The sequence below is a fragment of the Rhizobacter sp. P5_C2 genome, from assembly GCF_054049715.1.
Genome location: NZ_JBFULV010000041.1, coordinates 1 through 56,701 on the forward strand (window position 1 = coordinate 1; position 56,701 = coordinate 56,701).

The following is a 56,701-nucleotide window of genomic DNA, read 5'->3' on the forward strand; positions in this document are numbered from 1 at the left end:
AGCGTGGCCCGCGCGCCGCCGCCGATGGCGCCTCGGCGCCCGCCGGCTTCGCCTCCGGCGCCTCCGGGGCCGGGGGCGAGCGCCGCCGCCAACGCCGCGAACAGACCGAACCGCAATAAGACGGACCGCTCATGAGTCCGTCACGCCCCTTCATCGAGCGCCCGGTAGCGACCTCGCTGCTGATGGTCGCCATCGTGCTCGCCGGCCTGGTGGGCTTCAAGTTCCTGCCGCTGGCCGCGCTGCCGCAGGTCGACTACCCGACCATCCAGGTGCAGACGCTCTACCCCGGTGCCAGCCCCGAGGTGATGACAAACACCGTCACCGCGCCGCTCGAGAAGCAGTTCGGCCAGATGCCCGGGCTGCAGCGCATGAGCTCGTCGAGCGCCGCCGGCGTCTCGATCGTCACGCTGCAGTTCTCGCTCGGCCAGACGCTCGACGTCGCCGAGCAGGAGGTGCAGGCCGCCATCAACGCCGGCGGCTCGCTGCTGCCGGCCGACCTGCCGGCGCCGCCGGTCTACGCCAAGGTCAACCCGGCCGACGCGCCGGTGCTGACGCTCGCGATCACCTCCGATTCGCTGCCGCTCACCGAGGTGCAGAACCTCGTCAACACGCGGCTCGCGCAGAAGATGTCGCAGGTCAGCGGCGTCGGCCTCGTGTCGCTCAGCGGCGGCCAGCGCCCTGCGGTGCGCATCCAGGCCGACACGCAGGCCCTCGCGTCGTACGGCATCGGCATCGACACGCTGCGCAGCGCCATCACCGGCGCCAACGCGAACAGCGCCAAGGGCAGCTTCGACGGCCCGACCCGCACCTACAGCATCAACGCCAACGACCAGCTGCTGACGGTCGACGACTACAAGTCACTGGTGGTCGCGTGGCGCAACAACGCGCCGGTGCGCATCGCCGATGTGGCCCAGGTGGTCAACAGCGCCGAGAACGTGCGGCTCGGCGCGTGGGCCGGCATCGACTGCGCCCACGACAAAGGAGACGAAGCCTGCGCCGCCAACCCCGATGCGCGGCCGCTGGTGCCGGCCATCATCCTGAACGTGCAGCGCCAGCCCGGCGCCAACGTGATCGCCACCGTCGACGGCATCAAGCAACGCCTGCCCGAGCTGCAGGCCGGGCTGCCGCCGAGCGTCAACGTCAGCATCCTGAGCGACCGCACGACCGGCATCCGCGCATCGGTCAAGCACGTCGAGTTCGAGCTGCTGCTGGCCGTGCTGCTGGTGGTGATCGTGATCTTCGCGTTCCTGCACAGCGTGCGCGCCACCGTGATCGCGAGCCTGGCGGTGCCGATCTCGCTGATCGGCACCTTCGGCGTGATGTACCTGCTCGGCTACAGCCTGAACAACCTGAGCCTGATGGCGCTGACCATCGCCACCGGCTTCGTCGTCGACGACGCGATCGTGATGATCGAGAACATCGCCCGCTACATCGAGGAAGGCGAGCCGCCGATGGAGGCCGCGCTGAAGGGCGCGACGCAGATCGGCTTCACGATCATCTCGCTGACCGTCTCGCTGATCGCGGTGCTGATCCCGCTGCTGTTCATGGGCGACGTGGTGGGCCGGCTGTTCCGCGAGTTCGCGGTGACGCTCGCAATCACCATCCTGATCTCGGCCGTGGTGTCGCTGACGCTGGTGCCGATGATGTCGGGCCGCTGGCTGAAGCCGCAGGACACCGCGCACGGCGACCCGCAGCATGCCAAGGGCTTCGGTGCGGCGTTCCAGCGCCTGTTCGACCGCTTCATCGCGCGCTACGACATCTGGCTCGGCTGGGTGCTCGACCGCCAGGCGCTGACGCTGCTGGTGGCCGCCGCGACGCTCGCGCTGACCATCGTGCTGTACCTGGTGATCCCGAAGGGGCTGTTCCCGACGCAGGACACCGGCCAGCTGAAGGCCCGCCTCGAAGCCGCGCAAGACGTCTCGTACAGCCGCATGGCATCTCTGCAGCAGCAGGCCGCGCAAGCCGTGCTGGCCGACCCCGACGTCGCGAGCCTGAGTTCGTTCACCGGCGTCGACGCGGCCAACAACACGATGCTGAACACCGGCAGCATGCTGATCAACCTGCGCGCGAAGCGCAGCGGCTCGCAGGCGCAGATCATGGACCGGCTGCGCGAACGCGTGCAGAAGGTGGCCGGCGTCACGCTGTACCTGCAGCCGACGCAGGACCTGACGATCGATGCCGAATCGGGCCCCACCGAATACCGCGTGTCGCTCGAAGGCGTCAGCAGCGACATCGTCGCCGAATGGGCGCACAAGCTGGCCGACCAGCTGCGCACCGTGAAGCAGGTGCGCAACATCGTGACCGATGCCGGCGCGCAGGGCATGTCGGCCTACATCGACATCGACCGCGACACCGCGTCGCGCCTGGGCATCACCGCCAGCGCCATCGACGACGCGCTGTACAGCGCGTTCGGCCAGCGCATCGTCTCGACCATCTTCACCGAGACCAACCAGTACCGCGTGATCCTCGAGGCGCAGCCCGGCCTGGTGAACAGCGCGCAGACGCTGGGGCTCTTGAACCTGCGCACCAGCTCGGGCGAGGCGACGCCGCTGTCGGCGATCGCCACCATCCGCGAGCGGCCGGCACCGCTGCAGGTGACGCACGTCGCGCAGTACCCGGCCACCACGCTCGGCTTCGACACCGCCAGCGGCGAATCGCTGGGCCATGCGGTCGATTCGATCAAGCAGGCGGCCAAGGACATCGCGCTGCCCGCCTCGGTGACGATGACCTTCCTCGGCGCGGCCGGCGCCTACCAGGCCTCGCTCGCCAACGAGCTGTGGCTGATCCTCGCGGCGCTGGTCTGCGTCTACATCGTGCTCGGCGTGCTGTACGAAAGCTACATCCACCCGCTGACGATCCTGTCGACGCTGCCGTCGGCCGGCGTCGGCGCGCTGCTCGCGCTGATGCTGTCGGGCAATGACCTGGGCGTGATCGGCATCATCGGCATCATCCTGCTGATCGGCATCGTCAAGAAGAACGCGATCATGATGATCGACTTCGCGATCGACGCCGAACGCCACCAGGGCAAGTCGCCGCGCGAGGCCATCCACCAGGCGGCGCTGCTGCGCTTCCGGCCGATCCTGATGACGACGCTGGCGGCGCTGTTCGCCGCGCTGCCGCTGATGTTCGGCGGCGGCGAAGGCGCCGAGCTGCGCATGCCGCTCGGCCTGTCGATCTTCGGCGGGCTGATCGTCAGCCAGGTGCTGACGCTGTTCACGACGCCGGTCATCTACCTCGGTTTCGACCGCCTCGGCCGCCGCGTGCGCCGGGTCGCGGTGCCCGATGGTTCGCCCACCGACGGAGCGGCCGGATGAACCTGTCCCGGCCTTTCGTCACGCGGCCGATCGCGACGGTGCTGCTGACCATCGGCATGGCGCTGGCCGGCATCGGCGCGTTCTTCGTGCTGCCGGTGGCGCCGCTGCCGCAGGTCGATTTCCCGACCATCTCGGTCAGCGCCTCGCTGCCCGGCGCGAGCCCCGACACGATGGCCAGCAGCGTGGCCACGCCGCTGGAGCGCCACCTGGGCACGATCGCCGGCGTCAACGAGATGACCTCGTCGAGCTCGACCGGCTCGGCCCGCGTGACGCTGCAGTTCGACCTGAGCCGCAACATCGACGGTGCGGCGCGCGAGGTGCAGGCGGCCATCAACGCATCGCGCGCCGACCTGCCCTCGACGCTGCGCAGCAACCCGACGTACCGCAAGGCGAACCCGTCGGACGCGCCGATCATCATCCTCGCGCTGACCTCGAAGACCCGCACGCCGGGGCAGATCTACGACGCGGTGTCGAACATCGTGCAGCAGAAGCTCGCGCAGGTGGACGGCGTCGGCGACGTCGAACTCGGCGGCGGCTCGCTGCCGGCGGTGCGCGTCGAGCTGCTGCCGTTCGCGCTGAACCGCTTCGGCGTCAGCTCCGAAGACGTGCGCGCCGCGATCCAGGCCTCGAACGCGAACCGGCCGAAGGGCGCGATCGAGGACGGCGAGCGCCGCATGCAGATCTACACGCCGGCGCCGGGGCGCACGGCCGCCGACTACCGCGGGCTGGTAGTGGCCTGGCGCAACAACTCGGCGGTGCGGCTCTCCGATGTGGCGAAGGTGAGCGACGGCGTCGAGAACGTGCGCACGCTGGGGCTGTTCAACGGCCAGCCGGCGGTGATCGTGCTGCTGACGCGCCAGCCCGGCGCCAACGTGATCGAGACGGTCGACGGCGTGCGCGCGCTGCTGCCCGAGCTGCAGGCGCAGCTGCCGAGCGACATCGCGCTGCAGGTGGCCTCCGACAGCACCAACTCGATCCGCGCGTCGCTGCGCGAGATCGAGGGCACGCTGGTGATCTCGGTGCTCCTCGTCGTCGTGGTCGTCAGCGTGTTCCTGCGCAGCCTGCGCGCCACCATCGTGCCGGCGGTGGCCACCGTGGTGTCGCTGCTCGGCACCTTCGGCGTGATGTACCTGCTGGGCTACAGCCTGAACAACCTGAGCCTGATGGCGCTGACGGTGGCGACCGGCTTCGTCGTCGACGACGCGATCGTCGTGCTCGAGAACACCAGCCGCCACATCGAGTCCGGCATGGACCGCTTCGAGGCCGCGCTGCTGGGCGCGCGCGAGGTCGGCTTCACGGTGCTGTCGATCAGCCTGTCGCTGGTGGCGGTGTTCATCCCGCTGCTGTTCATGAGCGGGCAGATCGGCCGGCTGTTCCGCGAGTTCGCGGTGACGCTGTCGGTGGCGGTGCTGATCTCGCTGGTGATCTCGCTGACCACCACGCCGATGATGTGCGCCTGGCTGCTCAAGCCGGGCGGCCCTGTCCGCAAGCCGCCGGGCCGGCTGTCACGGGTCTCGGAGCGCATCTTCGCGGGCGTGCTGCGCGGCTACGAGCACAGCCTGGACTGGGCGCTGCACAGCAAGGCGCTGGTGATGCTGATCCTGCTGGCGGTGATCGGCCTGAACGTCTACCTGTTCCAGGCGACGCCGAAGGGCTTCTTCCCGCAGCAGGACAACGGCCAGCTGAACGGCGGGCTGGCGGCCGACCAGAGCATCTCGTTCGAGGCGCTGCAGGGCAAGCTGAAGCAGCTGGTCGACATCATCCATGCCGACCCGGCGGTCGACACCGTGGTCGGCTTCACCGGCGGCGGGCGCGCTGGCGGCGGCTTCATGTTCATCAACCTGAAGCCGGTCGGCCAGCGCAAGGACGGCGGCCAGGCGGTGATCGCGCGGCTGCGCCCGCAGCTGGCCACCGTGACCGGCGTGCAGCTCTTCCTGAACCCCGTGCAAGACCTGCGGGCCGGCGGGCGCGCGAGCAACTCGACCTACCAGTACACGCTGAAGAGCGACAACATCGCCGACCTGCGCAGCTGGGCGCTGAAGCTGGCCGACCAGATGCGCACGAAGGAAGAGCTGGCCGACGTCGACACCAACCAGCAGGACAACGGCGTGCAGAGCTTCGTCGACATCGACAAGGCGACTGCGGCGCGGCTGGGCATCACGACGCGCGATGTCGACAACGCGCTGTACGACAGCTTCGGCCAGCGCCAGGTGGCCACCATCTACGGCGAGCTGAACCAGTACCACGTGGTGATGGAGGCGGCGCGCAGCCTGACGCGCAGCCCGACCTCGCTGAACGACGTGTACATCCCGCGCAAGGCCGGCACCGGCGCGGCGACCACCGCGACGCTGTCGGTGAACCCGGCGCTGCGCGACGCCTCGGGCGGCTCGGCGCTGAGCAACACCGCGAACACGATGGTGCCGCTGTCGACGCTCGCACGCTTCACCGAGAGCGCGACGCCGACCTCGATCAACCACCAGGACGGCGAGCTCGCGACCACGGTGTCGTTCAACCTGCCCGACGGCGTGAGCCTGTCGGACGCGCAGGCGGCGGTGAAGCAGTCGGAGGCCGACATCGCGATGCCGGCCAACGTGCGCGGCAGCTTCGCGGGCACGGCGCGCGGCTTCCAGGATTCGCAGGCGCAGCAGCCGCTGCTGATCCTGGCGGCGATCGTCGTGATCTACATCGTGCTGGGCGTGCTGTACGAGAGCCTGGTGCATCCGATCACGGTGCTGTCGACGCTGCCGTCGGCGGGGGTCGGCGCGGTGCTGGCGCTGCTGATGTTCCGCATGGAGTTCTCGATCATTGCGCTGATCGGCGTGTTCCTGCTGATCGGCATCGTCAAGAAGAACGCGATCCTGATCATCGACTTCGCGCTCGAGGCCGAGCGCTCGCGCGGGCTGTCGCCGCTGGACGCGGTGCGCGAGGCCTGCCTGCTGCGCTTCCGCCCGATCCTGATGACGACGCTGGCCGCAGGCCTGGGCGCGCTGCCGCTCGCGATCGGCTTCGGCGAAGGCTCCGAGCTGCGCCAGCCGTTGGGCGTCGCCATCATCGGCGGGCTGATCGCCAGCCAGTTGCTGACGCTGCTGACCACGCCGGTCGTCTACCTCCTGCTCGACAAGCTGCGCCGCCGCGGCGCGGACGAGCGCCATCTGAGCCGCGGCCATGACGCCGCGCTGCAAGCATGACTTCACGACTGACTCCCTTCGCTGTGGCCGTGCTGCTGGCCGGCTGCTCGGTGACCCCGCGCTACCAGGTGCCGGATACCGCGCTGCCCGCCGGCTACAAGGAGGTGCCGGCCGCGGCCGAGGGCTGGCTGCCGGCCGCGCCGGCCGATGCGCTCGACCGCGGGCCGTGGTGGACGCTGTTCGGCGACGAGACGTTGAACACGCTGGCCGGGCAGGTCGAGGTGTCGAACCAGAACATCGCGGCCGCGGTGGCCGGCTATGCGCAATCGCAATCGCTGGTGAAGGAGGCGCGGGCCTCGTTCTTCCCGAACGTGAGCCTGAGCGGCGGTGCGACGCGCTCCGGCGGCGGCGCGCGAACCTCCACCGGCAACACCTACCAGGTGGGCGTGGGCGCGAGCTGGGAGGCGCCGCTGTGGGGCAAGCTGGAGGCGGGCGTCGACACCGCGACGGCGACCGCGCAGGCGAGCGAGGCCGACCTGGCGTCGGCACGGCTGTCGGCGCAGGCGGCGCTGGCCACCAACTATTTTTCGCTGCGCGAGGCCGATGCCGAGGTCGACGTGGTGACGCGCACGGTCGAGAGTTTCACGCGCTCGCAGACGATCACGCAGAACCGCTACGACGCCGGCATCGCGCCGAAGAGCGACCTGCTGCAGGCGCAGACGCAGCTCGCGAACGCGCAGGCCGACCTGGCGACGCTGCGCCGCCAGCGCGCGGTGCTGGAGCATGCGATCGCGGTGCTGGTCGGCAAGGCGCCGGCGCAGTTCTCGCTGCCGCCCGCCGCCTGGCAGATGACGGTGCCGGCGGTGCCGCTGGTGGTGCCGTCGGAGCTGCTGCAGCGCCGGCCGGACATCGCCGGTGCGGAGCGCAGCGTGGCGTCGGCGAATGCGCAGATCGGCATTGCGCGCGGCGCGTACTTCCCGAGTTTGTCGCTGAGCGGCTCTTACGGGCAGCAGAGCAGCGCGGCGAGCCAGTTGTTCAACGCGAGCCAGAACCTGTGGTCGCTGGGGGTGTCGGTGGCGCAGACGATCTTCGATGCGGGCGCGACGCGGGCGCGCGTGGAAGGCGCCGAGGCGAGCCGCGATGCGGCGGTGGCCCGCTACCGGCAGACGACGCTCGCGGCGCTGGGCGCGGTGGAGGACCAGCTGTCGCTGGTGCGGATGCTGGCCGAGCAATCGCCGCTGCGGCAGCAAGCATCGAAGGCGGCCGACGACACCGAGGTCCAGACGCTGAACCGGTATCGCGCCGGGCAGGTCAGCTACCTCGAAGTGGCGAGCGCGCAGTCATCGGCGCTGAGCGCACGGCGGGCGCTGGTGCAGTTGCAGGTGGACCAGCAGCTGGCGGCGATCGGCTTGATCCAGGCGATGGGGGGTGGGTGGCACGCGAGCTGGAAGCAGCCCGGATGACAATCCGGGTCAACGCAAGGAGGCCTCCATGCCCGATTCCATCATCACCACCAAAGGCCGTACAACAATCCCGGCACAAGTCCGAGAACAACTCGGCCTTCGCGAAGGCACACGTCTCGTCTGGCACCTGATGCCCGATGGCAGCTTGGTCGTGCGGGCGAAGACAGGCTCGCTGCGAAACATGGCGGGCATGCTGAAGTTGAAGGGTCGCAAGGGCTCGAGCGTCAGCATCGACGACATGAAGGCCTGGCGCCGGTGACGAGAGCCCCGGATTGGCATCCGGGCTACAGAACAGCAATGGGCTGCCGAGGCTCTGTCAGAGCAAGCGCGCGGCCTGCCCTTGTCGCGTGAGCAGCGACACCGCTAGCTTGTCGAACGACACGAAGGTCTCGGCACCCAGCCAACTCCCCTCGTAGGCCATGATGCCGTCCGCAAAGTCGCCGCCTGCGTCCAGGACGGCAAGCCCTGCCTCGACGGCGAGCCGGTTCATCGCGACCTGCTCGGTGGCGATCAGTGCCCGGATGGCGGTGGCGATCGATGCATCGTCAAACCGATAGAGCTTGCGCAACACCCAGACGAACTCGCACAGGCAGGGAAGCGATACCGCGATCAGCGTCGCCTCCTTGAGCACCTTGTCGGCGACGCGCGCCTGCTTCGGATCGTCACGCACGACCGCGCGCACCAGCACGTTCGTGTCGACGGTGATCTTCATTTCCGGCCTGCCCAGCCCCCGGCAGCCGCCTCGTTGATCTCGTCGATCGTGGCCACCTTCGTCGTCTTGCCTGCGAGCAAGCCGAGGAAGCCTTCAATCGACCCCGTAGGCCGCGCGGCCTTCAGCTCGATCCGACCGTCCGGCAGCAAATCGAGTTCGATCTTCTCGCCGGGCTGGATGCCCAGATGCTGCAGCACCTCTCTGCGGAAAGTCACTTGGCCCCGCGTCGTGACGGTCAGTGTGCTCATGGTGTCATCTCCGTTCATCGATGATTCCATCGTAATGCAAAATTGCCTTACCTAGAAACCGATGCGCTCGAAGGCATCGAGAACCAGTCGACGCAGCTCGACGCATCATGTTTGCTTCCGTGCAACCCAACCCGGTATCCTGTCGATTCGTGCATCGCGCCCGCGCGATCTCCTCGACAACCCTTCCCTCCCCATCCCAAAAAATGATGCGACTGATCCCCCTGGCCGCCCTGTGCGCGCTGCTGGCAGCCTGTGCCTCCGACCCCGCACCGAAGCCGCAAACCACGCCCGCCCAGCAGACCGCTGTGGCCCCGAAGTGCCCCGCCGAAGCCTCCATCGGCAGCAACATCGCACGCCGCGGCACCTGCCGTCCGATGACGCCCGAAGAGATCGAGGCCGCCCGCGCCGATGCCGAGCGCATTCGCGACGGCACCAGCCGCATGATCGTTCCGACCGGCGCCACCGGCCGCTGACGAAACCGGCTCTTTCCGAGCTAAACTCGCGCCGCCAGGAGAGAGCTTCCAAGCGAAGCCGCCGAAGGCGCAGGACCGGCAGCGATGCCGGCTCGAACGCTCAGGCAAAAGGACTGGCAAGCGCCCCGCGAGGGGCGTTCCTCGCTGGAGAGAGGCTCACCCCGAGTGAGTCCACCGAAGGGGCAAGCGGTCAACCGGGATCCGGGGGCCGCCAATCTCTCAGGTAAAGCGGACAGAGAGGGCATCCCCAACGCGTCGGCCGGCATGGCGACACGTTGGACCGGTGAATGCCCTCGGAGAAGACCATGTCCGCACTCGACCTGCCGCTGCCCTCATCAAATCGCCCGCTGCTCAAGACCCCGCTCCACGCACTTCACCTCGAACTCGGCGCCAAGATGGTGCCCTTCGCCGGCTACGAGATGCCGGTGAACTACCCCGGCGGCATCATCGCCGAGCACCGGCACTGCCGCAGCGCCGCCTCGCTGTTCGACGTCTCCCACATGGGCCAGGTCCGCCTGGTCGGCCCCGACGCCGCCAAGGCCCTCGAATCGCTGGTGCCCGTCGACATCGTCGACCTCGCCGTCGGCAAGCAGCGCTACGGCTTCTTCACGAACACCAGCGGCGGCATCCTCGACGACCTGATGATCACGCGCCGCGAGACGGACCTGCTCGTCATCGTCAACGCCGCCTGCAAGGACGCCGACATCAGGCACATGGTGACCCACATCGGCCACAAGTGCACCGTGCAGGCGCTGCCCGAGCGCGCGCTGCTCGCGCTGCAGGGCCCGCAGGCCGTCAAGGCGCTGGCCCGGCTGAATGCCGATGCCGCCACCCTCACCTTCATGACCGGCCGCGCGCTGACGCTGGCCGGCGCCGACTGCTTCGTGACCCGCTCCGGCTACACCGGCGAAGACGGCTTCGAGATCTCGGTCGCCGCCGACCAGGCCGAGGCGCTGGCGCGCGCGCTGCTCGCCCAGCCCGAAGTCAAGCCCTGCGGCCTCGGCGCGCGCGACACGCTGCGCCTGGAAGCCGGCCTGTGCCTGTACGGCCACGACATCGACGAGAAGACCACGCCGGTCGAGGCCGGCCTCACCTGGGCGATCCAGAAGGTGCGCCGCGCCGGCGGTGCGCGTGCCGGCGGCTACCCGGGTTCGAGCGTGATCGACGGCCAGCTCGCCCACGGCCCCACGAACAAGCGCGTCGGCCTGCTTGGCCTTGAGCGCGTGCCGGTGCGCGAAGGCGCCACCATCGTCAACGCCCAGGGCCACAAGCTCGGCCACGTGACCAGCGGCACGCTGTCGCCCAGCGTCGACCAGCCGATCGCGATGGCCTACCTCGCCGGCAACCATGCGCTGCCGCACCACGAGGTGTTCGCCGAGGTGCGAGGCAAGCGGCAGCCGATGCGCGTCGCGCCGATGCCGTTCTCGCCGCACCGGTATTTCCGCGGCTGATCTGCGGCCGATTTCCTTTCACCCCCCTTTTGACCTCGCCCCCAAGGAGCCCCCGATGACGACCATGTACACCCCCGACCACGAGTGGATCAACATCGAAGACCACGAGGCCGCCACCGTCGGCATCACGATCCATGCGCAGGACGCGCTGGGCGACGTGGTCTTCGTCGACCTGCCGGAAGTCGGCCGCAGCTTCAAGAAGGGCGAGGTCGCCGGCGTCGTCGAATCGGTGAAGGCCGCCGCCGACCTGTACATGCCGGTGGCCGGCGAGATCGTCGAGGTCAACGAGGCACTGCGCGCCGACCCGTCGCTCGCCAACAGCGATCCGCTGGGCAACGGCTGGTTCTTCAAGGTGCACGTCACCGACATGGGCGAGTTCGACCAGCTGATGGACCAGCCCGCCTACGACGAGCTCGTCAAGAACGCCTGAGGAACCCTTGCCATGCTGATGTCCGCCGCCACGCCCCTGGGCGCCCTCGAGAACGCCACCGAATTCGTCGCCCGCCACATCGGGATCGAGGAGGCGGATGAACGGCACATGCTGTCGGCCATCGGTGCCGCGTCGCGTCGCGCGCTCATCGACGCGATCGTGCCGCGCGCGATCGCCCGCCCGGTGCCGATGCAGCTGCCGGCCGCGCTGACCGAGGCGCAGGCGCTGGCCGAGCTGAAGGGCATCGCCGCGCGCAACCAGGTGCTCAAGAGCTTCATCGGCCAGGGCTACCACGGCACCCTCACGCCGGGCGTCATCCTGCGCAACATCCTCGAGAACCCGGCCTGGTACACCGCCTACACGCCCTACCAAGCCGAGATCTCGCAGGGTCGCATGGAAGCGCTCGTCAACTTCCAGACCATGGTCTGCGAGCTGACCGGCCTGGCCATCGCCGGCTCGTCGATGCTCGATGAAGCCACCGCCGCGGCCGAGGCGATGACGCTCGCGCTGCGCGTCGGCAAGAGCAAGAGCACCACCTTCTTCGTCGCCGACGACGTGCTGCCGCAGACGCTCGAGGTGGTGCGCACGCGCGCCGAGCCGCTGGGCCTCGCGGTCGTCACCGGCCCGGCCGCCGATGCGGCGAAGGACAAGCCCTTCGGCGCGCTGTTCCAGTACCCCGGCGTCAACGGCGTCGTGCGGGACCTGGCACCGGTCATCGCCGCGGTGCATGCCGCTGGTGGCCTCGCCATCGTCGCGGCCGACCTGCTGGCCCTCACGCTGATCACGCCGCCCGGCGAGATGGGCGCCGACATCGCGGTCGGCAACACGCAGCGCTTCGGCATGCCGATGGGCAACGGCGGCCCGCATGCCGCCTACATGGCGACCAAGGACGAGTTCAAGCGCTCGATGCCCGGCCGCTTGGTCGGCGTCAGCGTCGACGTGCACGGCAACCCGGCCTACCGCCTCGCGCTGCAGACGCGCGAGCAGCACATCCGCCGCGAGAAGGCGACGTCGAACATCTGCACCGCGCAGGTGCTGCCGGCGGTGATCGCCAGCATGTACGCCGTGTACCACGGGCCGCAAGGCCTGAAGCGCATCGCCGGCCGCGTCGCCAGCTACACCGCGGTGCTGGCGGCCGGCCTGAAGGAAGCCGGCTGCACGCTGGCGCACGAGAGCGCGTTCGACACGCTCCAGGTGCAGACCGGCGGCCGCACCGAGGCCGTGCTGCAGGCCGCGCGCGAATCGGGCTTCAACCTGCGCCGCGCGTCGGCCACCAGCGTCGGCATCACGCTCGACGAGACCACCACGCGCGGCGACATCGACACGCTGCTGCGCATCGTGCCGTCGCGCCCGTTCGACGGCGCGGCACTGTGGTCGCGCAGCGAGAAGGGCATCGCCGCGCTGGTGCCGGCCGAGCTGGCGCGCCGCAGCGCCTTCCTGTCGCACCCGGTGTTCAACACGCACCACAGCGAGACCGAGATGCTGCGCTACATCCGCAGCCTGTCCGACAAGGACCTCGCGCTCGACCGCAGCATGATCCCGCTCGGCTCCTGCACGATGAAGCTGAACGCGACCAGCGAGATGATCCCGATCACCTGGCCGGAGTTCGCCAACGTGCACCCGTTCGCACCGCGCGACCAGCTGGCCGGCTACGCGCTGCTCGACCAGCAGCTGCGCGACTGGCTGTGCCAGGCCACCGGCTACGCCGGCATCAGCCTGCAGCCCAACGCCGGTTCGCAGGGCGAGTACGCCGGGCTGCTGGTGATCAAGGCCTTCCACAAGTCGCGCGGCGAAGGCCACCGCAACATCTGCCTGATCCCCGAATCGGCGCATGGCACCAACCCGGCCAGCGCCCAGATGGTGGGGCTGCAGGTGGTCGTCACGAAGTGCGATGCCGACGGCAACGTCGACCTCGCCGACCTGAAGGCCCGATGCGAGCAGCACAGCGCGAACCTGGCCTGCGTGATGATCACCTACCCTTCCACCTACGGCGTGTTCGAGACGCGTGTGAAGGAGCTGTGCGCGCTGGTGCACCAGCATGGCGGGCGGGTGTACGTCGACGGCGCGAACATGAACGCGCTGGTCGGCATTGCCGCGCCGGGCGAGTTCGGCGGCGATGTGAGCCACCTGAACCTGCACAAGACCTTCTGCATCCCGCACGGCGGTGGCGGGCCGGGTGTCGGCCCGGTGTGCGTCGCGGCCGACCTGGTGCCGTTCCTGCCGGCGCACCGCGCGGCGGGCATCGGCACTGAACAGCAAGTGGGCGCCGTTTCGGCTGCGCCGCTGGGCAATGCGGCGGTGCTGCCGATCAGCTGGATGTACGTGCGGATGATGGGCGCCGAAGGCCTGCTGGCCGCGACCGAGACGGCCATCCTGAGCGCGAACTACGTGGCCGCGCGGCTGGCCGATCACTACGACATCCACTACAGCGGCAACATCGCCGGCGTGAAGGGTGGCGGCGTCGCGCACGAGTGCATCCTCGACCTGCGTCCGCTGAAGGAGACCTCGGGTGTGAGCGCCGAAGACGTCGCCAAGCGCCTGATCGACTACGGCTTCCATGCGCCGACGCTGAGCTTCCCGGTGGCCGGCACGCTGATGGTCGAGCCGACCGAGAGCGAGCCGCTGGTCGAGCTGGACCGCTTCTGCGACGCGATGATCGCGATCCGCGAGGAGATCCGCAAGGTCGAGCAGGGGCAGTGGCCGCAGGACGACAACCCGCTGAAGGCCGCGCCGCACACCACCGGCGCGCTGATGAAGGCCGAGTGGCCGCATGCGTATTCGCGCGAGGAAGCGGCCTTCCCGGTGAAGAGCCTGAAGAAGCAGAAGTACTGGTCGCCGGTGGGTCGCGTCGACAACGTCTACGGCGACCGCAACCTGTTCTGCAGCTGCCCGCCGCTGTCCGACTACTCGTGATCTCCAGCTGAGGACGCCCCATGGCCGTGTCGGTCTTCGACCTGTTCAAGATCGGCATCGGCCCGTCGAGCTCGCACACCGTGGGGCCGATGCGGGCGGCGCGGCTCTTCGCGTTGCGACTGCAGCACGACGGCCTGCTGCCGCGCGTGACCCGCGTGCTGGCCGAGCTGTACGGCTCGCTCGGCGCGACCGGCAAGGGGCACGGCACCGACAAGGCGGTGCTGCTCGGGCTGGCCGGCCATGAGCCCGACCGCATCGATCCGGACGCGATCCCCGCGCACCTCGACGCGATCCGCACCGGCAAGCAGCTGAAGCTGTTGGGCGAGCACCCGATCGCGTTCAACGAGAAGACCGACCTGGTCTTCTTCCGCCGGCAGACGCTGCCCTTCCATGCGAACGGCATGCGCTTCGTCGCGTACGACGCCGACGGCGGCGAACTGGTGGCTCGCACGTTCTACTCGGTGGGCGGCGGCTTCGTCGTCAGCGAAGAACTGGCGGCCGACGGCAGCAAGCAGAAGGTGCTGGCACCGGACACCACGGTGCTGCCGCTGCCCTTCCATTCGGGCGCCGACCTGCTGCTGATCGCGAAGCGCGAGGGCTGCAGCATTGCGCAGATCATGCGGCGCAACGAGCGGCACTGGCGCAGCGATGCAGAGATCGATGCCGGGCTGCTGCACATCTGGCAGGTGATGCAGGACTGCGTGACCCGCGGCGCGCGCACCGACGGCGTGCTGCCCGGCGGCTTCAAGGTGCGGCGGCGCGCGGCCGATCTGCACCGGCAGCTGTCATCGAACCCCGAGGCGGCGCTGCGCGATCCGCTGCAGGTGCTGGACTGGGTGAACCTGTATGCGCTGGCCGTCAACGAAGAGAACGCGGCGGGCGGGCGTGTCGTGACGGCACCGACCAACGGCGCGGCCGGCATCGTGCCGGCGGTGCTGCACTACTACGCGCGCTTCGTCGCGGGCGCCACGCCGGCCGGCATCGTCGACTTTTTGCTGACGGCCGCGGCGATCGGCATCCTCTACAAGGAGAACGCGTCGATCAGCGGCGCCGAGGTCGGTTGCCAGGGCGAGGTCGGCGTGGCCTGCTCGATGGCGGCCGGTGCCTTGTGCGCGGTGCTGGGCGGCACGCCCGAGCAGGTGGAGAACGCGGCCGAGATCGGCATGGAGCACCACCTGGGCCTCACCTGCGATCCGGTCGGCGGGCTGGTGCAGATCCCGTGCATCGAGCGCAACGCGATCGCATCGGTGAAGGCGATCAACGCGGCCCGCATGGCGATGCGCGGCGACGGCACGCACCACGTGAGCCTCGACAAGGTCATCAAGACGATGCGCGACACCGGCGCGGACATGATGACGAAGTACAAGGAAACGGCGCGCGGCGGGTTGGCGGTGAACATCGTGGAGTGCTGAGCCGCCTCCGTTCGGGCTGAGCTTGTCGAAGCCTGAACACCGTTCGCCCTGAGCTTGTCGAAGGGTCGGGCTGAGCCTGTCGAAGCCCTGGCGGCATGCGAGCAAGCATCGAGATCTGCACACTCTCTGCATGATCATCGGCAACCATGCCCGGCCCAGGTCCACAGGTCATCACACGAATGACCCCGTACTCGATGAACCGTCATCCGTTCAGTCCCGACATCAAGAACTCCATCCAGGCGCTCTGCCGCTATGACAACCGATCCGGTCTTGCGGCAACGCTGCAGAATCATTTCTGCATCGCGCTGGCAGTGGCGGCTGCGGAGCACTCAGTCTGGCTGCTGCCGCTCTCATTGCTGATCATCGGATCGCGACAGCGCGCGCTCGCAACCCTGCTGCACGAAGCTGCGCACGGAACACTCTGTCGAAACAAGGTCCTCAATCGAGTCCTTGGCACCTGGTTCTCCGGGTACCTGATCGGCCAAAGCTGGAGTGCCTATCGCCGCTCCCACGTGCTGTCACACCACTCGCGACTCGGAGATCTCGATCGTGATCCGGACTACAGGTTCTATGTTGAAGCAGGCGTCTATGACGCCAAGGAACGCCGCCACTTTCTCTGGCGGCATGTCATCCGGCCACTGCTGTTCTTGAGCGCACTCTCGAGCGCGGTCTACCTGGTGCGCGAACGCCTGCTAGGTGCGGCGCCACAGAGAGAACTTCCGGCCATGATCGGCGCCGCGCTGGTCTTCGCCTGCGTCGGCACCTGGTGGTGCGGTCCGAAGTTCTTCTTCCTGTACTGGGTGTTGCCGTACTTGACGACATTCCAGATGTTGACCTGGTTCATCGAACTATCCGAGCACTACCCGATGGTTCGACATGCCCGAACCGACATCGAAGCAACGCGCAATCGCTTCAGCCATCCGATCGAACATCTCTTCACCGGCATGCACGCGGAGAACTTCCACCTCGTGCATCACCTGTTCCCCGGGTTGCCATTCCGTCACATGGCGCAGGCGCATCGGATCCTGCTGAAGGATGAGACCTATGCACGGCTGAACGCAGCCAGCGGTGGGATTTTCCTGTCCAGCAATTTCGCACCATCGCTCATCAGCACGATCTTGCCGCCCTCCAACGCGTGCAGCACACGCCCAGCGACATGAACGACCACCACAAAGGCGTCCTCTACGCCCTCGCCGCCGCCGCGCTCAATGCCAGCATCGGCGTGCTGACCAAGACGCTCGTCGCGCTGGGCTTTACGCCGAGCAGCATCGCAGGGCTCAAGACCGTCATCGGCTTCGTGATCCTGCTCGGCATCGTGCTCGTGCAGGCACCTCGGCAATTGCACGGCAAGTGGCAGCATGCCGGCCTCTGCGCGTTCTTCGGCATCTTCGTGCTGTTCCACTTCGAGACGGCGGCATATGCGCATCAATCGGCCGCCAACGTTGTCGTGATGCTGATGGCCTGCGCGGCGTTCTCGGCGATGGCCTTGGGCTGGCCGGTGCTGGGTGACCGGCCCAGGCGCCGGCAGGTCCTTGGTCTGCTGGTCGCAGTGGTGGGTGTCGCGCTGATCTGCGGCGCGAACCTCGGCGGCGATCTGCATGGCCTGCTGCTCGCCGCCATCGCCGGCACCGGCTACGGCATTTTCTCGGTGCTGGTGAAGAAGCTTGGATTGCAGGGCGGCTTCGCGCTGACGACGCGGCTGCTGTTCTTCGGCAGCCTTTACCTCGGCATCGCCGTCCAGCCAGAGAACCTCGCCCAGGCGCAGTGGAGCGCGACAGCCGTGCTGCTGCTCGTGCTGCTGGCAGTCTTTCCCACCGTGCTCGGCTTCGTCTGCACGACGCGCGCGATCCAGCACATCTCGCCGGGCCGCGTGCAGACGCTCGAACTGGCGGAGCCGGTGTTCGCCGCGGTGTTCGCGCTGGCAATGCTCGGCGAAGTGCCATCGAACGGCGCCTTGATCGGTGGCGCGGTGGTGTTGCTGGGGCTGTACCTCAGCGCTTCGTAGGCGCCGGTCCCGGATTGGCATCCGGGCTACGAACACCGGGTAGCCCGGATGCCAATCCGGGATCGTCGATCACGCCCTGTATTGAAACGGCGGCAAGCGCCGCACACGCCGCCACACCAGCACCGGCAGCCGCAGCAAAAACTCCACCATCAGCCGCGCGTGCATCCACGTCAGCAGCACGTTGTCACGCCCATAGCGGAAGTGCGAGACACCGCCCTCCTCCGCCGTCAGGTACTTCACCGGCGCCGGCAGGTTGATCGGCGCGACGCCACGCCATGCGAGCCGCACCACCGCCTCGGTGTCGAAATCGAAGCGCCGCATCCACGGCTGGCGCCGCATCACCGCGATCAGCGGCTCGATCGGGTACACGCGGAAGCCGTACAGCGAATCGCCGATGCCGGCGCCCAGCGTCTCCAGGTCGGTCCAGCCGTTCGAGATGCGCCGCCCGCGCACGCGCAGCAACGGCGCCGATGCGTCGAACACCGGCTTTCCCAGCACCATCGCATCAGGATGCTCGACCGACCGAGCCATGAACTGCGGGATCAGCCCGGCCGGATGCTGCCCGTCCGAATCCATCGTCAGCACGTGCGTGAAGCCCGCTGCCTGAGCCGCGCGCAGCCCGGTCAGCACGGCAGCGCCCTTGCCCTGGTTGCGCGGCAGCACGATCACGTGCAGCTGCGCATCGGACTCGGCCAGGCGCTGCAGCCCTTCGGCCGTGCCGTCGGTGCTGCCATCGACCACCACCCACACCGGCGACCACTGCGCGCGCGCCGCACGCACCGTGTCGTAGACCGTCGCACCGGTGTTGTAGCTCGGGATCAGCACCGCATGCCGGGTTGGGTTCACGTCCGCTCTTTCTTGCACAGTTCTGTTCTGAAATAAGACTCCAACTCGTCCAGCGACAGCGCCGCACTCTCGCGCGGCTCGAAGCGCTCGCCCAGCCGCAGCGTGAACGCCATCGGAAACGGCGGCACGCGCCAGATCGGCCAGCCCTTGCGCAGGTACGGCGAATCGGTCTCGATGAACACCGTCTGGATCGGCACGCCCGCCTTGTGCGCGATCGCCGTCACGCCCGGGCGGAAGCGGTTCAGCATGCCGCCCGCCTCGGTGCGCGTGCCCTCGGGAAACATCACCAGCTGCGCGCCTTCGCGCAGGTTCTCGATCGCGTGGCGCAGCATCGTGCGCGGCGAATCGTTCGGGATGTAGCGCGCGATCCGCGCCCCGGCCCCGAGGAACACGTTGCGCATCAGGTCGCCCTTCATGATGCACACGCCGCGCTGCAACCGCGCGACGATCAGCAGCGCATCGACCATGCTCGGGTGATTGGCCACCACGACCAGCCCGCTCGCGTCGTCATTGAGTCGATCGAGCGCCTGACTGTCGACCTCCATCAATCCGAAACCGGCCGCCAGGTTCCAGAACACGCGGTACGAACTCGCGACCACGTGCCGGCCGATCACCTGCGCGCGCCGCCGCGGCACCACCGGCAGCATCAGCGCGGCGACCAGGCTCCAGACCAGCGACGCCAGGCCCAGCCCGAGCAGCAGCAGGTAGAAACACGCGAGCTGCCAGGCGCGCCGGATCATGGGGGCGACGGCTCCGCGGCAGAGGCGATGCCGTGCGCCTCGATCTCGACCAGCAGGTCGGCGCGGCACACGTCGGCGCGCAGGTAGACGGCGTTGCGCAGCGCCGGCGCCTCGGCGCCCAGCCGCCGCGCCAGCACCTCGCGCACGGTGGGCAGGTCTTGCGGATGGCGGACGTAGACGGTGCAGTCGAGTGCGTCGACGCGATGCGCCTTCGGCCCGATCGTGCTCAGCGCATTGGCCGCATCGACCACCGCCGCCACGTTCGCGAGCGTCTCCTCGGTCTGCCGGGCCACGTCGCCGGCGTGCAGCGTCTGGTGGCCGACGATGCTCGCGGTGCCCGACAGGAACAAGGCCTCGCGCCCGCCGCCGATCGACGCCAGCGCGCCGCGCGAGAAGGTCGGCGCGCGTGGCCCGTATTGCGACGGGTAGCGGTAGGCGCTGACCTGGCGCGGGTTCTCGACCGCCCGCGGCGCCTCGCGTCCGGCCAGGAAATGCACCGTCAGCGGCCCGCGGGTGGTGCCCAGCGCACACGCGGCCGGCGCGCCGTCGAAGGCGCTGCGCCGCGCCGCCAGGAAGGCGTCCTGCCGGCCGATGTTGAACTGCCGGTAGCGCTCCAGCGGGTCAGCACCCTCGCCGGCCTGGACGCTGCCGTTGATGTCGGCCAGGTAGTTCCACACGCGCAGCAGGTGCGGGAAGCCTTCGTCGCGCAGCAACTGGAACAGCTCGTCGTAGACCTGCCGCGCCGCCGCGCCGATGCCACCGGGCAGCGTCGCGTCGTCGATGCACAGCCTGCCCATCAGCCAATGGCCGTCGCTCGTGAAGCGCGCCACACCCCGGTGCTGCTCGCGCGGCGTGCCGGCCGTGCTCCAGGTCTCGGTGATGCTGACAACCCCCGGGCCGGCCGGGTACAGCAGCGCCGGCGCGGCGATATCGCGCGGCTCTTCGGCGGTGTGGATGCGGCGGTCGAGCGCCGGCGTGGCAGTCGATTCGAAGGCGCGACGGAATTGCAAGGGGGACGACAAGGGGAGCGGCGGAGGGAACAACGGCAGGTCGCGCATCCATCGAATTTTAGAGGAGCGCCGTGACGTTTCCGGGGGCGGTCTCCCGGCGTGACGTGACGTCCTACAACGGGTCGGCCTCGGGGCGAACGAGCCAATTCGCGAAATCGTCACGCAGGCGTTCGCTTTCCTGCACCGCGCGGGTCCAGGCCGCCTGCCGCCCGGACACGTCGTCGCCCCAGGATTTGAAGTCGGCCCGGTCGGGCAGCTTGCCGTTCGGCAGCGTCGCGATCCATGCCGGGTTCGGGTACAGCACGATCAGCTTGTCGAGCATCGCGCTGGCCCGGTGGCGGCGCTTGAAGCCCTTGTCGAGCCAGCCCGGCACGACCGTCTTCTGGAAATGCGGGTACAGCGCCAGGCCGTCGTGCATCGACGCGTAGTCGAGATGCAGGTGGTAGTCGGTGATGCCGCCGTCCCAGTAGGCGCCGGTGGGGCCGCCCGGGATGTCGTGCACCGCGTCGAGCCAGAACGGGATCGAGCAGCTCGCGAGGATGCTCGCGCGCAGGTTCGAGCCATCGAGCGCGGCGGTGTGGGTGCGGTAGTCGGTGAGCGCCAGCGGCAAGGCATCGCGCGGGTCGGAGAAGACCACCCGCTCCAGCCAGCCGCCCATCGCGCGGCGGCTCAGCGCATTGGCCGCGAAGGCACCCAGGTAGCCGATCGGTGTGCGCAGCCGCCCCTGGCGGCCGAGCACATGCCGGCCGCGGCTCGTGAAGACATGCAGCCGGTAGCGCGGGTGCTGCAGCACCTGCGCCTCGCGGGCGCCGAACTGGCGCACCAGGTTGTCGGCGAACACCTGGCTGACGTGGGTCGCGGTCGGCTGCTTGCCGGGTGCGTGCTGGTACTGCTGTCCGATGTAGTCGGCCGCCATCTGCGCCAGCTCGCGCGCCGGGTCGTCGAGGCAGCCGGTGGCCATGCGCCACGCGCCGATCGACGCGCCGAGCAGGTGCACCGTGTGATCGCTGCGCGGCAGCCAGTCGCCGAACAGGAAGCGGTCGAGGTGGTTGAGCGCCAGGCCCTTGGGGCCACCGGCGGCGGCCGGGATGGCGCGCACGTCGTGCGGCTGCAGGCCATGCTGGCGCAGGTGCGCGAGGGCCCGCGGGCCGGCACTGACCAGCAGGGCCTTCATCGTGCCCGGTCAGTTGCCGGGGGTCGGATCGCGCTTGATGACGCCGCAGGCGATGCGCGCGCCGGAGTTGCCGGTCGGCTGCGTCGCGTAGTCGTCCTGGCTCGCGTGCACGATCAGCCCGCGGCCGACCAGGTCGGTCGGGCCGGAGCCGATGGTGACGCCGCTCAGCAGGAATTCGAACTCGGCCACGCCGTTCGCATCGGCGGTGATCGCCGGGATGTCGCCGGCATGGTGCTCGCCGAGCGGCGAGCCGTGCGGCTTGCCGGTGGGGTTGAAGTGGCCGCCGGTGCTCAGGCCGTCGCCGCTGGAGCAGTCGCCCTTCTCGTGCGCGTGGAAGCCGTGATCCTGGTTCGGCTTCAGGCCGCGCACCTTGCCCTTGACGAGCACGCGGTCGTCGACCATCTGGAAGGTGACGACGCCGACCGCGGCATTGCCGGTGGTGGGCAGCAGGGTCGCGGTGGCGCTCGGGCCGGGCGCATGGGCGCAGGCGCCGAGCAGCGCGGCCGCGCCGAACGCGGCGATCAGGGCCAGGGGTCGAAGACGTGCATTCATCGCTGTGTTCCTCAGTGAAGTGTCTGAAGTGTCAAACCACGCATGGTGCCCTGAATCGCCGGCCGCGGCTCAGCCCTTGCCTTGCAGCTTCGCAAAGGCAGCCGCCATCGCGGATTGCTGCGACGATGCCTGCTGCTGCGGTGCGCGCTGGCCGCCACCACCGCTGCGCTCGCCTCGCCCCGCCGGCCGGAAGCTGTTGTCGCCCTGGCGCTCGCCGCGCGGTGCGACCACCGCATCGAGCTTCATCGTCAGCGAGATGCGCTTGCGCGCCAGGTCGACCTCGAGCACCTTGACCTTGACGATGTCGCCGGTCTTGACGACCTCGCGCGCATCGGTGACGAACTTGTTGCTCAGCTGGCTCACGTGCACCAGCCCGTCCTGGTGCACGCCCAGGTCGATGAAGGCGCCGAACTGCGCGACGTTGCTGACGGTGCCCTCGAGCGTCATGCCCGGCTGCAGGTCCTTCAGGTCTTCGACGCCGTCGTTGAAGCGCGCCACCTTGAAGTCGGGGCGCGGGTCGCGGCCCGGCTTCTCGAGCTCGGCGAAGATGTCCTTCACCGTGATCGCGCCGAACTTGTCGCTCGCGAAGGCCTCGGGCTTCAGCGCGCGGATCACGTCGCTGCGGCCCATCACCTCGGCGGCCGGCTTGTTGACCGCGGCCATGATCTTCTCGACCACCGGGTAGGTTTCCGGGTGCACGCCGGACTGGTCGAGCGGGTTGTCGCCGCCGCGGATGCGCAGGAAACCGGCGCTCTGCTCGAAGGTCTTCGCGCCCAGCCCGCTCACGTCCAGCAGCTGCTGGCGGTTGCGGAATGCGCCGTTCGCATCGCGCCAGCGCACGATGCTCGCGGCCACCGCGCTGCTCAGGCCCGACACGCGCGACAGCAGCGGCGCCGACGCGGTGTTCAGGTCGACGCCGACCGAGTTCACGCAATCCTCGATCACGGTGTCGAGGCTGCGCGCAAGCTCGCTCTGGTTCACGTCATGCTGGTACTGGCCGACGCCGATGCTCTTCGGCTCGATCTTCACCAGCTCGGCAAGCGGATCCTGCAGGCGCCGCGCGATGCTCACCGCGCCACGCAGGCTCACGTCGAGGTCGGGCAGCTCCTTGCTGGCGTACTCGCTGGCCGAGTAGACCGACGCGCCGGCCTCGCTGACCACCACCTTCTCGATGTGGGTGCCGGGCGCGAGCTGCTGGATGCGCTTGATCAGGTCGGACGCGAGCTTGTCGGTCTCGCGGCTCGCGGTGCCGTTGCCGATCGCGATCAGGTTGACGCCGTGCGTCGCGCACAGCCGGCCCAGCGTATGCAGCGAGCCTTCCCAGTCGTTGCGCGGCTCGTGCGGGTAGACGGTGTGGGTGTCCAACACCTTGCCGGTCGCGTCGACCACCGCGACCTTCACGCCGGTGCGGATGCCGGGGTCCAACCCCATCACGACGCGCGGGCCGGCCGGCGCGGCCAGCAGCAGGTCGCGCAGGTTCTCGGCGAACACCTTGATCGCGACCTTCTCGGCGTCTTCGCGCAAGCGGCTGAACAGGTCGCGCTCCAGGCTCAGGCTCAGCTTGACCTTCCAGGTCCAGCCGACGGTCTTGCGGATCAGGTCGTCGGCCGGGCGCTTCTTGTGGCTCCAGCCGAGGTGCACCGCGATGCGGCCTTCGGCGATCGTCGGCTGCCCCGGCACCACTTCTTCATCGAGCACCAGCTTCGCGTCGAGGAACTCGAGCGTGCGGCCGCGGAACACCGCGAGCGCGCGGTGCGACGGCACACGGTTGATCGGCTCGTCGTACTCGAAGTAGTCGCGGAACTTGGAGACGTCGGGGTGATTGACGTCCTTGCCGTCCATCAGCTTCGAGCGCAGCAGGCCTTCGTCCCACAGCCAGCTGCGCAGCTTGCCGACCAGCGCGGCGTCTTCGGCCCAGCGCTCGCTGAGCAGGTCGCGCACGCCGTCGAGCACCGCGAGCGCGTCGGCAAAACCGCCTTCGGCATTGATGAAGGCCACCGCCTCGGCGGCCGGGTCGAGCGAGGGGTCGGCGAACAGCTTGTCGGCCAGGGGCTCCAGCCCGGCCTCGCGGGCGATCATGCCCTTGGTGCGACGGCGCGGCTTGAACGGCAGGTAGAGGTCTTCCAGCTCCTGTTTGGTGGGCGCGGCCTCGATCGCGGCGCGCAGCGCGGGCGTCAGCTTGCCCTGCTCGTCGATGCTCTTCAGCACGGCCTCGCGGCGGTCTTCGAGCTCGCGCAGGTACGACAGGCGGGATTCGAGCTCGCGCAGCTGGATGTCGTCGAGGTTGTCGGTGGCTTCCTTGCGGTAGCGGGCGATGAAGGGCACCGTGGCCCCGCCGTCCAGCAGTTGCACCGCGGCGTTCACTTGCACCGGCCGAACCTTCAGCTCGGCGGCGATCTGCAGAAGAATCTTGTCCAAAACGAGGGGGCCTGCCAGAGGCTTGTAGAGCATGAAAGCGGCGGAGTTTGCCACACGGTCATCGCCGGGCCGCCGGGCGGATTTGTCACTGTTTGCTATGCTCGCGGCCTTCGCGCCCTCCCGATGCTGTCCCACCCCTTCGCCCTCACCCGTGCCTCGCGCCGCATCGCCTTCGCGGCCGTGCTGCTCGTGTCGCTCGTGCTCGCGCAGGCGCTGGGCTTGATGCACGGCATCGCGCACATGCGCCATGCACCGGGCACGGCGACAACGTCGACGGCGAAGGCCGACTCGGGCTGGGTCGCCAAGCTGTTCGCCGGCCACCAGCACGGCGGCGATTGCGACGTCTACGACCAGTTGAGCCATGGCGATGCGCTGCACGCCGTGGCGCCGATGTTCGCGGCCGTCGAGTTCACGCAGACGCCGGTGGCGCTGCACCGCGGCTGGCACATCGCCACGCAATCCTCGGGCTTTCTCGCCCGCGGGCCCCCTTCCCTGAGCTGATCCGCCTTTCCAGGTTCGTCATCCGGGCCCGGCTGCGCACGCGCACGCCGGCCCCGGTTTCATCAGCTTTGTTGGAAGTCTCCCCATGAATTCGCTCGTCTCGAAGCGCCACGCCGTGTCCGTGGCCGTCTCTCTTGCCTTTTCGTCCGCTGCCTTTGCTCAATCGACCTCGGCCGCCGCCATCGCGCCGGCCGCTGCAGCCAGCGCCCCGACCACGCTCGACAAGGTCGTGATCACCGGCAACCCGCTCGGCCGCAGCGACATCGCCGCGCCGGTCTCGGTGCTGACTGGCGATGCGCTGACACTGCGCCGCGGCAGCTCGATCGGCGAGACGCTGAACGGCATGCCCGGCGTGTCGTCGACGTATTTCGGCCCGAACGCGAACCGCCCGGTGATCCGCGGGCTCGACGGCGACCGCGTGCGCATGCTCAGCAATGCCGGTGGCTCGCTCGATGCGTCGAGCCTGAGCTTCGACCACGCGGTGCCGATCGATCCGCTGATCGCCGACCGCATCGAGGTGCTGCGCGGCCCGGGCGCGCTGCTGTATGGCGGCAGCGCGGTCGGCGGCGTCGTCAACACGCTGGACAACCGCATCCCGTCGAGCCCGATCACCGGGCTGGGCGGCTCGGCCGAAGTGCGGCTGGGCGGTGCCGATGCCGAGCGCGGCGGCGCGGCGCTGCTGGAGACCGGCAACGGCCAGTTCGGGCTGCATGTGGACGCCTTCGGCCGCAAGACCTCGGACCTGCACGTGCCGAGCTTCACGCCGCGCGCCGACGGCGCGGACCAGCCGGAGACGAAACGCGTGCGCGCGTCGGCCAGCGACACGCATGGCGGCGCGGTCGGCGGCTCGCTGTTCTTCGACCAGGGCTACGTCGGCCTGTCGGTCGACACCTACCGCAGCACCTATGGCGCGGTCGCCGAGCCCGATGTGGACATCGACATGAAGCGCGACCACGTCGGCCTGGCCGGCGAGGTCAAGCGGCTGGACGGCCCGTTCACCGGCGTGCGCGCGAGCTTCAACCACACGCGCTACCAGCACCAGGAGGTCGACACCGGCACCGGCGCGGTCGGCACCACCTTCAAGACCTCGGGCGACGAGCTGCGCGTCGAGGCCACGCACGCGGCGATCGGGCCGGTGCAGGGGGTGGTCGGGTTGCAGCTGGAGGATTTCGATTTCTCGGCGCTCGGCGATGAAGCCTTCGTGCCGAGCACGCGCACCAAGCGGCAGGCGCTGTTCGCGCTGGAGGACCTGAGCTGGAGCGGCGGCACGCTGACCGCCGGGCTGCGCGTGGAGCATGCGCGCATCACGTCGGACGGCGATGCCGCCGATGCGGTCGAGCCGAAGTTCGGCGCGGCGGATGCGCGCAGTTTTCCGGTGCGCAGCGCGTCGCTGGCCAACGTCTACAAGCTGACGCCGGCCTGGTCGCTGAGCGGCTCGCTGAGCTACACCGAGCGCGCACCGACCTCGTTCGAGCTGTATGCGAACGGGGTGCACGCGGCCACCGGCGCGTTCGAGCGCGGCGACACGACCCTGGGCGTGGAACGCGGCAACAACATCGACGTGGCGCTGGCGTGGAAGGACGATGGCAACGAGCTGCGGCTGGGCGCGTTCAGCACGCGCTTCTCGCGCTTCATCTCGCTGGAAGCGACCGGTCAGCAGATCGAGGCCGAAGGCGATGACGGCCCGGAGTCGTTCCCCGAGTACGCATTCCGCGCGGTGCGCGCGCGGTTGAACGGCATCGAGATCAACGGCAAGCACCGGTTGCTGCGGCAGGACGGCTGGACGCTGGGGCTGGACGGCAAGCTCGACTACACGCGGGCGACCAACCTCGACACCGGCGAGGCGCTGCCGCGCGTCGCGCCGCTGCGCACGCTGGTTGGGCTGGACGTCGACAGCGGGCCGTGGAGCGCGCGCCTGGAGGTGGACAGCGCGGCGAAGCAGAACCGCGTGCCGGCGACCGACGTGTCGACCGACGGCTACACGATCGTCAACGCGTCGCTGGCACGGCATTTCGCGATCGGCAGCAGCGACGCGCTGTGGTTCCTGAAGCTCGGCAACCTGGGCGACAAGCTGGCGTACAGCGCGTCGACGGTGCAGACGGTGCGGGATCTGTCGCCACTGCCGGGAAGGTCGGTGAAGACGGGGGTGCGCGTCAGCTTCTGAGGCTTCACTCTCCATGAGCGAGCGCGGACGCAGCGTGCCGCCACGCTGCGTTCGCCACCATGCCGTTTCACGTGGTAGCCAATTGGAACGTATTGGTATTTAAATGGTCATACGATCGATTTTCCGATCGAAAGGCAGTCTGCTTTCTCGGCCCTGAGCACGGTCATGGCGCTGCCGAAGTCTGTCGATGACATGACTCATGCTTTTTCTGACAACCGCTTTGCAGTTCGAAAGGAAAACAATGAGTTCGACCTCCCTCAAGCGTTCGCGCGTGTTCGACCTGTTGCTGGCGAGCAGCGCGCTCCTCGCCGCCGGCTCTGCGACCGCCGCCGATCCGGTGTGCGCTCCAGCCTGGAACAGAAACACCTCGTATGCCGGCGGCAGCCACGTCAGCCAGAACCTGACCAACTACACCGCCGCCTACCGCACGATCGACGAGAACCCGAACCCGCACAGCGGGCCTGCGGGCAGCGGGCAACCCTGGGTCACCGACGGGCCGTGCGGGAACGCACCGGCGCCTTCGCCCGCGCCGTCACCTTCTCCTGCGCCGTCTCCTGCGCCCGCTCCGGCCCCGGCGCCCGCCCCTGCTCCGGCGCCGTCTCCCGCACCTGCGCCCGCGTCGAGCGCCATCGTCGGCGGCTACTACCCGTGGTGGGTCGGCTCGCCGATCCGGCTGCGCGACATCGACCCGCACTTCAACCTCATCTACCTGTTCGCCGCGACACCGCCCGGCGGCGATACCTCGGGCAACGTGCGCTGGCAGGCCCCGGCGGACGGCAACGGCGCCTGGACGCACTGGGTCGAGGACATGCAGTACGCCCGCAGCGTGCAGAAGCGGAAGATCATCCTGTCGGTCGGCGGGGCCGGTTTCGGCATGTCCTTCCCCGACCGAGCCAAGTCGACCACCTTCGTCGACAGCATCGATGCGCTCTACACGCAGTGGCAGGGCTTCGACGGGCTGGACTTCAACACCTTCGAAGGCTCGCAGTCGCCCGACACCGGCGAGATGATCTGGATCGCCAAGGAGCTGAAGCGCCGCCACCCCGGCTTCATCATTTCCGCGCCGCCGGCGCCGTGGAACCAGGTCGACCAGGCCTTCTGCAAGACGATGCTGGACGCGGGCGCGCTGGACTACTGCGCCCCGCAGTACTACGACGGCCCGAACCTCGCGGACCCGAACTGGATCCTGCCGAACGTCGACCTGTGGATGACGCTGCTCGGCCCGGAGCACGTCGTGATCGGCTTCGGCGTCGACCCGCAGGCCTACAACTACGAGACCATCGAGACGGCGGTCAGCGTGTGGACGCAGATCAAGGCGCGCTATCCGAAGGTGCGCGGTGCCTTCGACTGGCAGATCAACAACGACGCGCTGCAGGGCTACCCGTTCGCGAAGCAGCTGGGGCCGCTGGTGCCTTGAGGGCGAGCTGACGCCAGCCGTTCGCGTCGCGCCGGCGGCGCTTCGCGACCGCGGCGAACGCCTCGTCGCATCGCGATGTCGCGGGCGTCAGCGCATCGCCACAGTCCACTCCATCGACGACAGGTCGCCGTCGAACCCACCCGCTGGAGTCCGCCATGAACCGCACCGCCCTCACCTGTTTCTTCACCGCCGCCCTCGCCTTCGGCAGCGCCGCCGCGATGGCCCAGGACGCCGCCGCCCCGAAGACCCGTGCGCAAGTCCACGCCGAGCTGATCGAGGCACGTGCGCAAGGCACGCTGCCGATGGGCGGCGAGTTCGCCGGCACGATGCGGCATGACGCACCCGCCGCCAACGACACCCGCACCGCAGAACGCAGCCCGAAGCGCGCCGAACCGAAGGCGCCGGTCGCCGCCGGCGGCTGATCCGCAGCTTTGCTCAGCCCGTGCGCGCGCTCGCCAGCCAGTCGAGCGCGCCTTGCGCGGCCACGCGCGCGCTCGCCATCGTCGCGGTCAGCAAATAGCCGCCGGTCGGTGCCTCCCAGTCGAGCATCTCGCCTGCGACGAACACGCCGGGCAGCGCGCGCAGCATCAGCGCCTCATCCAGCGCCGCGGCGCGCACGCCGCCGGCGCTGCTGATCGCCTCGTCGATCGGCCGCGCGGCACCCACGCCGATGCGCAGGCCCTTGATGTGCGCGGCCAGGCGCTGCGGGTCGGCCAGGTCCGCCTTCGGCACCAGCTCGTGCAGCAGGCTCGCCTTCACGCCGTGCAGGCCGAGCCGCGTCTTCAGGTGCGTCGACAGCGAGCGCGGCCCGCGCGGGTGCGCGAGCTCGGCTTCCACCCATTCCAGCGGGCGCGCCGGCAGCAGGTCGAGCGCGAAGCTCGCCCGGCCCTGCGCCTCGATGGCATCGCGCAATCGCGCCGACGCGGCATACACCAGGCTGCCTTCGACGCCGGTCTGCGTGACGACGAACTCGCCCGCCTGCCGCCAGCCGTCGTCGAGCGCGATCGCCACCGACTTCAGCGGCTCGCCGGCGAAGCGGCTGCGGAAATGCTCGCTCCATGCCGGCGCCACGTCGAAGCCGCAGTTCGACGGCCGCAACGGCGCCACGTCGACCGCGCGCTGCGCGAGCCACGGCACCCACGCGCCATCGGAGCCGAGCCGCGACCAGCTCTCCCCGCCCAGTGCCAGCAGCACCGCCTCGGCGCGCACGCTGTGCTCGCCGTCGGCCGATGCAAAGCGCAAGGCGCCATCGTCAGCCCAGCCGAGCCAGCGCTGCCGCATGTGGAATCGCACGCCGGCCGCGCGCAGCCGCTGCAGCCACGCACGCAGCAGCGGCGCGGCCTTCATGTCGGTCGGGAACACGCGGCCGGAGCTGCCGACGAAGGTGTCGATGCCGAGCCCGCTCACCCACTCGCGCAGCTGCTGCGGGCCGAACGCATCGAGCCAGCCCGCCACCTGCTCGCGCTGCGCGCCATAGCGCTCGACGAACGCCGGCAGCGGCTCGCTGTGCGTCAGGTTCAGGCCGCCCTTGCCGGCCAGCAGGAACTTGCGGCCGACCGACGGCATCGCGTCGTACAGGTCGACCTGCACGCCGCCGGCGGCGAGGCGCTCGGCCGCCATCAGGCCGGCCGGCCCCCCTCCGATGATCACGACGTTGGCAGTGGAGGCGATGGCAGGCATGGGCGGGGGACACAGCGGGAAAGGGCCCGCATTGTCCCCCGCGGCTCACTTGGCCGGCGGCGGCTCCGGGAACAGCACGACCGGCCCGTTCGCCTTGCGCCCCGGCGGCAGGTACGCCGGCGATTCGCCACCCGTCGCGCCGAGCGACGTGATGAAGGCATGCATCGCGCGCAGGTCCGGCTCACTGAAATCGCGCAGCACGAACCACGGCATCGGCGGCCGCGTCTCGATCGTGTGCGCCACCTTGACCCATTGGTCGGCCGTCACTCGGCTGAAATAGTTGCGCAGGTTCGGCGCGTAGGTCGTGCCCCACGGGCCGCTCCAGCCGAGCGGGCTGCCGGTCAGCCATTGCGCCTGCGGCACCTTGCCGCCGGTCTCGCCGTAGTTGACGGTGTGGCAGTCGTTGCAACCGCCGATCTTCACGAGGTAGCGGCCGTGCTCGATCACGGAAGCTTGATCGGCCTTGGCAGGCGGCGCGGCAGATGCCACGAGCGACAGGCCGGCCAGCAAGGCAGCGGCAGAGGTCAGCAGGAATGTTCTCATCGGGATGCGTCGACAAAAATGCGTCGACAAAGAGTTGTGGAACCGGCACCTACGACCCGATGCGCCGCACGGACGCATCGGGTTCCATTCGATGACGGTATGGGTCGACGCTCGAGACTCAGTACTGCCCGCCCGACGCCGTGATGCGGTCGCCGGTGATCCAGCGCGCGTCGTCGCTCGCGAGGAACACCGCGAGGCCGCCGATGTCGTCCGGCCGGCCGAAGCGCCCCGCGGGGATCGCGGCGAGCATCGCCTTGTGCATGTCGGAGCCGTCGGTCACGCCCATCGTCGCGAGGCCTTCGGTCGCGGTCGCGCCCGGCGCGATCGTGTTGACGCGGATGTTGCGGCCCGCCAGTTCGATCGCCAGCGCCCGCGTGATCGCATCGACCGCGCCCTTGCTCGCCGAGTAGACCGCGCTGCCCGGCATGCGCGCGGTGCTCGCGATCGAGCCGATGTTGACGATGCTGCCGCCGGCCGCGCCGAAGTGCCGCGCCGCCTCCCGCGACGCGAGCAGCGTGCCCAGCACGTTGGTGTCGAACTGCGTGCGGTAGTCGTCGTCGGTCACCGATTCCAGCGGCCCGAAGCGGTACACGCCGGCGTTGTTGACCAGCACGTCGACGCCGCCGAAGGCCCGCTTCGCCTCGGCGAACAGCCGCTTCACGTCGGCCGGCTTCGACACGTCGCCCTGCACCGCGATCGCGCGGCCGCCCTGCTTCGCGATCTGCGCGACCACTGCCTCGGCACCGGCCCGGCTGCTCGCGTAGTTCACGACCACCGCGGCGCCCGCGCCGGCCAATGCCGTGGCGATGCCCGCCCCGATGCCCTTCGAGCCACCGGTCACGACGGCCACCTTGTTGTTCAGCTTGCTCATGGTTCTGTCCTGTTGTTGCTGGCGCCTGGCTGGCGTCGGAACGAATGGTGTTTGATTCGCCCATGACGCGGTAGCCGTCCCCATCGGCTAAGTTATATTCGCCAGCCAAATGACTGACCGACTCACCGCCCTGCACCTGTTCGCCCGCGTCGCCCGCAGCGGCAACTTCTCGCGCGCCGGGCGCGAGCTGGGGTTCTCGCAGCCGTCGGCCTCGCGCATCGTCAGCGAGCTGGAGCGCGAAGTGGGCGTCGCGCTGTTCACGCGCACGACCCGCGCGGTCACGCTCACCGAGGCCGGGGTCGACTACCTGGCGCGCGTCGAGGCCATCCTCGACGCGCTCGACGAAGCCGACCATGCGGCACGCGGCAGCGGCGAACTGCGCGGCGTGCTGCGGGTCGGCGTGGCGGCGAGCTTCGGCGTGCGCGAGCTGATCCCGCGGCTGCCGGCCTTCACCGAGCGTCACCCGGCGCTGCGCATCGAGCTGCTGATGAACGACCAGCGGCAGGACCTGGTGCACGAAGGTGTCGACATCGCATTGCGCTTCGGCGAGCTCGCCGATTCGGTCGCGACCGCGCGCCGGCTCGGCGCCACGCGGCGGATGCTGGTCGCGTCGCCCGCGTACCTGGAACGCGCCGGCATGCCGCAGTCCCCCGACGACCTGGCCTTACACCGCTTCATCGCCGGGCCGGTCGGCCCCGGAGTGCGAGGCATCCCGATGACGCTCGACGGCCGCTCGCTGCTCATGCGCGTGCAGAGCCGGCTGATGGTCACCGTCAACGAGGGCGCGACCGCCGCGGCGGTGGCCGGCATGGGCATCGCGATGAGCGGCCACTGGGGCTGCCGCGCCGAACTCGACGCCGGCCGCCTGCAGCAGGTGCTGCCCGAATGGGACCTCGGCGCGACCGAACTGCACGCGGTGTTCCCGGCCGGTCGTGCCGCGAAGCCTGCGGCGCGTGCGCTGGGCGAGTTCATCGCAACCGCATTGGCCGATCCGGCGTGAGCGTTTGGTAGATTCGCCCGCCTGGGAGAACACCATCACATGACCGATACCGGACTGAACGACCCGATCGACCCCATCGCCACCGCCTCCGACGGCCCGCCACCGCCACGCCAACTGCCCCGCGGCGCCCTCGGAGCCTGGTGGCACCAGGGCATCCGCACCGCGCTGCTGATGCGTGCCGACTGGAGCGGCCTGCAGGCCACGCCGGCCATCACCGCGTGCCTGCTGCTCGTGCCCCTCGCGCTCGGCGTGCTGGTCGAGCGGCTGTTCATCGTCGGCCCGGCGTCGTTCTATTGGCCGACGCTGATGACGTCCCGCTGGATGGGGCTCGCGCTGCTGGTCTGGGCCTGCTGGCTGCTGATGCGCGAACCGCGGCGCGGCGACGGCGGCCACCGTGGCGCGCCCGATGCGGCAGCGCTGTTCGCGATGCTGTGCGCTCAGGGCCTGCCGACGCTGGTGGTGCTGTCGCTGCTGCTGGTGCCGATGGCCCGCAACGGCCTGTACGGCAGCGGCGGCGAAGGCGGCTGGCTGGCCTGGGGCACCTGGTGGCTCGCGATCGGCTGGCTGTTCCTCGCGCAGGCGGTGTTGCTGTGGCGCGCCGGCACGCGGCTCGCGCCGCGCCTGGGCGCGCTGCTGATCGTCGCCGCGACGCTGGTGACCAACCAGTGGCTCAACCGCGCGGCGCACTGGTACCCGGCGCGCGCCGAAACCGCCGAGGGCGAAGACGACGCGGCGCCTCGCTTCAAGCTGACGCAGGAGCTGGTCGAGCAGCAATCGCAGCTGCTGCAGACCCGGCTGCAGGCGCTCGCGCCGCAGCGCAAGGGCACGATCGACGTCTACACGCTGACCTTCGCGCCGAACGCCGAAGAAGAGGTGTTCCGCCGCGAGAGCGCGATGGTGGCCGACGTGATGACGACCCGCTTCGACAGTGCCGGCCGCGCGCTGCAGCTGGTCAGCCACCACGACGACCCGGCCTCGTTCGCGTGGGCCACGCCGGTCAACCTGCAGCGCGCGATCACGCGCATGGCCGCGCTGATGGACCGCGACGAAGACGTGCTGTTCCTGCACCTCACCTCGCACGGCGCGCGCGACGGGCAGCTCGCGTCGTCGTTCTGGCCGCTGGAGGTCGCCTCGGTCACGCCGGGGATGCTGAAGGGCTGGCTCGATGCAGCGGGCATCCGCCACCGCGTGATCTCGGTGTCGGCCTGCTACTCGGGCAGCTGGATCGCGCCGCTGTCGGACCCCGACACGCTGGTGATGACGGCGGCCGATGCCGACCACACCTCGTACGGCTGCGGCCGGCGCTCGCCGCTGACCTTCTTCGGCCGCGCGATGTACGACGAAGGCATGCGCAGCACCTGGTCGTTCGAGGAAGCGCATGCGGCTGCACGCACGCGCATCGAGCAACGCGAGAAGGAAGCCGGCAAGACCGACGGCTACTCGAACCCGCAGATCGCGGTGGGCGAACGGATGCGCGAGACGCTGGCGGCGCTGGTGAAGCAGCGCGCCGCGGCGGCGGGGCAGTAGATCGGTCAGTCCCCTATGCAGGCTTGCAGGGTCCGCTGACAAATCCTTGCGACCTCGCCGAGCACCTACTGCAGCAGAATCGAAATTCCTTAACGACCAAGGAACACCTATGCGCAATAGACCGGAATCGTGTGCAAGAGCGACCCGCGAAAGCTCGCGAATCTTGCAAACGTTACGGATTCACGGAAGGCACGGATCCCTTCGCGCAATGCGTTCAAAAGGACGTCAACGCAGCCAAGGATCGGGATTCCGCCGAAACCGCTGCGGCCCGTGAGGCCATGAAGACATCGAACACGACCTGCGTCAAGACGATCAGCGGAATGGATTGCACGACGCGATAACACCGCGGAAACCCCTGTCCCACACCAGCGGCGTCAGGCGTCGCGAAGTTGAACGAGGGAAAAGAATATGTCGGCCAGTTCCTTGTGCTCAACGTGACCCTGAGCAACATCAACCATCACTTCTTCCAGCTGCGGACTGCGAGGCAGCGTGATGTCCTGAGTCTCCAGGTACGTCAGGGCGCTCACCAACGCCGTGCGCTTGTTCGCGTCATTGAAGACGTGGCCTCGCGCAATCGCGACGGCGTACATCGCCGCAATCTCATAGGCGTCGTTCATGCCCATGTACGTGATTCGATTGATGACTCGTGAGAGCGCACCTTCGACGGCACCCAGGCCATGATCCCCGCGCAATCCACCCTCGGTCTCCACGATCAGGTCGTGAATATCGACCACATCCTGCGGGTCAAGCATCGCCGACTAGCGATTGGCAAGCGCCTTGATCACATCCCTGTGCTCGGCAATCACCTTTTTTGCCGACTCCATGACCTGTTGGCGCTTCGCATCATCTGGAACATCAACAGGTTTGGGGCGAGTCTTCGACGCCCGTTTGATGATGGCAATGCCGTACTTGTTCGTGCTGGATGGCGTGTTCATGGCGAAGTTCCTTCGGCTGCGGCCGAGTCCTTGATCTCCATAGCCTTGTTCACGCTCAGCGCGATCAACGTGGCCGCCGAGCCCGACAGCAGGTAGACGCTGACGTACGCCAGCCCGAAGTGGGCTGACAGCCCCAGCGCCACCAGCGGCGCAAACGCCGCGCCGATCAGCCAGGCCAGGTCGGAGGTGAGCGCCGCGCCGGTGTAGCGGTGCTGCGTCTCGAAGTTGGACGTCACCGCGCCCGAAGCCTGGCCGTACGACAGCCCGAGCAGCGCGAAGCCGACCAGGATGAAGACGTCCTGCCCGATCGGCCCGCCGCCCAGCAGCGTCGGCGCGAAGCCGCTGAACACCCCGATCGCCGCGGCCAGCGTGCCGAGCGTGGTGCGGCGCCCGAACCGGTCGGCAATGCTGCCCGACGCGATGATGCCCAACGCGGCAATGCCGGCGCCCACCATCTGCACCGCGAGGAACTCGCTGATCGATTGCGTGGAATACAGCTTGATCCACGACAGCGGGAACACCGTGACGATGTGGAACAGCGCATAGCTCGCGAGCGCGGCGAACGCACCGATCACGATCGTCGAGCCCTGCGTGCGGGCCAGTTCGCCGACGCTGGTGGGCTCGAGCTCGTGCGCGTCGAGCAGCTTCGCGTATTCGTTGGTGGCCACCAGGCGCAGCCGGGCGAACAGCGCGACCACGTTGATCGCGAACGCCACGTAGAACGGGTAGCGCCAGCCCCACGACAGGAAATCTTCGGAACTCAGGCTCGCGTACAGGAACGCGAACAGCCCGCTCGCGATCACGAAACCGATCGGCGCCCCCAGCTGGCCGAGCATCGCGTACCAGCCGCGTCGGTTGCTCGGGGCGTTCAGCGCCAGCAGCGACGGCAGGCCGTCCCAGGCGCCACCGAGCGCCAGCCCCTGACCGACGCGGAAGATCGACAGCAGCACGATCGACGTGAAGCCGATGCTCTGGTAGCCCGGCACGAAGGCCATGCCGGCGGTCGACGACCCGAGCAGGAACAGCGCGATCGTCAGCTTGGCCTCGCGGCCGTAGCGCTTCTGGATCGCCATGAAGATGATGCTGCCGATCGGGCGCGCGATGAACGCGAACGAGAAGATCGTGAAGGCCCAGAGCGTGCCTTCGAGGCCTTTTTCGAACGGGAAAAACACTGACGGGAACACGAGCACTGCCGCGATTCCGAACACGAAGAAGTCAAAATACTCCGATGACCTCCCGATGATCACGCCGATGGCGATCTCGCCGGGCGCGACCTTCGCGTCATGGGCGGCATGCAGGCGGCGGGTGTCGCGGCCGATGTCTTCGGTCGTCGGATGCGGATGTTTGGGGTCCAGGGAGGAGGTCGTCATGAAGCTTCGGTCCGCTGTCTTGAACATTGTCGGGGGCAGTCTGGAGGTTCCCACGCCCGGGCACCGCAGGCGATAGGACAAAACGTCCAATCCCCGAACCGCGCCGTTGAACGTAGATTCTCTGCCCATCGGGCGCCGGTTGGAAGCAGTTTGCGCGCCCCTCCTACACAGACCTGGCATGCCACCCCTCCAAAAGCCCATGAGCCCGATCAGCCGACCGCTCCTGCTGGCCCCCGCCCTGCTCCTCACCGGGCTGCTGGCCGGCTGCAACACCGTGCTGCTGAACCCGTCGGGCGACATTGCCGCCCAGCAGGGCAAGCTGATCGTCGTCAGCACGTGGCTGATGCTGCTGATCATCATCCCGGTGATCGCGCTGACGCTGACCTTCGCGTGGCGCTACCGCGCCTCCAACCGCGAAGCCCGCTACGAACCCGACTGGGACCACTCCACCCAGCTCGAGCTGGTGATCTGGGCGGCCCCGCTCTTGATCATCATCGCGCTGGGGGCGATCACCTGGATCAGCACCCACACGCTCGACCCGTACCGCCCGCTGAGCCGCATCGACGCGGCCCGCCCGGTCACCGCCGACGTGAAGCCGCTGGTCGTCGAGGTGGTCGCGCTCGACTGGAAGTGGCTCTTCATCTACCCGGAGCAAGGCATCGCCGTCGTCAACGAGCTGGCCGCGCCGGTCGACCGGCCGATCCAGTTCAAGATCACCGCGTCGTCGGTGATGAACGCGTTCTACATCCCCGAGCTGGCCGGCATGATCTACGCGATGCCGGGCATGCAGACCCAGCTGCACGCGGTGATCAACAAGCCGGGCGACTATGAAGGCTTCTCGGCCAACTACAGCGGTGCCGGCTTCTCGCACATGCGCTTCCGCTTCCACGGCGTCGACAACGCCGGCTTCGACAAGTGGGTGCAGGCCGCCAAGGCCGACGCCAAGGAACTGACCCGCGCCGACTACCTGCAGCTCGAGAAGCCGAGCGAGCGCGAGCCGGTGCGCCGCTACGCGAGCTTCGCGCCGGGCCTGTACGACGCCATCCTGAACCGCTGCGTCGACAGCTCGAAGATGTGCATGTCCGAAATGATGGCGATCGACGCCGGCGGCGGCCTCGGCCGCCAGGGCATCGACGGCGTCAAGGAGAAGGACGGCCACACCTCCGACGCCAACGGCGCCACGCCGCGCACCTACTACGTCGCCGCCGCGCTGTGCACCGTCGCCGACCCGACCGGCACGCAGCCGGTGATGCGCACCGCGCAAAACACCATGCAAAACGCAAGCACGCAGAACTGAGTCGCACCCGATGCTCGATCACCTCGATTTGACGAAGCTCGTCTTCGGCCGCCTCTCGTGGAACGCGATCCCGCTCCATGAGCCCATCCTGCTCGTCACCTTCATCGCCGTCTGCCTCGGCGGCGTCGGCATGCTGGCGTTGCTGACCCGCTATCGCCTGTGGGGCTACCTGTGGCGCGAATGGTTCACCAGCATCGACCACAAGAAGATCGGGATCATGTACGTGATCCTGGGTCTCGTGATGCTGCTGCGCGGCTTCGCCGACGCGGTGATGATGCGGGCCCAGCAGGCCATGTCGTTCGGCGACAACGCCGGCTTCCTGCCGCCGCACCACTACGACCAGATCTTCACGGCCCACGGCGTGATCATGATCTTCTTCGTCGCGATGCCGCTGGTCACCGGGCTGATGAACTTCGTCGTGCCGCTGCAGATCGGCGCGCGCGACGTGGCCTTCCCGTTCCTGAACAACTTCAGCTTCTGGATGACCACCTTCGGCGCCGGCCTGGTGATGGCCTCGCTGTTCGTCGGCGAATTCGCGCGCACCGGCTGGCTGGCCTACCCGCCGCTGTCGGGCATCGCGTTCAGCCCTGACGTGGGGGTCGATTACTACATCTGGTCCTTGCAGATCGCGGGGGTCGGCACGCTGCTGTCGGGCGTGAACCTGATCGCCACCATCGTCAAGATGCGCGCGCCCGGCATGTCGATGATGAAGATGCCCGTCTTCACCTGGACCTCGCTGTGCACCAACATCCTGATCGTCGCCGCCTTCCCGGTGCTGACGGCGGTGCTGGTGCTGCTCTCGCTCGACCGCTACGCCGGCACCAACTTCTTCACGAACGACCTCGGCGGCAACGCGATGATGTACGTGAACCTGATCTGGATCTGGGGCCACCCCGAGGTCTACATCCTGGTGCTGCCGGCCTTCGGCATCTTCTCGGAGGTGGTCTCCACCTTCAGCGGCAAGCGGCTGTTCGGCTACGCGTCGATGGTGTACGCCACGGTCGTGATCACCATCCTGTCGTACCTGGTGTGGCTGCACCACTTCTTCACGATGGGCTCGGGGGCGAGCGTCAACTCGTTCTTCGGCATCACGACGATGATCATCTCGATCCCGACCGGCGCGAAGATCTTCAACTGGCTCTTCACGATGTACCGCGGGCGCATCCGCTTCGAGGTGCCGATGCTGTGGACGGTCGGCTTCATGATCACCTTCGTGATCGGCGGCATGACCGGCGTGCTGCTCGCGGTGCCGCCGGCCGACTTCGTGCTGCACAACAGCCTGTTCCTGATCGCGCACTTCCACAACGTGATCATCGGCGGCGTGCTGTTCGGGCTGATGGCCGGCATCACCTACTGGTTCCCGAAGGCCTTCGGCTACAAGCTCGATCCGTTCTGGGGCAAGTGCTCGTTCTGGTTCTGGCAGATCGGCTTCTTCTTCGCGTTCACGCCGCTGTACGTGCTGGGCCTGATGGGCGTCACGCGCCGGCTGAGCCACTTCGAGGATTCGTCGCTGCAGATCTGGTTCGTGATCGCCGCGTTCGGTGCGTTCCTGATCGCGCTGGGCATCGGCAGCTTCCTGATCCAGCTGGTGGTCAGCTTCATGCGCCGCGAGCAGTTGCGCGACGTGACCGGCGACCCGTGGGACGGCCGCACGCTCGAATGGTCGACCGCGTCGCCCCCGCCGGCCTACAACTTCGCGTTCACGCCGGTGGTGCACGACAACGACGCCTGGTACGACATGAAGGCCAACAAGTTCGATCGCCCGACCGAGGGTTTCATCCCGATCCACATGCCGAAGAACACCGGTGCCGGCTTCATCATCGCCGGCCTCGCGGCGGTGGTCGGCTTCGCGATGATCTGGCAGATGTGGCTGCTCGCCGGCCTCGGCTTCGTCGCGATGATGGCCGCGATCATCATCCACACCTTCAACTACAAGCGTGACTTCCACATCGGCGCGGACGAAGTCGTCCGCACCGAGAACGCACGCACCCAGCTGCTGGCCGCCCATGTCTGATCTCACATTGAACCCCGCGGCAAGCGCCGACGCGCCGCGCTACTACCTGCGCGAAGAACACCATCCGGAGAACGGCACCCTGCTCGGGTTCTGGCTCTACCTGATGAGCGACTGCCTGGTCTTCGCGTGCCTGTTCGCGACGTATGGCGTGCTCGGCCGCAGCTACGCGGCCGGCCCGTCGGGCGCCGACCTGTTCGACCTGCCGATCGTGGCGGTGAACACCTCGCTGCTGCTGCTGTCGTCGATCACCTACGGCTTCGCGGTGCTCGAGATGCAGCGCAAGCGGCTGCGCGCGACGCTGGTGTGGCTGGGCGTCACCGGCTTGTTCGGCCTGGGCTTCCTGAGCCTGGAGCTGTACGAGTTCGCGCACCTGATCCACGAAGGCGCCGGCCCGCAGCGCAGCGCGTTCCTGTCGTCGTTCTTCACGCTGGTCGGCACGCACGGGCTGCACGTCACCTTCGGCATCGTCTGGCTGGTCACGCTGATGTTCCAGCTCGGCAAGCACGGCCTGACCGCGCCGAACCGCCGCCGCGTGATGTGCCTGTCGATGTTCTGGCACTTCCTGGACGTCGTCTGGATCGGCGTCTTCACGTTCGTCTATCTCATGGGAGTGCTGCCGTGAGCGCACAAGAAATCGACAGCCTCGCCCACGGGCGCGATCACGGCCACGCGCATGGCCACGACGACCACGGGCATGACCACGACGGCGGCCACGCCCCCAGCACGCTGCAGGGCTACGCCACCGGCTTCATCCTGTCGGTGATCCTGACGGCGATTCCGTTCTGGCTGGTGATGGGCAAGGCCTTCAACAACTCCAGCACCACGGCGCTGGTGATCCTCGGCTTCGCCGCGGTGCAGATCGTCGTGCACATGGTGTATTTCCTGCACATGAACGCGCGATCGGAAGGCGGCTGGACCATGCTGGCGCTGATCTTCACGCTGGTGCTGGTGGTGATCACGTTGAGCGGTTCGTTGTGGGTGATGTTCCACATGAACAGCAACATGATGCCCACTGTCCACGACATGCGAGTGAGGCCGTGAGGCCACGCAGGGCAGCGCTGACCGCAGCGGCCGCCCTGCTGTTCGCAGGCTTCGCCGCACTCGGCACCTGGCAGGTGCAGCGGCTGTCCTGGAAGCTGGACCTGATCGAGCGGGTCGAGCAACGGGTTCGCGCGGCGCCGGTCGAGGCGCCTGCCGGGCCGGTCAGCGCGGCGACCGACGAGTACCGCCACGTCGTGCTGCACGGCCGCCTCCTGCATGCGCAAGAGACCCTCGTGCAGGCCGTCACCGAGCAAGGCCCCGGCTGGTGGCTCGTCACGCCGCTGCAGCAGGCCGACGGCCGCAGCGTGCTGGTCAACCGCGGGTTCGTCACGACCGAATCGAAAGCCCTGGCGTCGCGCCCGGACGGCGACGTCACCCTCACCGGCCTGCTGCGCCTGACCGAACCGCGTGGGGGCTTCCTGCGCCGCAACGACCCTGTCGCCGGCCGCTGGTTCTCGCGCGACGTGGAAGCCATCGCCGCGGCGCGCGGGCTCGCGAACGCGGCGCCCTATTTCGTCGACGCCGATGTTCAAACCGCGGCCGGCCCCGATGCCTGGCCGGTCAGCGGCCTGACCGTCGTCAGCTTCCACAACAACCACCTCGTCTACGCCCTCACCTGGTTCGGCCTCGCCGCGATGGTGGCAGGGGCGGCGTGGATGCTGCGGCCGGGCGGCCGCTGGTCGGGCGAGAATCCGCCCTTCCCGGCCTCCGCCTCCGCCCTCCCGCACGATGCCCCTCACGGCTGACACCACCCCGCTGCAGCACACCCTGATCGGTCCGCCCACGAGCTGGGCCGGCACCGTGGGCGTCACCGATGCCGGGCTGAAGAACATGCAGCAGCTGATCCAGCTGCGCTGGATCGCGGTGGTCGGCCAGATCGTCACGGTCGCGATCGTGCATTTCGGCTTCGGCATCCGGCTGCCGCTGGAGCACATGCTCGCGGTGCTGTACTGCCTGGTCGCGTTCAACCTGGTCAGCGTGCTGCGGCTGCGCAACCGCCGCCCGGTGCTGCACGTGGAGCTGCTGGTGGCGCTGCTGGTCGACGTGGGCATGCTGACCTCGCAGCTGTACCTGAGCGGCGGCGCGACCAACCCGTTCGCCTTCCTGTACCTGCTGCAGGTGATCCTCGGCGCGGTGCTGCTGAAGCCGCGCTACACCTGGGTGCTGGTGGTCGTCACCTGCCTGTGCTTCGCCGGGCTCGGGCTGTACTACCGGCCGCTGGACATCCCGCTCGACCACGTGCGCGGCCTGTCGAGCCCGTTCGTGCTGGGCCTGCTGCTGTGCTTCGCGCTGAACGCGGCGCTGCTGGTCACCTTCATCACCCGCATCCAGCGCAACCTGCGCGCCCGCGATGCGCGGCTGGCCGCGTTGCGCCAGCGCGCGGCCGAAGAGGAGCACATCGTCCGCATGGGCCTGCTCGCGTCGGGCGCGGCGCACGAGCTGGGCACGCCGCTCGCGACGCTGGCGGTGATCCTCGGCGACTGGCGCCGGCTGCCGCACTTCAGCTCCGACCCCGAGCTGCTCGAAGAGGTGGTCGAGATGCAGACCCAGCTGGAGCGCTGCAAGGCGATCGTCAGCGGCATCCTGCTGACGGCCGGCGAGGCGCGCGGCGAGTCGTCCGAGGCGACCACGCTCGCGACCTTCCTCGACGAGCTGGTGCACGACTGGCGCCGCACGCGGCCGGTCAAGGCCTTCGCGTACGAGAACCGCTTCGGCGACGACCTGCCGATGGTGTCCGACTCGGCGATCCAGCAGATGATCTGCAACGTGCTCGACAACGCGCTCGAAGCGTCGCCGCAATGGCTGCGGCTCGACGTGGAGCGCGCCGGCGACGCGCTGAGCTTGACTGTTACCGATGCCGGCAAGGGCTTCGCGCCAGGCCTGCTCGAGACGCTGGGCCAGCCCTACCGCTCGACCAAGGGGCGGCCGGGCAGCGGCCTCGGGCTGTTCCTGGTGGTCAACGTGGCGCGCACGATCGGCGGCACGGTGGAAGCGGCGAACCGGCCGGAGGGCGGCGCGATGGTGAAGATCACGCTGCCGCTGTCGGCGATCGTGCTGGAAGACGCCACCGCACCAGAAGAAGAGGCCGAAGATGATCCCGAAGCCGCAGAGGAAGTGAGCGAAAGCCATGGACAACGCTGAACGCCGCCTGCTGATCGTCGAGGACGACGCCTCGTTCGCGCGCACGCTCGGGCGCTCGTTCGAGCGGCGCGACTACCGCGTCACGCTGGCCGCCAGCCTGGGCGACGTGAGCGCCGTGCTGCAGACCGAATCGCCGGGCTTCGCGATCGTCGACCTGAAGCTGAACGGCGAGGCCTCGGGCCTGGCCTGCGTGCAGGCGCTGCATGCGCACGACCCGAAGATGCTGATCGTCGTGCTGACCGGGTTCGCGAGCATCGGCACCGCGGTCGAGGCGATCAAGCTCGGCGCCTGCCACTACCTGGCCAAGCCGTCGAACACCGACGACATCGAGGCCGCCTTCGGCCGCGCCGCCGGCACCACCGAGGTCGAGCTGACGAACCGCTCGAGCTCGATCAAGACGCTCGAGTGGGAACGCATCCACGAGACGCTGGCGGAGACCGGGTTCAACATCTCCGAAACGGCACGGCGGCTGGGCATGCACCGGCGCACGCTGGCGCGCAAGCTCGGAAAACAGCAAGTGAAATAGGCGGCCGGTCTCCCCAGTCGAGGGGATGCCGCCCGGCGGGCGGCATCGGCACAATCGCCGGGCACTTTTGCGCCTGGACCGAGGCCCGCCATGCCGACTGCCACCCCTGCTGCCACCACGATACCGGCCACGCAAGTGCTCGGTGACGAACTCGAGCTCATCCGGGCGCGCCGGCGCGCGAACGACCCCCAGCTCGCCGCCGCCCGGCCGCACAGCGGCGAGGTGTTCGGGCTCGCGCTGTCCGGCGGCGGCATCCGCAGCGCGACGGTGTCGCTCGGCGTGCTGCAAGGCCTGGCGCGGGCCAGGCTGCTGCACCGCTTCGACTACCTGTCGACGGTCTCCGGCGGCGGCTACATCGGCGCGTTCTTCGCCAGCCTGTTCCGCCGGCCGCTCGATGGCAACGACAAGGGCAACGGCCTGAACGCCGCGGCCAGCGGGCGCGATGCCGAGCACATCCTCGCCGAGGACTTCTCGCGCCGCCCGCCGGGCTATTCGCCCACCGCCCGCCCGCTCGGCTGGCAGCTGCAGTGGCTGCGCAAGGGCAGCCGCTACCTGGCACCGTCCGGCGCCGGCGACTACCTGTATGCCGTGGCGCTGGTGCTGCGCAACCTGGTGGCGATCCACTACGTGCTCGGGCTGACGCTGGTGCTCGCGGTGCTGCTGGCGATCGGGCTGGACTGGGGCGTGCAGACGGCGGCGTTCACGATGGCGGACCTGCCGGGCCATGCCTCGGGCTTCGGGCTGCTGCTGCTGTCGGGCGCGCTCGGCGCGTTCTGGGTGGCCCCGAGCGCGCTCGCCTACTTCGCCGCGGAGACGCCGAAGTCCGACGACGGCAAGCTGCCCTGGTGGTCGACGCGCACCTTCTGGTCCTTCATCGCCGCGATCGCGGTGGCCATCGGGCTGAGCTGGTGGATCGGCAGCTTCGGCGACGCCGGCGACCTCTCGCCCGCACCGCAAGCCTGGCGCCTCGGCGCCGCGCGCCTGCTGGCCGGCCTGGCTGCGCTGATGCTGCTGGCGGTCTCGATGCTGCTGGTCGTCGGCACGCTCGCCCGGCACCGTGCCGGCCGCGGCGAGACCTCGCAGGCCCGCTTGCTGCAAGGCATCCGCGTCGACCTGACGCAGGTGCTGGCGCACGGGCTGAGCTTCCTGCTCGCGGCGGTGTCCGCCGCCGCCTTGCTGCTTCTGGTGCCCCACCTGCGCGAGTACACGGCCAAGCTGGTCGCCGCGGCCGTGGCGGCCGCACCGGCGGCGCGCTTCCTGATGTCGCTCGTGCCCCAGCGCAAGAAGGACAACGAGGCGTCGCCCGCGTGGCTGCAATGGCTCGCGTCGGCTGCCGGCGTGCTCGCCTTCACGCTGCTCGTGCTCGGGTGGACGCTGGCGGCCGATGCGCTGGTCTCCACTTGGCTGATGCCGACCGGCATCTCGGGCTTCGCGGTGATCACGTCGGTGCTGCTGCTGCTCGCGCTGGCCTTCGCGACCGGCCAGAGCTTCCAGTTCCTGAACCTGACGACGATCCAGCGCATGTATGCCTCGCGCATCATCCGCAGCTACCTGGGCGCGAGCAATGCCGAACGCTCGAAGGCCGGCAGCCGCAGCGCCTGGCAGCGCATCAGCGAGGCCCACCCGCGCGACGACCTGCCGCGCGGCGAGTACTACGCCGCCGACGCCTGGCAGCGCGGCGCGCCGCTGCACCTGATCAACGTGACGATCAACCAGACCGTCTCCGACACCGACCCGCTGGTGCAGCGCGACCGCAAGGGCCGCCCGCTGGTGGTGTCGCCCTGCGCGCTCGGCGTCGACGGGCTCTGGTACGACTGGGACAGGCCGGCGGTCGAGCGCGGCAAGCCGGTGCGACTCGAGGCGCTGACCATCGGCAACTGGATCGGCATCTCGGGCGCGGCCTTCAGCACCGGGCTGGGCCGGGCGACCTCGCTCGGCAAGTCGATGCTGTTCACGATCGGCAACGTCCGCCTCGGGCATTGGTGGAAGGCCTGGCCCGAGGAGCGGGCGCCGCGCAAGCGCGGCCCGCTCGACCTGCTGGCGCGCGGCATCGCGCACGTCTTCACGACGCAGGCCTACCTGGCCAGCGAGCTGTTCGCGCGCTTCAGCGGCACGCAGCTGCCGTACTGGTATTTGACGGACGGCGGACACTTCGAGAACACCGGCGTCTACGAGCTGCTGCGCCGGCGCGTCGGCATGGTGCTCGCGTGCGACAACGGTGCCGACCCGAGCTATCAGCTCGAAGACCTGGCGAACCTGATGCGGCTGGCCCGCATCGACATGGGCTGTGAATTCGTGCGGCTGGTGCGCGAGGATTTCGGACCGATGGCCGACGCGCCGCGCTGGCTGAACGCGGTCATCGACGATCCACGGCTGACCCGCGGCGATGGCAACGAGGACAAGGACACCGGCCGCGCGATGCTGTTCTACGCGTACCGGCCGCTGGATCCCGACGGCGTCGACAGCGGCACGGCGCTGGTGGTGCTGAAGCCGCGTCTTGCGCACTCGACCCCGCTCGACGTGCTGGAGTACGCCGCCACCTCGCCCACCTTCCCGCAGGAGACGACGGCCGACCAGTTCTTCGACGAAGGCCAGTGGGAGAGCTACCGCCGGCTGGGGGCGGCGCAGTGCGAGGACCTGTTCGCCGCGGCGGCGTCCACCGAGGCGGACCCTGTCGATGCACTCACGCGGCTGCGCGACGAGATCCGGGCGGCCGCCCGCAAGAAGCTGGCGGCCGCCGGCACCGCCTGATCAGGGCGCCCGGAACGTCCAGCGCGCGTTGTCCCCCGCGCAATCCCACTGCTGGATCGCCGCGCCATCCAGCGTCGACACGTTGGTCACGTCCAGGCACTTGTTGCTGTGCGACGCGCGCAGGTAGTAGGAGCCGCCACCCTGGTCCTCCAGCTTGAACAGCTGGTTCGCCCCACCCGTGCAGGTCCATTGCTGCACCGCCGCGCCGTTGGCGGTGCTGACGCCGGTGATGTCGGCGCACTTGCCGCTCAGCACCGAGCGCAGCTGCCACAGCCCGTTGGCGTTGCTCTGCGCGACCCATTGCTGGTTGCTGCCGCCGCCGTAGCTCCATTGCTGCAGCACGGTGCCGTCGGTGGTGGCGCGTTCGCGCACATCGAGCGCACGGCCGCTGTGCTTCGCGACGATCGCGTAGGTCTGGCCGGAGACCGGGCCGGTCGTGGGGTTCGTCGGCGGATTGGTCGGCGGGTTGGTCGGCGGGTTGGTGCCGGTCGAATCCTCGAACTGCAGCCAGTCGAGGTTCGCGACACCCAGCCCGCCCTTGGCCACCAGGTAGATGTTGTGCACGCCGCTGCTGCGCTGGATCGGCGTCGTGATCTCCTGGAACGTGGTCCAGCCGCCGGTGCTCGGCACCGTGACCGTGCCGACGTGTGCGCCGGTCGGGCTGTCGAGGTGCAGCTCGATCTGCTTGCCGGCATAGGCCGCGTCCACCGCCAGCCGCAGCTTCAGCCGGTCGACGCCGCTGCCGAAGTCGACGTCGATGTAGCGCAGCCAGTCACCCGCATCGAAGCTGCCGACGCCGGCCGCGTCGAAGCTGACGCCGCTCTGCGCATAGAACATCTCGGCCTCGAGCTTGTCGGTGGCGCGCCAGTTGCCTTCGTACGGCAGGTTGCGGATCAGGCTGTTCTTGCCGGTCAGCGCGGCCTTGAACACGCCGGTCAGCATGGTGTTGGGCGCCATGTTCTTCTCGACGTCCCAGCTGCGCCACTTCGATTCGATGGTGGCGTACGAATCGGTCGCGACGTTGGGCGTGTTGGCGCCGGCATTGGTGCTGTTGTACAGCGCCCAGTTGCCGACGTTGGTGCCCTTGTAGGTCCAGCTCGTCCAGTGCCAGCCCGACTCGTTGTAGCGGCGCAGGCCGTACTCCCAGCTGCTCTGCAGGTTGAAGTACATGAACTCGCCGACGTAGTGCGGCACGTTGTACGACAGGTACTGCTTCTCCTGGTTGACCTTGCTGTCGGTGAAGCTCGCCTGCGCGGCGTAGTTCGACTCGTTGCCCCAGTTGTAGTAGTGGAACTCGTAGATCACGTTGGTCCAGCCGTAGTCCGACGGCCGGGTGATCGCCGTCCAGTCCCAGATGCCCTCCATGATCACGATGTGGTTCGGGTCGACCGCACGGATCTCGTTGTAGAAGCGGTTGTACATGTCCAGCACCGGGCGCGTCGCCGGCGACGGATAGTTCAGCGACGGCTCGTTCAGCAGGTCGTAGCCGGCGACGGTCGGCTCGTTGCGAAAGCGCGTGGCCAGCTCGCGCCAGAAGCTCAGCGCCTGGTTCTGGAAGGTCGTGTTGTTCCACAACTGGCCCGAGCCGCCGATGCGCCCGCTGTGGTCGGCCCCGTTCTGCGAACCCGGCGCGCCGTGCAGGTCGAGGATCACGTACATCCGGTACTTCTTCGCCATCGCCACCACCCACTCGATGCGGCGGAAGTCGATCTTGCCGGCGGCATCGCGCTTCCACGAGCCGTCCTCGTTCATGTGGTTCAGGTAGTAGATCGGCAGGCGCACCGCGCTCATGCCCATCTCGCTGAGGATCTTGAAGTCCTTCTCCTGCAGGTAGCTGTCCTGGTAGGCGTTGATCAGCGCGTCGCGGCCGGCATCGCCGAAGCGCTGGCTCAGCGTCTTGCGCATCGTGTAGTCGTCGCTCACGCCGGCGAGCGGCGACATCCAGGTCTCGTGCACCTGCCAGCCGCCGAGGTTCACGCCGCGCAGGTAGATCGGGTCGCCGGTGCCGTTCTGGTTGCGCACCAGGCGGCCGTCGACCTTCAGGAAACTGCTGTGGGCGGCCGCGGTGCCGGCCATCGCGAGGGCGGCGACGACGGGCAGCAGGGCAAACCGCGAGAGGTGCGAAAGGAGTTTCATGGTCGGACTGGAGTGGAAGAAAAGTGGAAACGGTTCCAGTCCGGGATTCTTCGGGACCGAGGCCCGGATCACGTCCGGGTAAACCCTCGATCCGGCGGTGGGGTTGTCACCACCTGAAACGGCCGCGTCAGCGCGGTGCCAGTTGCAGCGTGCCGCCGGGCCCGGGCGTGGCAGCGATCGCGGCGTAGCCCGGCAACTGCGGGTGCGGTGTTGCGATTGGATGCGTGTGCGTGGCCGTGATCACGACGATCGCCGCGCCCGCCGCCTCGGCCGCCGCGATGCCGGCCGGCGCGTCCTCGAAGACGAGGCAGGCTTCTGCCGCCACGCCCAGGCGCTGCGCCGCGAGCCGGAAGCAGTCGGGTGCGGGCTTGCCGTTCACCACGTCGTCCGACGTGACGATCACCGCCGGCAGCGGCAGGCCGGCCGCCGCGATGCGGCGCAGCGCGAGCGCGCGCGGCGCCGACGTGACGATGGCCCAGCGATCGGCCGGCAACGCGGCCAGGAAGGCCGCGGCACCAGGGATCGCCTCGATGCCCGCCACGTCGTCGATCTCCAGCCGCGTGATCTCGTCGGCCTCGGCCTGCGCGTCGACGCCGGGCAGCGCGAGCTGGCGGATCGTCTCCACCGCGCGCCGGCCGTGGATGGTCGGCAGGAAGGCGGCCAGGTCGAGGCCATGGCGCATGGCCCATGCCGACCAGACCCGCTCGGCCGCCGCGATCGAGCTGAGGATCGTGCCGTCCATGTCGAACAGGAAGGCGGCGAAGGGGCGGTCGGCGTACGGCGGGGTCATGACACCTGGGGGCGGTGGAAGTGCCCCCAGGGTAACGTGGCTTCAGCCCCCCAGCGCCCGCGCCACCAGCGCCTGCTGCTGCCGGTGATGCACCGCCTGCGACGACACCGCGCCCGCCGCCGTCACCGCGCGCGACACCTCGCTCAGCACTGCGCCGGACGGGCAGGCGTCGGCCAGGTCGTCGCGCACGAAGGCCCAGGCGCCCTGGTTGCGCGTCTCCTCCTGCGCCCACACCAGCTCGCGCAATTGCGGGTAGCGCTGCAGCACCGCGCCCAGCTCGGCCTGCGGGAACGGGTACAGCTGCTCGAGCCGCACGATCGCGACATCGCTGCGGCCCTGCGCCACGCGAGCGCAGTGCAGGTCGTAGAACAGCTTGCCGCTGCAGAGGACGACGCGCGTCACCTGCGAGGCATCGGCCACCGCGTCATCGCCCAGCACCGGCTCGAAGCCACCAGCCAGCAGTTCGCCCACCGTCGAATGCGAGGCCGACTCGCCGTACAGCACCGCCTTCGGCGTCATCGCGACCAGCGGCTTGCTCACCGCGTCGAGCGCCTGCCGGCGCAGCAGGTGGAACCACTGCGCCGAAGTCGACGGAAAGGCAACCCGCAGGTTGTCGCCGCCGCACAGCTGCAGGAAGCGGCCGACGAAGGCGTTCGAATGCTCCGGCCCGACGCCTTCGTAGCCGTGCGGCAGCAGCAACGCGAGTGCCGAGCGGCAGCCCCACTTCGCTTCGCCGGCGCTGATGTACTGGTCGACGAACACCTGCGCGCCGTTGACGAAGTCGCCGAACTGCGCCTCCCAGATCGTCAGGCCGCGGCCTTTGCTGCCGCTGCGTCGTGCGCCGATCTCCACGCTGTAGCCATACTCGAAGCCGAGCACCGCCTCCTCCGACAGCACCGAGTTGACGATGTCGAAGCGCGCACCGCCGGCCTCGACCTGCTGCAGCGGCGTGAAGGCCCCGGCCCCCGACGCCGCCTGGCTGTGCCAGACGCCATGGCGGTGCATGAAGGTGCCGCGGCCCACGTCCAGGCCCGACACGCGCACGTCGGTGCCGGCGCCGAGCAGCGAGGCGTAGGCCATGTTCTCGGCGAAGCACCAGTCGATGCGCGCGGCGTCGTTGCCCGCCGCATGCGACCACTGCTGCATCAGCGTGTGGATCACCGGGTGCGGCTGGAAGCCGCCCGGCAGCGTGGTCATCGCCGCCACCGCCGCCTGCAGACGCTCGCGCGTCCAGGCTGCGTGCGGCGGTGCTTCGCCGGCCACGTCGGGGGACGACGCCGCCCCGGTCTCGGCCACCGGCTTCCTGGCCGAGAAGGCCTCGATCGCCGCGGCACGCCCGCCGGCGATGATCGACGCCATCTCCGCCTCGCTCGCCATCCCGGCCGCCACCAGCGCCGCGCCATGCACCTCGACGACCGAGGCCTTCAGCTCGGCACGCGGGTAGATGTCGGGGCTGCTCAACGCCGGCATGTCGTGCTCGGAATGGCCGAGCCGGCGGTAGCCGATCAGGTCGATCACGATGTCGGTGCCGAACTGCGCGCGGTATGCCAGCGCGATCTGCGCGGCGCGCTGCAGCTGCTCGGGCGCATCGGCATTCACGCGCAGCACCGGCGCGTCGATCATGCGCGTCACGTCGGTGCAATAGCGCGCGGCCTGCGCATCCATCGCGTTCGGTTCGCTGAAGCCGAGCTGGTTGTTGATGATCACGTGCACCAGGCCGCCGACCGCGTAGCCCGGCTTCTGCGTCACCGCGAGCGTCTCCATCACGACGCCCTGCCCTGCGAACGCGGCATCGCCGTGCAGCACGATCGCCATCGCGTGGCTGTCACCGCCGCGCACCTGGCTCGCGCGCACCATGCCGGCCACGACCGGGTACACGCTCTGCAGGTGCGAGGGGTTGTGGGCCAGCGTCAGCGCGATCTCGCCGTGCCGCGTCGCGATGCGGCGGCGGCCGCCCAGGTGGTAGACGAGGTCGAGGTGATTCTCCGGATCGCGCGCCTGCGGATCGAGGTAGCCCATCACCTCGGCCGCCGGCAGCCCCAGCAGGTTGACCAGCACGTTGACGCGGCCGCGGTGCGGCATGCCCATGAACACCTCGCCGACGCCGTGCGATGCGGCGCGGTCGAGCAGCGCATCAAGCAGCGGAACCAGCGCCTCGCAGCCTTCGAGCGAGAAGCGCTTGGCGTGCGGAAAGTGTGCGGCCAGGTGATGCTCCCAGGCCTGCACCTGGATCAGACGGTCGAGCAGCTCGGCGCCGGGCGGGGTGGCCGACGGTGCGGCTTCCATCTGCGCCTGCAGCCATGCCCTGCGCGCGTCGTCGCGCATCGCCGAGGCATCCAGCGCGAGCGGTCCGCAGTACGCGGCCTTCAGGCGCCGGTCGAGCTCATGCGCGTCGCGCGCACCGAGCCACGGCGTGCCGTCATGCGTCAACGCATCGCCCGGCGACAGCCCGAAGCGCTGCAGCGACAGGCCCTGCGCATCGAGCGGCCGCGACAGCCCGAGCGGGTCGAGCGCCGCATGGCGGTGCCCGTGCGCGCGGTGCGCCTCGACGAAGCGATGGATTTCCGGCGTGAGCCGGGCCGGACGCAGCTGTGCGTCCTCGTGAAACGAAGTGATCAACATTCCGTCCTCCCTGACAGAAAAGTGATGGAGATGTACTGCGCGGAACTAACGGGGCGGGCCAGCGCTCTGGTGGCGCCTGCCGTCCGATCGACCGTCTCCTCTCACCCCGCGCCGCGTGCGGCACGGTCTCGCTGAATCTCTGTGGAACCTCAGGACGTCAAAGGGCGAACGAGCGGACCACGTGGGTCAGCTGCGTCGCCTGGTCCTGCAGCGCGCGGGCCGATGCGGTGCCTTGCTCGACCATCGCGGCATTGCGTTGCGTCGAATCGTCCATCTGCAGGATCGCGCTGTTGACCTGCTCGATGCCCATGCTCTGCTCGCGGCTCGATGCGCTGATCTCGGCCACGATCTCGCTGACGCGCTTGATGCTGCTGACGACCTGCTTCATCGTGACGCCGGCCTGCTCGACCATCTTGCTGCCTTCGTCGACCTGGTTCACCGACGCGTCGATCAGCGACTTGATTTCCTTGGCGGCGGTCGCGCTGCGCTGCGCGAGGTTGCGCACCTCGGCGGCCACCACCGCGAAACCGCGGCCCTGCTCGCCGGCCCGCGCCGCTTCCACCGCGGCGTTCAAGGCCAGGATGTTGGTCTGGAAGGCGATGCCGTCGATCACGCCGATGATGTCGGAGATCTTCTTCGACGAGGTCGAGATCGTGCTCATCGTCTCGATGACCCGGCCGACCACCTGGCCGCCCTGCGTCGCGACGGTCGAGGCCGACATCGCGGACTGGTTGGCCTGGCTCGCGTTGTCGGCGCTCAGCTTGACGGCGGAGGTCAGCTGCTCCATCGCCGACGCCGTCTCCTCGAGTGCGCTCGCCTGCTGTTCGGTGCGTGCCGACAGGTCGGTGTTGCCCTGCGACACCTCGTGCGCCGCGGTGGAGATGGTGTCGGCGCCGGTGCGCACCTCGGAGACGATGCGGTGCAGGCTGTCGACCATGTGCTGCAGCGCGGTGATCAGCCGGCCCACCTCATCCTTGCTCTGGACCCCGAGGTTGTGCGTCAGGTTGCCCGCGGCGACCGACTCGGCCAGGTCGATCGCCCGTTGGATAGGGTGGGTGATGGAGCGCGTGATGGTCCAGGCCGTCAGCACGCCCAGCAGCACGGCGAGCACCGAGGCGCCCACCATCTGCAGCTTCGCGGTGCGCGAGTTGTCCTTCGCGGTGGCCACGTCGTCGAGCATGCTCTGCGACTGCCGGGCCACCATCTTGTCGATCAGCGCGTAGTAGCGCTGCTGCGGGGCGGCCATCTCGTCCTGGTAGACGACCATCGCGTCGTCGCGCTTGCCGGCGGCCATCTGGTCGAAGACCTTGCGCACGACCACGCCGTACTCCTTGCGCGCCTTCGATTGCTCCTCGAATTGCGCCTTGTCTTCGGCGGTGTGGAGCATGGTCTCGAAGTCGGCGAGGTTCTTGGTGTTCGCCGCACGGATCGAGGCGTACTCGTCCATGTACTTCTTCAATTGCTCTGGCTGGGTGGACAGCAGGATGCGGCCGATCGTCACGGCGCCATGGTCGCCCATGGTCTTGATCTTGTTGGCCAGCGCAATCTGCGCATAGCGGTCGTCGACCACGCTGTCCATGACCGAACTCAATCCGTTGAGGACCGAGGTGGCCACGCCGAGGATCACCAGCAGCAGCGCGATGACGACCGAGAAAGCCAGCGCGAGACGCGAACCGATCTTGAGGTTCGACAGATTCATTTTTACTCCCGGAACATTGCGTTCAATGTCTCAATGGTGTGGAAACGTTTGCTTTTCGACAAGAGCGACTTTTGGTCGCCCTTCACGAATTGCTTCAGATTGGCATTGCGGTGCAATTCCCGTGAATTGCGTCCCAGTTATCGGCAACGCAGGCGCAGGCCTGAGTCGATTTCAGAGCGTTTCAGGACAATTCAGCCGCAATTTCAGCCCGGCCTGCGCCGCATCGGCCACAGTGCACCCATGTGCTCCGACAACGCGACCACGCCTTCGAACACCGCGGTGTTCAGGCTGTCGCTGTGGCGGCAGGGATTGCATGTCGGATGGCTCGGCGAGAACAGCACCGAATGGGCCGTGCTGGTCACCGACATCCGACACGCCTTGCTGCTGGAGGCCTGCCCGTACAACGGGTCGGTCTACTACCAGGTGAGCGGCAGCCTGCGCTATCTGGCGCTCAGCCCCGACGCCTGCATCGGCTTCTACAACTGGGCGAATGCCAGCGGCTTCACGCGCGAAGGCCGGCACCTGGTGGCCGACGACACCGGGCAGAAGCTGGCGCTGCAATCCGCCGAGAGCGGCGATCTGTGCGCGTGGAACGGCTGCGGCGTGCTGGAGGTCGGCTTCGAGCCGGTGGCCGCCGGCGTCGGTGTACGGTAGTCGGTTCGCGTCGTCAGTTCGCAGGCACGCCCACAAACAGTGCACCGGCCCGCTCGCGCGCGCGCACCGGCACGCTGCCCGCGAGCGCGACGGCGGCCGTGCCGCCGAGCAGCTTGGCGAACACCTCGCGCACGTCCTGCGCAGACGCGGCCTGCAGGCGGGCGAGCCACTCGCGGCTGTCGCGCAGCTGGCCGAAGGTGAAGACGTCCTGCACCGCCGATTCGATGCGGCGCGACGGCTGGTCGAGCGCGCGCAGCGTGCGCACCGCGATCTGGTTGCGGGCGCGCTCCAGGCCGACCGCATCGGTGCCGTCGGCATGGCGGCGCAGCAGCTGGGCGACGGCCTCGAGGAACTCGTCGGCCTGGGCCGGCGCGGTCGCCGCCTCGATGACGAACTGGCCGGACGACGGCAGGATGTCGGCCGAGCACGACGCGAAGTACGCGAGGCTGCGGCGCTCGCGGATCTCGTCGAGCAGCGGCGAGCTCATGCCCTCGCCGAGCAGCGCGGCCGCCAGCACGCTGTTGACGTGGGTGTCGTCGGCCAGCGCCGGCGCCTCGAAGCCGAGCACGGTGTGGCACTGCGCGCTGCCCGACATGCGGCGCAGCTTCAGGCCGCCGCGCCAGTCGGGGTGCGGCACCGCGTTCGGCTCGCCGCCGGGCATCGCGGCGAACGCGGATTCGACCGCGCGCACGAACGGATCGAACTCGACCGGCCCGGCCGCGGCGACGATGACGTTGGCCGCGGTGTACTGCTGCCGCACGTAGGACAGCAGGTCGTCGCGGCTGAAGCGCTTCAGGTTGGCGCGGTTGCCGATCACCGGCTGGCCGGCCGGGTGCATGCCGTAGCAGGCGCGGTCGAACAGCTGGAAGGCCATCGCGGCGGGGTCTTCCTCGAACTCGGTGAACTCGTGCTCGATGACCTGGCGCTCGCGCTCCAGCTCGTCGGCAGGGAAGGTGCTGTGCAGCACGATGTCGGCGAGCAGGCCGACGAAGGCCGGCAGGTCGCGCGCGAGGCCCTCGATGTGGAAGGCGGTGTGGTCCTTGTCGGTGTGGGCATTGACCTCGGCACCGAGCCGTTCGGCATCGAGGTTGATGCGCTGGCAGTCGCGCGACTGCGTGCCCTTGAAGGCCATGTGCTCGACGACGTGGCTGATGCCGTTGAGTTGCCGCGATTCATGCAGGCTGCCGGTGCGGATGAAGACGCTCAGGCTGACCGTCTGCCGCCACGGCATCGGGATCGCGACGGCGCGCAGGCCGTTGGGCAGGGTGGCGAGCTGGGGGGTGGGGGCGATGGGGTTCAAGGGCGGGGCCGGTGCTGCATGTCGAAGGTCCACATCATGCATGCATCAAAGAAGGCCCGCGCGCACGTTGGCGCGAGCAAAGGCGCGGGTGGGCAGGCTGTGGCTCGCCGCCATCCGTTCGGGCTGAGCTTGTCGAAGCCCCCCGCGCTTCGTGCACAACCCTTCGACGGACGGGCCTTCGACAGGCTCAGTCCCTGCTCAGGGCGAAGGGAAACTCGCCGGTTTCGACAAGCTCAACCCGAACGGATTGATGCGCGGATCGGCCAACGGATGGGTGATCGGTTCAACCCAGATGCGCTGCCAACTGATCGAACGTGCCGCCATACCCCTGCTCCATCGAGGGCTGCAGGTCATCGAAGAACTGGCGCTCCGCCGCCTCCTCGCCGAACGGGCGAGCCTTCAGGTGCACGATGGTCACGCCGCCCCGCTCGGTGAACGTCACCGCGTTCTCGATCTCCATCGGGCAGTGCTCGCTGAACGGTGCACGCGCAATGCCGCCGTGCGCGTTCGCGAACGAGTTGAGCCACACCAGCCGCTCGCCGGCGACGATCTCGCGGTAGTTGAAGCGGCCCCACATCGTCGGTGCGCCATCGAAATGCATCGCGTAGTGGAAGAAGCCGCCCAGCTGGAATTCGAAGCGGCGCACCTCGATCGTGCAACCCTTGGGGCCCCACCATTTCTGCAGCTGCGCCCGCTCGCTCCAGGCCTTCCAGACGACGGCAAGCGGCTGCCGGAATTCACGGGTGATGACGAAGCTCGTCGGATCAGGGCTTGCGGACATGGCGCTTTCCTTTCGGTGTCGGTGTGGATGTGGCGGTGGAGGCCTGCGTGGTCTGGAGGAAGGCATCGAGCCGGTCGAAGCTGTCTTCCCACAGCGCGCGGTACGGGGCGACCCATTGCGCAACCTCCTGCAGCCGCGCCGCCTCGAGCCGGCACGGCCGCGTCTGCGCGGCACGGCTGCGCGAGATCAGCCCGGCGCGCTCCAGCACCTTCAGGTGCTTCGAGATCGCCGGCTGCGACAGCGCGAATGGCTGCGCCAGTTCGTTCACCGTCGCCTCGCCCGAAGCCAGCCGCGCCAGCATCGCCCGGCGCGTCGGGTCGGCCAGCGCGGCAAAGGTCAGGTCGAGCACATCGGAACCCGTCGCGGAACCCATCGCATAGCCTTGTCTTTATATAACATTGTGGAAATATAAAGAGCACTCGCACGCCTGTCAACCCGGCATGCGCCGGGCAGGGTCAGCGCAGCGCGTTCGCCATCACCGACAGCGCATTGAGGCTGCGAATGGCCTCATGCACCGTGCCGCAGGCCACCGAGATCGTCTCCGCATCCTCGCGCTGCACCGTGGGCCACAGCGCGAACGCATCGGCCAGGGCCGGCGTCTGGCATTGCACGCGCAGCGTCGGCGCAGCGGCCAGCCGCCACGGCGCGCGC

The 56,701-nt window shown here is 68.9% G+C and carries 48 protein-coding genes and 2 riboswitches; of the genes, 26 read left to right on the forward strand and 22 right to left on the reverse strand.

The genetic code is table 11. The features are described from left to right. Nucleotides 1-131 precede the first annotated feature (131 nt). The 4 genes from ACXJLU_RS16765 to ACXJLU_RS16780 are packed head-to-tail and all read left to right on the forward strand — an operon-like array spanning nt 132 to nt 8,164. Nucleotides 132-3,314, forward strand: coding sequence for an efflux RND transporter permease subunit (locus ACXJLU_RS16765; RefSeq protein WP_457332825.1), 3,183 nt, complete (start codon nt 132-134; stop codon nt 3,312-3,314). Further along, on the forward strand, nt 3,311-6,502 hold the full coding sequence (locus tag ACXJLU_RS16770) for an efflux RND transporter permease subunit (RefSeq protein WP_457332827.1): 3,192 nt from the start codon (nt 3,311-3,313) through the stop codon (nt 6,500-6,502). The genes ACXJLU_RS16765 and ACXJLU_RS16770 overlap by 4 nt, the downstream gene beginning before the upstream one ends. Then, nucleotides 6,499-7,905: an efflux transporter outer membrane subunit gene (locus ACXJLU_RS16775; protein ID WP_457332829.1), complete on the forward strand. Its 1,407-nt coding sequence runs from the start codon at nt 6,499-6,501 to the stop codon at nt 7,903-7,905. Before ACXJLU_RS16770 ends, ACXJLU_RS16775 begins: the two co-directional genes overlap by 4 nt. Nucleotides 7,906-7,933: 28 nt before the next feature. Then, on the forward strand, nt 7,934-8,164 hold the full coding sequence (locus ACXJLU_RS16780) for an AbrB/MazE/SpoVT family DNA-binding domain-containing protein (RefSeq protein ID WP_457332830.1): 231 nt from the start codon (nt 7,934-7,936) through the stop codon (nt 8,162-8,164). A gap of 57 nt (nt 8,165-8,221) precedes the next feature. On the opposite strand, the gene ACXJLU_RS16785 is transcribed toward ACXJLU_RS16780, so the two are convergent. Both ACXJLU_RS16785 and ACXJLU_RS16790 read right to left on the reverse strand, forming a co-directional pair. Beyond that, nucleotides 8,222-8,617 carry a type II toxin-antitoxin system VapC family toxin gene (locus ACXJLU_RS16785; RefSeq protein WP_457332832.1) on the reverse strand — a complete coding sequence of 132 codons (396 nt, stop codon included), beginning with the start codon at nt 8,615-8,617 and terminating at the stop codon, nt 8,222-8,224. Next, a complete protein-coding gene (locus ACXJLU_RS16790; protein WP_073465389.1) occupies nt 8,614-8,865 on the reverse strand; it encodes an AbrB/MazE/SpoVT family DNA-binding domain-containing protein in 252 nt (83 codons plus the stop codon). Before ACXJLU_RS16790 ends, ACXJLU_RS16785 begins: the two co-directional genes overlap by 4 nt. Nucleotides 8,866-9,071: 206 nt before the next feature. Between ACXJLU_RS16790 and ACXJLU_RS16795 the strand changes: the two genes are divergently transcribed. From ACXJLU_RS16795 to ACXJLU_RS16825, 7 genes are all read left to right on the forward strand, one after another. Continuing rightward, nucleotides 9,072-9,338, forward strand: coding sequence for a hypothetical protein (locus ACXJLU_RS16795; RefSeq protein ID WP_457332834.1), 267 nt, complete (start codon nt 9,072-9,074; stop codon nt 9,336-9,338). A gap of 33 nt (nt 9,339-9,371) precedes the next feature. Continuing rightward, nucleotides 9,372-9,456, forward strand: a riboswitch (glycine riboswitch). A 16-nt stretch (nt 9,457-9,472) separates the two neighbouring features. Then, nucleotides 9,473-9,584: riboswitch (glycine riboswitch) on the forward strand. Nucleotides 9,585-9,643: 59 nt separating this feature from the next. After that, on the forward strand, nt 9,644-10,789 hold the full coding sequence (gene gcvT, locus ACXJLU_RS16800; protein ID WP_457332836.1) for a glycine cleavage system aminomethyltransferase GcvT: 1,146 nt from the start codon (nt 9,644-9,646) through the stop codon (nt 10,787-10,789). Between the two features lie 55 nt (nt 10,790-10,844). Beyond that, a complete protein-coding gene (gene gcvH, locus ACXJLU_RS16805) occupies nt 10,845-11,219 on the forward strand; it encodes a glycine cleavage system protein GcvH (protein WP_047594784.1) in 375 nt (124 codons plus the stop codon). Nucleotides 11,220-11,231: 12 nt separating this feature from the next. Continuing rightward, nucleotides 11,232-14,132: an aminomethyl-transferring glycine dehydrogenase gene (gcvP, locus tag ACXJLU_RS16810; RefSeq protein ID WP_457332838.1), complete on the forward strand. Its 2,901-nt coding sequence runs from the start codon at nt 11,232-11,234 to the stop codon at nt 14,130-14,132. Nucleotides 14,133-14,152: 20 nt separating this feature from the next. Beyond that, on the forward strand, nt 14,153-15,544 hold the full coding sequence (locus tag ACXJLU_RS16815) for an L-serine ammonia-lyase (RefSeq protein WP_457332840.1): 1,392 nt from the start codon (nt 14,153-14,155) through the stop codon (nt 15,542-15,544). A 179-nt stretch (nt 15,545-15,723) separates the two neighbouring features. Further along, complete coding sequence (gntB, locus tag ACXJLU_RS16820; protein ID WP_457332842.1) at nt 15,724-16,704, forward strand: guanitoxin biosynthesis L-arginine gamma (S) hydroxylase; 981 nt, start codon at nt 15,724-15,726, stop codon at nt 16,702-16,704. Beyond that, nucleotides 16,701-17,549: a DMT family transporter gene (locus tag ACXJLU_RS16825; RefSeq protein WP_457332844.1), complete on the forward strand. Its 849-nt coding sequence runs from the start codon at nt 16,701-16,703 to the stop codon at nt 17,547-17,549. The genes gntB and ACXJLU_RS16825 overlap by 4 nt, the downstream gene beginning before the upstream one ends. 69 nt (nt 17,550-17,618) lie before the next feature. Here ACXJLU_RS16825 and ACXJLU_RS16830 read toward each other — a convergent pair whose 3' ends face one another. The 6 genes from ACXJLU_RS16830 to ACXJLU_RS16855 all read right to left on the reverse strand — a co-directional run bounded on the left by ACXJLU_RS16830 (nt 17,619) and on the right by ACXJLU_RS16855 (nt 24,289). After that, on the reverse strand, nt 17,619-18,395 hold the full coding sequence (locus tag ACXJLU_RS16830; RefSeq protein ID WP_457332846.1) for a glycosyltransferase family 2 protein: 777 nt from the start codon (nt 18,393-18,395) through the stop codon (nt 17,619-17,621). Continuing rightward, a complete protein-coding gene (locus ACXJLU_RS16835; RefSeq protein ID WP_457332848.1) occupies nt 18,392-19,135 on the reverse strand; it encodes a lysophospholipid acyltransferase family protein in 744 nt (247 codons plus the stop codon). Before ACXJLU_RS16835 ends, ACXJLU_RS16830 begins: the two co-directional genes overlap by 4 nt. Next, nucleotides 19,132-20,145 carry a chorismate transformation FkbO/Hyg5 family protein gene (locus tag ACXJLU_RS16840; RefSeq protein WP_457332850.1) on the reverse strand — a complete coding sequence of 338 codons (1,014 nt, stop codon included), beginning with the start codon at nt 20,143-20,145 and terminating at the stop codon, nt 19,132-19,134. Before ACXJLU_RS16840 ends, ACXJLU_RS16835 begins: the two co-directional genes overlap by 4 nt. 112 nt (nt 20,146-20,257) lie before the next feature. Beyond that, the gene (locus ACXJLU_RS16845; protein WP_457332852.1) at nt 20,258-21,319 is read right to left on the reverse strand and encodes a patatin-like phospholipase family protein; all 1,062 of its coding nucleotides are present in this window, start codon (nt 21,317-21,319) and stop codon (nt 20,258-20,260) included. Nucleotides 21,320-21,328: 9 nt separating this feature from the next. Further along, nucleotides 21,329-21,871 (reverse strand): superoxide dismutase family protein, encoded by a 543-nt coding sequence (locus ACXJLU_RS16850; protein ID WP_457332854.1) that lies wholly within the window; start codon nt 21,869-21,871, stop codon nt 21,329-21,331. A 69-nt stretch (nt 21,872-21,940) separates the two neighbouring features. After that, complete coding sequence (locus ACXJLU_RS16855; RefSeq protein ID WP_457332856.1) at nt 21,941-24,289, reverse strand: Tex family protein; 2,349 nt, start codon at nt 24,287-24,289, stop codon at nt 21,941-21,943. A 123-nt stretch (nt 24,290-24,412) separates the two neighbouring features. Between ACXJLU_RS16855 and ACXJLU_RS16860 the strand changes: the two genes are divergently transcribed. From ACXJLU_RS16860 to ACXJLU_RS16875, 4 genes are all read left to right on the forward strand, one after another. After that, entirely contained in the window at nt 24,413-24,790 is a 378-nt protein-coding gene (locus ACXJLU_RS16860; RefSeq protein WP_457332858.1) for a hypothetical protein, read from the forward strand. Nucleotides 24,791-24,875: 85 nt separating this feature from the next. Further along, nucleotides 24,876-26,954: a TonB-dependent receptor gene (locus tag ACXJLU_RS16865; RefSeq protein ID WP_457332860.1), complete on the forward strand. Its 2,079-nt coding sequence runs from the start codon at nt 24,876-24,878 to the stop codon at nt 26,952-26,954. Between the two features lie 241 nt (nt 26,955-27,195). Continuing rightward, on the forward strand, nt 27,196-28,371 hold the full coding sequence (locus tag ACXJLU_RS16870; RefSeq protein WP_457332862.1) for a hypothetical protein: 1,176 nt from the start codon (nt 27,196-27,198) through the stop codon (nt 28,369-28,371). 155 nt (nt 28,372-28,526) lie between these two features. Beyond that, on the forward strand, nt 28,527-28,793 hold the full coding sequence (locus ACXJLU_RS16875) for a DUF4148 domain-containing protein (protein ID WP_457332864.1): 267 nt from the start codon (nt 28,527-28,529) through the stop codon (nt 28,791-28,793). A 13-nt stretch (nt 28,794-28,806) separates the two neighbouring features. On the opposite strand, the gene ACXJLU_RS16880 is transcribed toward ACXJLU_RS16875, so the two are convergent. From ACXJLU_RS16880 to ACXJLU_RS16890, 3 genes are all read right to left on the reverse strand, one after another. Beyond that, on the reverse strand, nt 28,807-30,051 hold the full coding sequence (locus ACXJLU_RS16880) for a TIGR03862 family flavoprotein (protein WP_457332866.1): 1,245 nt from the start codon (nt 30,049-30,051) through the stop codon (nt 28,807-28,809). A gap of 45 nt (nt 30,052-30,096) precedes the next feature. Continuing rightward, nucleotides 30,097-30,594 carry a cytochrome C gene (locus tag ACXJLU_RS16885; RefSeq protein WP_457332868.1) on the reverse strand — a complete coding sequence of 166 codons (498 nt, stop codon included), beginning with the start codon at nt 30,592-30,594 and terminating at the stop codon, nt 30,097-30,099. A 118-nt stretch (nt 30,595-30,712) separates the two neighbouring features. Then, a complete protein-coding gene (locus ACXJLU_RS16890; protein WP_457332870.1) occupies nt 30,713-31,465 on the reverse strand; it encodes an SDR family NAD(P)-dependent oxidoreductase in 753 nt (250 codons plus the stop codon). Nucleotides 31,466-31,574: 109 nt separating this feature from the next. Between ACXJLU_RS16890 and ACXJLU_RS16895 the strand changes: the two genes are divergently transcribed. Next, nucleotides 31,575-32,465, forward strand: a complete 891-nt coding sequence (locus tag ACXJLU_RS16895) for a LysR family transcriptional regulator (protein WP_457332872.1) — start codon at nt 31,575-31,577, stop codon at nt 32,463-32,465. Nucleotides 32,466-32,504: 39 nt separating this feature from the next. Then, entirely contained in the window at nt 32,505-33,992 is a 1,488-nt protein-coding gene (locus tag ACXJLU_RS16900) for a C13 family peptidase (RefSeq protein WP_457332874.1), read from the forward strand. 374 nt (nt 33,993-34,366) lie between these two features. Here the strand turns inward: ACXJLU_RS16900 and ACXJLU_RS16905 are convergent, their stop codons facing one another. The 3 genes from ACXJLU_RS16905 to ACXJLU_RS16915 are packed head-to-tail and all read right to left on the reverse strand — an operon-like array spanning nt 34,367 to nt 36,297. Next, nucleotides 34,367-34,744 (reverse strand): type II toxin-antitoxin system death-on-curing family toxin, encoded by a 378-nt coding sequence (locus tag ACXJLU_RS16905; protein ID WP_457332876.1) that lies wholly within the window; start codon nt 34,742-34,744, stop codon nt 34,367-34,369. A gap of 6 nt (nt 34,745-34,750) precedes the next feature. Next, nucleotides 34,751-34,927, reverse strand: coding sequence for a hypothetical protein (locus ACXJLU_RS16910; RefSeq protein ID WP_159445384.1), 177 nt, complete (start codon nt 34,925-34,927; stop codon nt 34,751-34,753). Further along, nucleotides 34,924-36,297: an MFS transporter gene (locus ACXJLU_RS16915; RefSeq protein ID WP_457332878.1), complete on the reverse strand. Its 1,374-nt coding sequence runs from the start codon at nt 36,295-36,297 to the stop codon at nt 34,924-34,926. The genes ACXJLU_RS16910 and ACXJLU_RS16915 overlap by 4 nt, the downstream gene beginning before the upstream one ends. A 199-nt stretch (nt 36,298-36,496) precedes the next feature. On the opposite strand from ACXJLU_RS16915, the gene cyoA reads away from it, so the two are divergent. From cyoA to ACXJLU_RS16955, 8 genes are all read left to right on the forward strand, one after another. Further along, nucleotides 36,497-37,594, forward strand: coding sequence for a ubiquinol oxidase subunit II (gene cyoA, locus ACXJLU_RS16920; protein ID WP_457332880.1), 1,098 nt, complete (start codon nt 36,497-36,499; stop codon nt 37,592-37,594). 10 nt (nt 37,595-37,604) lie between these two features. Then, entirely contained in the window at nt 37,605-39,608 is a 2,004-nt protein-coding gene (gene cyoB / locus ACXJLU_RS16925; protein ID WP_457332882.1) for a cytochrome o ubiquinol oxidase subunit I, read from the forward strand. Then, nucleotides 39,601-40,230, forward strand: a complete 630-nt coding sequence (gene cyoC / locus ACXJLU_RS16930; RefSeq protein WP_457332884.1) for a cytochrome o ubiquinol oxidase subunit III — start codon at nt 39,601-39,603, stop codon at nt 40,228-40,230. Before cyoB ends, cyoC begins: the two co-directional genes overlap by 8 nt. Then, entirely contained in the window at nt 40,227-40,649 is a 423-nt protein-coding gene (gene cyoD / locus ACXJLU_RS16935) for a cytochrome o ubiquinol oxidase subunit IV (RefSeq protein WP_457332886.1), read from the forward strand. Before cyoC ends, cyoD begins: the two co-directional genes overlap by 4 nt. After that, entirely contained in the window at nt 40,646-41,395 is a 750-nt protein-coding gene (locus ACXJLU_RS16940) for an SURF1 family protein (protein ID WP_457332888.1), read from the forward strand. The genes cyoD and ACXJLU_RS16940 overlap by 4 nt, the downstream gene beginning before the upstream one ends. Further along, nucleotides 41,379-42,791 (forward strand): ATP-binding protein, encoded by a 1,413-nt coding sequence (locus ACXJLU_RS16945; protein WP_457332890.1) that lies wholly within the window; start codon nt 41,379-41,381, stop codon nt 42,789-42,791. The genes ACXJLU_RS16940 and ACXJLU_RS16945 overlap by 17 nt, the downstream gene beginning before the upstream one ends. Next, nucleotides 42,778-43,317, forward strand: coding sequence for a response regulator transcription factor (locus ACXJLU_RS16950; protein WP_457332892.1), 540 nt, complete (start codon nt 42,778-42,780; stop codon nt 43,315-43,317). The genes ACXJLU_RS16945 and ACXJLU_RS16950 overlap by 14 nt, the downstream gene beginning before the upstream one ends. A 90-nt stretch (nt 43,318-43,407) precedes the next feature. Next, nucleotides 43,408-46,068 (forward strand): patatin-like phospholipase family protein, encoded by a 2,661-nt coding sequence (locus ACXJLU_RS16955; RefSeq protein ID WP_457332894.1) that lies wholly within the window; start codon nt 43,408-43,410, stop codon nt 46,066-46,068. Here the strand turns inward: ACXJLU_RS16955 and ACXJLU_RS16960 are convergent, their stop codons facing one another. From ACXJLU_RS16960 to ACXJLU_RS16975, 4 genes are all read right to left on the reverse strand, one after another. Beyond that, entirely contained in the window at nt 46,069-48,204 is a 2,136-nt protein-coding gene (locus ACXJLU_RS16960; protein ID WP_457332896.1) for an RICIN domain-containing protein, read from the reverse strand. 127 nt (nt 48,205-48,331) lie between these two features. Further along, nucleotides 48,332-48,994: an HAD-IA family hydrolase gene (locus tag ACXJLU_RS16965; protein ID WP_457332898.1), complete on the reverse strand. Its 663-nt coding sequence runs from the start codon at nt 48,992-48,994 to the stop codon at nt 48,332-48,334. Between the two features lie 42 nt (nt 48,995-49,036). Beyond that, entirely contained in the window at nt 49,037-51,616 is a 2,580-nt protein-coding gene (locus ACXJLU_RS16970) for a 2-oxoglutarate dehydrogenase E1 component (RefSeq protein ID WP_457332900.1), read from the reverse strand. A gap of 157 nt (nt 51,617-51,773) precedes the next feature. Next, nucleotides 51,774-53,315, reverse strand: coding sequence for a methyl-accepting chemotaxis protein (locus ACXJLU_RS16975; protein WP_457332902.1), 1,542 nt, complete (start codon nt 53,313-53,315; stop codon nt 51,774-51,776). A 240-nt stretch (nt 53,316-53,555) separates the two neighbouring features. Here ACXJLU_RS16975 and ACXJLU_RS16980 point away from each other — a divergent pair, with 240 nt between their 5' ends. Further along, nucleotides 53,556-53,969 (forward strand): hypothetical protein, encoded by a 414-nt coding sequence (locus ACXJLU_RS16980; protein ID WP_457332904.1) that lies wholly within the window; start codon nt 53,556-53,558, stop codon nt 53,967-53,969. Between the two features lie 13 nt (nt 53,970-53,982). On the opposite strand, the gene ACXJLU_RS16985 is transcribed toward ACXJLU_RS16980, so the two are convergent. From ACXJLU_RS16985 to ACXJLU_RS17000, 4 genes are all read right to left on the reverse strand, one after another. Then, the gene (locus tag ACXJLU_RS16985) at nt 53,983-55,269 is read right to left on the reverse strand and encodes a M16 family metallopeptidase (protein ID WP_457332906.1); all 1,287 of its coding nucleotides are present in this window, start codon (nt 55,267-55,269) and stop codon (nt 53,983-53,985) included. Nucleotides 55,270-55,552: 283 nt separating this feature from the next. After that, nucleotides 55,553-56,050 carry an SRPBCC family protein gene (locus ACXJLU_RS16990; RefSeq protein ID WP_457332908.1) on the reverse strand — a complete coding sequence of 166 codons (498 nt, stop codon included), beginning with the start codon at nt 56,048-56,050 and terminating at the stop codon, nt 55,553-55,555. After that, nucleotides 56,034-56,423 carry an ArsR/SmtB family transcription factor gene (locus ACXJLU_RS16995; RefSeq protein WP_457332910.1) on the reverse strand — a complete coding sequence of 130 codons (390 nt, stop codon included), beginning with the start codon at nt 56,421-56,423 and terminating at the stop codon, nt 56,034-56,036. The genes ACXJLU_RS16990 and ACXJLU_RS16995 overlap by 17 nt, the downstream gene beginning before the upstream one ends. 82 nt (nt 56,424-56,505) lie before the next feature. Next, nucleotides 56,506-56,701: M55 family metallopeptidase (locus ACXJLU_RS17000; protein WP_457332912.1), on the reverse strand; the 196-nt coding region annotated here is incomplete at its 5' end.

Coding starts and splice junctions, on each gene's coding strand:
- ACXJLU_RS16870 (WP_457332862.1), top strand. CDS start 27,196: ATGAGTTCGACCTCCCTCAAGCGTTCGCGCGTGTTCGACCTGTTGCTG.
- ACXJLU_RS16825 (WP_457332844.1), top strand. CDS start 16,701: ATGAACGACCACCACAAAGGCGTCCTCTACGCCCTCGCCGCCGCCGCG.
- gcvP (WP_457332838.1), top strand. CDS start 11,232: ATGCTGATGTCCGCCGCCACGCCCCTGGGCGCCCTCGAGAACGCCACC.
- ACXJLU_RS16865 (WP_457332860.1), top strand. CDS start 24,876: ATGAATTCGCTCGTCTCGAAGCGCCACGCCGTGTCCGTGGCCGTCTCT.
- ACXJLU_RS16950 (WP_457332892.1), top strand. CDS start 42,778: ATGGACAACGCTGAACGCCGCCTGCTGATCGTCGAGGACGACGCCTCG.
- ACXJLU_RS16835 (WP_457332848.1), bottom strand. CDS start 19,135: ATGATCCGGCGCGCCTGGCAGCTCGCGTGTTTCTACCTGCTGCTGCTC.
- ACXJLU_RS16880 (WP_457332866.1), bottom strand. CDS start 30,051: ATGCCTGCCATCGCCTCCACTGCCAACGTCGTGATCATCGGAGGGGGG.
- cyoA (WP_457332880.1), top strand. CDS start 36,497: ATGAGCCCGATCAGCCGACCGCTCCTGCTGGCCCCCGCCCTGCTCCTC.
- ACXJLU_RS16995 (WP_457332910.1), bottom strand. CDS start 56,423: ATGGGTTCCGCGACGGGTTCCGATGTGCTCGACCTGACCTTTGCCGCG.
- ACXJLU_RS16795 (WP_457332834.1), top strand. CDS start 9,072: ATGCGACTGATCCCCCTGGCCGCCCTGTGCGCGCTGCTGGCAGCCTGT.
- ACXJLU_RS16970 (WP_457332900.1), bottom strand. CDS start 51,616: ATGTTGATCACTTCGTTTCACGAGGACGCACAGCTGCGTCCGGCCCGG.
- ACXJLU_RS16790 (WP_073465389.1), bottom strand. CDS start 8,865: ATGAGCACACTGACCGTCACGACGCGGGGCCAAGTGACTTTCCGCAGA.
- ACXJLU_RS16780 (WP_457332830.1), top strand. CDS start 7,934: ATGCCCGATTCCATCATCACCACCAAAGGCCGTACAACAATCCCGGCA.
- ACXJLU_RS16785 (WP_457332832.1), bottom strand. CDS start 8,617: ATGAAGATCACCGTCGACACGAACGTGCTGGTGCGCGCGGTCGTGCGT.
- ACXJLU_RS16845 (WP_457332852.1), bottom strand. CDS start 21,319: ATGAAGGCCCTGCTGGTCAGTGCCGGCCCGCGGGCCCTCGCGCACCTG.
- ACXJLU_RS16915 (WP_457332878.1), bottom strand. CDS start 36,297: ATGACGACCTCCTCCCTGGACCCCAAACATCCGCATCCGACGACCGAA.
- gcvT (WP_457332836.1), top strand. CDS start 9,644: ATGTCCGCACTCGACCTGCCGCTGCCCTCATCAAATCGCCCGCTGCTC.
- ACXJLU_RS16850 (WP_457332854.1), bottom strand. CDS start 21,871: ATGAATGCACGTCTTCGACCCCTGGCCCTGATCGCCGCGTTCGGCGCG.
- ACXJLU_RS16775 (WP_457332829.1), top strand. CDS start 6,499: ATGACTTCACGACTGACTCCCTTCGCTGTGGCCGTGCTGCTGGCCGGC.
- ACXJLU_RS16815 (WP_457332840.1), top strand. CDS start 14,153: ATGGCCGTGTCGGTCTTCGACCTGTTCAAGATCGGCATCGGCCCGTCG.
- cyoC (WP_457332884.1), top strand. CDS start 39,601: ATGTCTGATCTCACATTGAACCCCGCGGCAAGCGCCGACGCGCCGCGC.
- ACXJLU_RS16875 (WP_457332864.1), top strand. CDS start 28,527: ATGAACCGCACCGCCCTCACCTGTTTCTTCACCGCCGCCCTCGCCTTC.
- ACXJLU_RS16975 (WP_457332902.1), bottom strand. CDS start 53,315: ATGAATCTGTCGAACCTCAAGATCGGTTCGCGTCTCGCGCTGGCTTTC.
- cyoB (WP_457332882.1), top strand. CDS start 37,605: ATGCTCGATCACCTCGATTTGACGAAGCTCGTCTTCGGCCGCCTCTCG.
- ACXJLU_RS16885 (WP_457332868.1), bottom strand. CDS start 30,594: ATGAGAACATTCCTGCTGACCTCTGCCGCTGCCTTGCTGGCCGGCCTG.
- ACXJLU_RS16890 (WP_457332870.1), bottom strand. CDS start 31,465: ATGAGCAAGCTGAACAACAAGGTGGCCGTCGTGACCGGTGGCTCGAAG.
- ACXJLU_RS16955 (WP_457332894.1), top strand. CDS start 43,408: ATGCCGACTGCCACCCCTGCTGCCACCACGATACCGGCCACGCAAGTG.
- ACXJLU_RS16860 (WP_457332858.1), top strand. CDS start 24,413: ATGCTGTCCCACCCCTTCGCCCTCACCCGTGCCTCGCGCCGCATCGCC.
- ACXJLU_RS16765 (WP_457332825.1), top strand. CDS start 132: ATGAGTCCGTCACGCCCCTTCATCGAGCGCCCGGTAGCGACCTCGCTG.
- ACXJLU_RS16895 (WP_457332872.1), top strand. CDS start 31,575: ATGACTGACCGACTCACCGCCCTGCACCTGTTCGCCCGCGTCGCCCGC.
- ACXJLU_RS16980 (WP_457332904.1), top strand. CDS start 53,556: ATGTGCTCCGACAACGCGACCACGCCTTCGAACACCGCGGTGTTCAGG.
- ACXJLU_RS16910 (WP_159445384.1), bottom strand. CDS start 34,927: ATGAACACGCCATCCAGCACGAACAAGTACGGCATTGCCATCATCAAA.
- ACXJLU_RS16900 (WP_457332874.1), top strand. CDS start 32,505: ATGACCGATACCGGACTGAACGACCCGATCGACCCCATCGCCACCGCC.
- gntB (WP_457332842.1), top strand. CDS start 15,724: ATGACCCCGTACTCGATGAACCGTCATCCGTTCAGTCCCGACATCAAG.
- ACXJLU_RS16965 (WP_457332898.1), bottom strand. CDS start 48,994: ATGACCCCGCCGTACGCCGACCGCCCCTTCGCCGCCTTCCTGTTCGAC.
- ACXJLU_RS16990 (WP_457332908.1), bottom strand. CDS start 56,050: ATGTCCGCAAGCCCTGATCCGACGAGCTTCGTCATCACCCGTGAATTC.
- ACXJLU_RS16905 (WP_457332876.1), bottom strand. CDS start 34,744: ATGCTTGACCCGCAGGATGTGGTCGATATTCACGACCTGATCGTGGAG.
- ACXJLU_RS16960 (WP_457332896.1), bottom strand. CDS start 48,204: ATGAAACTCCTTTCGCACCTCTCGCGGTTTGCCCTGCTGCCCGTCGTC.
- gcvH (WP_047594784.1), top strand. CDS start 10,845: ATGACGACCATGTACACCCCCGACCACGAGTGGATCAACATCGAAGAC.
- ACXJLU_RS16770 (WP_457332827.1), top strand. CDS start 3,311: ATGAACCTGTCCCGGCCTTTCGTCACGCGGCCGATCGCGACGGTGCTG.
- ACXJLU_RS16945 (WP_457332890.1), top strand. CDS start 41,379: ATGCCCCTCACGGCTGACACCACCCCGCTGCAGCACACCCTGATCGGT.